The sequence below is a fragment of the Phaeobacter gallaeciensis DSM 26640 genome (assembly GCF_000511385.1).
Lineage (GTDB): Bacteria > Pseudomonadota > Alphaproteobacteria > Rhodobacterales > Rhodobacteraceae > Phaeobacter > Phaeobacter gallaeciensis.
This window is the reverse complement of sequence record NC_023148.1, coordinates 56,715-111,325: the sequence shown is the minus strand read 5'-3', so window position 1 is coordinate 111,325 and position 54,611 is coordinate 56,715. Positions and strand designations below refer to the sequence as shown.

Annotated in this window: 63 protein-coding genes and 1 pseudogene (2 of these 64 cut by a window edge); 44 read left to right on the top strand and 20 right to left on the bottom strand. The window is 58.7% G+C overall.

The features are described from left to right. Positions 1-56 carry the 5' end (the start) of an ion channel gene (locus tag GAL_RS19970; protein ID WP_040104431.1) on the bottom strand. The gene continues 382 nt to the left of window position 1, outside the view, so 56 of the gene's 438 nt are visible here — the first part of the coding sequence; the start codon lies at positions 54-56; the stop codon falls past the left edge of the window. Positions 57-146: 90 nt separating this feature from the next. Next, positions 147-620 (bottom strand): rhodanese-like domain-containing protein, encoded by a 474-nt coding sequence (locus GAL_RS19965; RefSeq protein WP_024099405.1) that lies wholly within the window; start codon positions 618-620, stop codon positions 147-149. Positions 621-808: 188 nt separating this feature from the next. Between GAL_RS19965 and GAL_RS19960 the strand changes: the two genes are divergently transcribed. From GAL_RS19960 to ccmI, 7 genes are all read left to right on the top strand, one after another. Then, positions 809-1,531, top strand: a complete 723-nt coding sequence (locus GAL_RS19960; protein WP_007803380.1) for a response regulator — start codon at positions 809-811, stop codon at positions 1,529-1,531. Continuing rightward, complete coding sequence (locus GAL_RS19955) at positions 1,531-2,997, top strand: ATP-binding protein (RefSeq protein ID WP_024099404.1); 1,467 nt, start codon at positions 1,531-1,533, stop codon at positions 2,995-2,997. The genes GAL_RS19960 and GAL_RS19955 overlap by 1 nt, the downstream gene beginning before the upstream one ends. Further along, positions 2,933-3,238, top strand: coding sequence for an SHOCT domain-containing protein (locus GAL_RS22845; RefSeq protein WP_233486461.1), 306 nt, complete (start codon positions 2,933-2,935; stop codon positions 3,236-3,238). The genes GAL_RS19955 and GAL_RS22845 overlap by 65 nt, the downstream gene beginning before the upstream one ends. A gap of 65 nt (positions 3,239-3,303) precedes the next feature. Next, positions 3,304-5,304 (top strand): heme lyase CcmF/NrfE family subunit, encoded by a 2,001-nt coding sequence (locus GAL_RS19945; RefSeq protein ID WP_024099402.1) that lies wholly within the window; start codon positions 3,304-3,306, stop codon positions 5,302-5,304. Between the two features lie 8 nt (positions 5,305-5,312). Further along, a complete protein-coding gene (locus GAL_RS19940) occupies positions 5,313-5,879 on the top strand; it encodes a DsbE family thiol:disulfide interchange protein (protein WP_024099401.1) in 567 nt (188 codons plus the stop codon). Continuing rightward, a complete protein-coding gene (locus GAL_RS19935) occupies positions 5,876-6,349 on the top strand; it encodes a cytochrome c-type biogenesis protein (protein ID WP_024099400.1) in 474 nt (157 codons plus the stop codon). The genes GAL_RS19940 and GAL_RS19935 overlap by 4 nt, the downstream gene beginning before the upstream one ends. Further along, complete coding sequence (gene ccmI, locus GAL_RS19930; protein ID WP_024099399.1) at positions 6,346-7,497, top strand: c-type cytochrome biogenesis protein CcmI; 1,152 nt, start codon at positions 6,346-6,348, stop codon at positions 7,495-7,497. The genes GAL_RS19935 and ccmI overlap by 4 nt, the downstream gene beginning before the upstream one ends. 28 nt (positions 7,498-7,525) lie before the next feature. Here ccmI and GAL_RS19925 read toward each other — a convergent pair whose 3' ends face one another. Together GAL_RS19925 and GAL_RS19920 are read right to left on the bottom strand one after the other, a co-directional pair. Then, a complete protein-coding gene (locus GAL_RS19925) occupies positions 7,526-9,655 on the bottom strand; it encodes a protein-disulfide reductase DsbD family protein (protein WP_040104441.1) in 2,130 nt (709 codons plus the stop codon). Positions 9,656-9,939: 284 nt separating this feature from the next. Then, on the bottom strand, positions 9,940-10,242 hold the full coding sequence (locus GAL_RS19920; protein ID WP_024099397.1) for a DUF2933 domain-containing protein: 303 nt from the start codon (positions 10,240-10,242) through the stop codon (positions 9,940-9,942). A 156-nt stretch (positions 10,243-10,398) separates the two neighbouring features. Between GAL_RS19920 and GAL_RS19915 the strand changes: the two genes are divergently transcribed. From GAL_RS19915 to GAL_RS19885, 7 genes are all read left to right on the top strand, one after another. Next, positions 10,399-10,959 (top strand): L,D-transpeptidase, encoded by a 561-nt coding sequence (locus GAL_RS19915; protein ID WP_024099396.1) that lies wholly within the window; start codon positions 10,399-10,401, stop codon positions 10,957-10,959. Positions 10,960-10,987: 28 nt separating this feature from the next. Next, positions 10,988-11,446 (top strand): c-type cytochrome, encoded by a 459-nt coding sequence (locus GAL_RS19910; protein WP_024099395.1) that lies wholly within the window; start codon positions 10,988-10,990, stop codon positions 11,444-11,446. 372 nt (positions 11,447-11,818) lie between these two features. Continuing rightward, the gene (locus GAL_RS19905; RefSeq protein ID WP_024099394.1) at positions 11,819-12,412 is read left to right on the top strand and encodes a c-type cytochrome; all 594 of its coding nucleotides are present in this window, start codon (positions 11,819-11,821) and stop codon (positions 12,410-12,412) included. Between the two features lie 2 nt (positions 12,413-12,414). Next, positions 12,415-13,332 (top strand): c-type cytochrome, encoded by a 918-nt coding sequence (locus GAL_RS19900; protein ID WP_024099393.1) that lies wholly within the window; start codon positions 12,415-12,417, stop codon positions 13,330-13,332. A 43-nt stretch (positions 13,333-13,375) separates the two neighbouring features. Further along, complete coding sequence (locus GAL_RS19895) at positions 13,376-14,770, top strand: multicopper oxidase family protein (protein WP_024099392.1); 1,395 nt, start codon at positions 13,376-13,378, stop codon at positions 14,768-14,770. Then, positions 14,767-15,249 (top strand): c-type cytochrome, encoded by a 483-nt coding sequence (locus GAL_RS19890; RefSeq protein WP_024099391.1) that lies wholly within the window; start codon positions 14,767-14,769, stop codon positions 15,247-15,249. The genes GAL_RS19895 and GAL_RS19890 overlap by 4 nt, the downstream gene beginning before the upstream one ends. 1 nt (position 15,250) lies before the next feature. Further along, on the top strand, positions 15,251-15,982 hold the full coding sequence (locus GAL_RS19885) for a DsbA family protein (protein ID WP_024099390.1): 732 nt from the start codon (positions 15,251-15,253) through the stop codon (positions 15,980-15,982). Between the two features lie 42 nt (positions 15,983-16,024). Here GAL_RS19885 and GAL_RS19880 read toward each other — a convergent pair whose 3' ends face one another. Continuing rightward, on the bottom strand, positions 16,025-16,225 hold the full coding sequence (locus GAL_RS19880; protein WP_024099389.1) for a heavy-metal-associated domain-containing protein: 201 nt from the start codon (positions 16,223-16,225) through the stop codon (positions 16,025-16,027). A 152-nt stretch (positions 16,226-16,377) separates the two neighbouring features. Here GAL_RS19880 and GAL_RS19875 point away from each other — a divergent pair, with 152 nt between their 5' ends. Beyond that, a complete protein-coding gene (locus tag GAL_RS19875; RefSeq protein WP_024099388.1) occupies positions 16,378-18,888 on the top strand; it encodes a heavy metal translocating P-type ATPase in 2,511 nt (836 codons plus the stop codon). A 12-nt stretch (positions 18,889-18,900) separates the two neighbouring features. Beyond that, on the top strand, positions 18,901-19,299 hold the full coding sequence (gene cueR, locus GAL_RS19870; protein ID WP_024099387.1) for a Cu(I)-responsive transcriptional regulator: 399 nt from the start codon (positions 18,901-18,903) through the stop codon (positions 19,297-19,299). A gap of 21 nt (positions 19,300-19,320) precedes the next feature. On the opposite strand, the gene GAL_RS19865 is transcribed toward cueR, so the two are convergent. After that, positions 19,321-20,085: a MauE/DoxX family redox-associated membrane protein gene (locus GAL_RS19865; RefSeq protein ID WP_024099386.1), complete on the bottom strand. Its 765-nt coding sequence runs from the start codon at positions 20,083-20,085 to the stop codon at positions 19,321-19,323. A 12-nt stretch (positions 20,086-20,097) separates the two neighbouring features. After that, entirely contained in the window at positions 20,098-20,934 is an 837-nt protein-coding gene (locus GAL_RS19860) for a DUF305 domain-containing protein (protein ID WP_024099385.1), read from the bottom strand. 179 nt (positions 20,935-21,113) lie between these two features. Here GAL_RS19860 and GAL_RS19855 point away from each other — a divergent pair, with 179 nt between their 5' ends. The 4 genes from GAL_RS19855 to GAL_RS19840 all read left to right on the top strand — a co-directional run bounded on the left by GAL_RS19855 (position 21,114) and on the right by GAL_RS19840 (position 24,417). Then, positions 21,114-21,695: a L,D-transpeptidase gene (locus GAL_RS19855; RefSeq protein WP_024099384.1), complete on the top strand. Its 582-nt coding sequence runs from the start codon at positions 21,114-21,116 to the stop codon at positions 21,693-21,695. Positions 21,696-21,820: 125 nt separating this feature from the next. Next, positions 21,821-23,083: a multicopper oxidase family protein gene (locus GAL_RS19850; RefSeq protein ID WP_040104429.1), complete on the top strand. Its 1,263-nt coding sequence runs from the start codon at positions 21,821-21,823 to the stop codon at positions 23,081-23,083. Between the two features lie 140 nt (positions 23,084-23,223). Next, complete coding sequence (locus tag GAL_RS19845; protein WP_040104428.1) at positions 23,224-23,709, top strand: disulfide bond formation protein B; 486 nt, start codon at positions 23,224-23,226, stop codon at positions 23,707-23,709. Positions 23,710-23,751: 42 nt separating this feature from the next. Further along, positions 23,752-24,417 (top strand): L,D-transpeptidase, encoded by a 666-nt coding sequence (locus tag GAL_RS19840; protein ID WP_024099381.1) that lies wholly within the window; start codon positions 23,752-23,754, stop codon positions 24,415-24,417. Between the two features lie 87 nt (positions 24,418-24,504). Here the strand turns inward: GAL_RS19840 and GAL_RS19835 are convergent, their stop codons facing one another. Next, positions 24,505-25,062 carry a hypothetical protein gene (locus GAL_RS19835; RefSeq protein WP_233486466.1) on the bottom strand — a complete coding sequence of 186 codons (558 nt, stop codon included), beginning with the start codon at positions 25,060-25,062 and terminating at the stop codon, positions 24,505-24,507. A gap of 397 nt (positions 25,063-25,459) precedes the next feature. Between GAL_RS19835 and GAL_RS19830 the strand changes: the two genes are divergently transcribed. The 8 genes from GAL_RS19830 to GAL_RS19800 all read left to right on the top strand — a co-directional run bounded on the left by GAL_RS19830 (position 25,460) and on the right by GAL_RS19800 (position 33,070). Next, the gene (locus GAL_RS19830) at positions 25,460-25,921 is read left to right on the top strand and encodes an EF-hand domain-containing protein (protein WP_024099379.1); all 462 of its coding nucleotides are present in this window, start codon (positions 25,460-25,462) and stop codon (positions 25,919-25,921) included. Between the two features lie 132 nt (positions 25,922-26,053). Next, a complete protein-coding gene (locus GAL_RS19825) occupies positions 26,054-26,440 on the top strand; it encodes a DUF302 domain-containing protein (protein WP_024099378.1) in 387 nt (128 codons plus the stop codon). A gap of 105 nt (positions 26,441-26,545) precedes the next feature. Then, positions 26,546-27,466 carry a prolipoprotein diacylglyceryl transferase gene (gene lgt, locus GAL_RS19820; protein ID WP_024099377.1) on the top strand — a complete coding sequence of 307 codons (921 nt, stop codon included), beginning with the start codon at positions 26,546-26,548 and terminating at the stop codon, positions 27,464-27,466. A 78-nt stretch (positions 27,467-27,544) separates the two neighbouring features. Beyond that, positions 27,545-29,890, top strand: coding sequence for a copper-transporting P-type ATPase (locus GAL_RS19815; protein WP_024099376.1), 2,346 nt, complete (start codon positions 27,545-27,547; stop codon positions 29,888-29,890). 15 nt (positions 29,891-29,905) lie between these two features. Beyond that, positions 29,906-30,175: a DUF2933 domain-containing protein gene (locus GAL_RS22330; RefSeq protein WP_024099375.1), complete on the top strand. Its 270-nt coding sequence runs from the start codon at positions 29,906-29,908 to the stop codon at positions 30,173-30,175. Further along, positions 30,175-30,828: a methyltransferase family protein gene (locus GAL_RS19810; protein ID WP_024099374.1), complete on the top strand. Its 654-nt coding sequence runs from the start codon at positions 30,175-30,177 to the stop codon at positions 30,826-30,828. Before GAL_RS22330 ends, GAL_RS19810 begins: the two co-directional genes overlap by 1 nt. Positions 30,829-30,862: 34 nt before the next feature. Next, positions 30,863-31,618: a ferric reductase-like transmembrane domain-containing protein gene (locus GAL_RS19805; protein WP_244462822.1), complete on the top strand. Its 756-nt coding sequence runs from the start codon at positions 30,863-30,865 to the stop codon at positions 31,616-31,618. Between the two features lie 108 nt (positions 31,619-31,726). Further along, positions 31,727-33,070: an APC family permease gene (locus tag GAL_RS19800; RefSeq protein ID WP_008282879.1), complete on the top strand. Its 1,344-nt coding sequence runs from the start codon at positions 31,727-31,729 to the stop codon at positions 33,068-33,070. Positions 33,071-33,081: 11 nt separating this feature from the next. Here GAL_RS19800 and GAL_RS19795 read toward each other — a convergent pair whose 3' ends face one another. Next, positions 33,082-33,786, bottom strand: coding sequence for a hypothetical protein (locus GAL_RS19795; protein ID WP_024099372.1), 705 nt, complete (start codon positions 33,784-33,786; stop codon positions 33,082-33,084). A 287-nt stretch (positions 33,787-34,073) separates the two neighbouring features. On the opposite strand from GAL_RS19795, the gene GAL_RS22700 reads away from it, so the two are divergent. From GAL_RS22700 to GAL_RS23015, 8 genes and pseudogenes are all read left to right on the top strand, one after another. Further along, positions 34,074-34,217, top strand: coding sequence for a hypothetical protein (locus GAL_RS22700; protein ID WP_169731163.1), 144 nt, complete (start codon positions 34,074-34,076; stop codon positions 34,215-34,217). Positions 34,218-34,260: 43 nt separating this feature from the next. Further along, complete coding sequence (locus GAL_RS19790; protein WP_244462821.1) at positions 34,261-34,818, top strand: hypothetical protein; 558 nt, start codon at positions 34,261-34,263, stop codon at positions 34,816-34,818. Positions 34,819-34,891: 73 nt separating this feature from the next. After that, positions 34,892-35,113, top strand: a complete 222-nt coding sequence (locus tag GAL_RS19785; protein ID WP_024099370.1) for a putative periplasmic lipoprotein — start codon at positions 34,892-34,894, stop codon at positions 35,111-35,113. Beyond that, the gene (locus tag GAL_RS19780; protein ID WP_024099369.1) at positions 35,113-36,573 is read left to right on the top strand and encodes a TolC family protein; all 1,461 of its coding nucleotides are present in this window, start codon (positions 35,113-35,115) and stop codon (positions 36,571-36,573) included. The genes GAL_RS19785 and GAL_RS19780 overlap by 1 nt, the downstream gene beginning before the upstream one ends. Positions 36,574-36,584: 11 nt before the next feature. Next, entirely contained in the window at positions 36,585-37,943 is a 1,359-nt protein-coding gene (locus GAL_RS19775) for a multicopper oxidase family protein (protein ID WP_007120886.1), read from the top strand. A 46-nt stretch (positions 37,944-37,989) separates the two neighbouring features. After that, positions 37,990-38,706, top strand: coding sequence for a copper-binding protein (locus GAL_RS19770; protein ID WP_024099368.1), 717 nt, complete (start codon positions 37,990-37,992; stop codon positions 38,704-38,706). A gap of 109 nt (positions 38,707-38,815) precedes the next feature. Further along, entirely contained in the window at positions 38,816-39,349 is a 534-nt protein-coding gene (locus tag GAL_RS19765; protein ID WP_024099367.1) for a cupredoxin domain-containing protein, read from the top strand. Next, a pseudogene (locus tag GAL_RS23015) lies at positions 39,265-40,155 on the top strand (hypothetical protein); the annotation flags it as partial. The gene GAL_RS19765 and the pseudogene GAL_RS23015, both read left to right, overlap by 85 nt. Before the next feature lie 210 nt (positions 40,156-40,365). On the opposite strand, the gene lnt reads toward GAL_RS23015, so the two are convergent. The 10 genes from lnt to GAL_RS19710 form a co-directional block, all read right to left on the bottom strand. Next, positions 40,366-42,075 carry an apolipoprotein N-acyltransferase gene (gene lnt / locus GAL_RS22325; RefSeq protein WP_407674856.1) on the bottom strand — a complete coding sequence of 570 codons (1,710 nt, stop codon included), beginning with the start codon at positions 42,073-42,075 and terminating at the stop codon, positions 40,366-40,368. A 120-nt stretch (positions 42,076-42,195) separates the two neighbouring features. Continuing rightward, complete coding sequence (gene lspA, locus GAL_RS19750; RefSeq protein ID WP_024099364.1) at positions 42,196-42,672, bottom strand: signal peptidase II; 477 nt, start codon at positions 42,670-42,672, stop codon at positions 42,196-42,198. A 3-nt stretch (positions 42,673-42,675) separates the two neighbouring features. Further along, entirely contained in the window at positions 42,676-43,401 is a 726-nt protein-coding gene (locus tag GAL_RS19745) for a ZIP family metal transporter (protein WP_043939879.1), read from the bottom strand. Between the two features lie 67 nt (positions 43,402-43,468). After that, positions 43,469-43,921 carry a DUF411 domain-containing protein gene (locus GAL_RS19740; protein ID WP_024099362.1) on the bottom strand — a complete coding sequence of 151 codons (453 nt, stop codon included), beginning with the start codon at positions 43,919-43,921 and terminating at the stop codon, positions 43,469-43,471. A gap of 20 nt (positions 43,922-43,941) precedes the next feature. Then, positions 43,942-45,291 (bottom strand): M23 family metallopeptidase, encoded by a 1,350-nt coding sequence (locus GAL_RS19735; protein WP_024099361.1) that lies wholly within the window; start codon positions 45,289-45,291, stop codon positions 43,942-43,944. Continuing rightward, on the bottom strand, positions 45,288-45,911 hold the full coding sequence (locus GAL_RS19730; protein ID WP_007120867.1) for an SCO family protein: 624 nt from the start codon (positions 45,909-45,911) through the stop codon (positions 45,288-45,290). The genes GAL_RS19735 and GAL_RS19730 overlap by 4 nt, the downstream gene beginning before the upstream one ends. Positions 45,912-45,919: 8 nt before the next feature. Next, positions 45,920-46,351, bottom strand: a complete 432-nt coding sequence (locus GAL_RS19725) for a copper chaperone PCu(A)C (protein ID WP_043939878.1) — start codon at positions 46,349-46,351, stop codon at positions 45,920-45,922. A gap of 70 nt (positions 46,352-46,421) precedes the next feature. Then, entirely contained in the window at positions 46,422-47,084 is a 663-nt protein-coding gene (locus GAL_RS19720) for a DsbA family protein (protein WP_024099359.1), read from the bottom strand. Next, the gene (locus tag GAL_RS19715; RefSeq protein WP_024099358.1) at positions 47,081-47,524 is read right to left on the bottom strand and encodes a disulfide bond formation protein B; all 444 of its coding nucleotides are present in this window, start codon (positions 47,522-47,524) and stop codon (positions 47,081-47,083) included. Before GAL_RS19715 ends, GAL_RS19720 begins: the two co-directional genes overlap by 4 nt. After that, on the bottom strand, positions 47,521-48,129 hold the full coding sequence (locus tag GAL_RS19710) for an SCO family protein (protein WP_024099357.1): 609 nt from the start codon (positions 48,127-48,129) through the stop codon (positions 47,521-47,523). The genes GAL_RS19715 and GAL_RS19710 overlap by 4 nt, the downstream gene beginning before the upstream one ends. 178 nt (positions 48,130-48,307) lie before the next feature. Here GAL_RS19710 and GAL_RS19705 point away from each other — a divergent pair, with 178 nt between their 5' ends. The 7 genes from GAL_RS19705 to GAL_RS19675 all read left to right on the top strand — a co-directional run bounded on the left by GAL_RS19705 (position 48,308) and on the right by GAL_RS19675 (position 52,794). Further along, positions 48,308-48,736 (top strand): MerR family transcriptional regulator, encoded by a 429-nt coding sequence (locus GAL_RS19705; protein WP_024099356.1) that lies wholly within the window; start codon positions 48,308-48,310, stop codon positions 48,734-48,736. Then, positions 48,733-49,059 (top strand): YnfA family protein, encoded by a 327-nt coding sequence (locus tag GAL_RS19700; protein WP_040104425.1) that lies wholly within the window; start codon positions 48,733-48,735, stop codon positions 49,057-49,059. The genes GAL_RS19705 and GAL_RS19700 overlap by 4 nt, the downstream gene beginning before the upstream one ends. Before the next feature lie 113 nt (positions 49,060-49,172). After that, positions 49,173-49,790, top strand: a complete 618-nt coding sequence (locus GAL_RS19695) for a cation transporter (protein WP_024099354.1) — start codon at positions 49,173-49,175, stop codon at positions 49,788-49,790. Positions 49,791-49,876: 86 nt separating this feature from the next. Next, a complete protein-coding gene (locus tag GAL_RS19690; RefSeq protein WP_024099353.1) occupies positions 49,877-50,647 on the top strand; it encodes a transglutaminase-like domain-containing protein in 771 nt (256 codons plus the stop codon). After that, positions 50,637-51,545, top strand: coding sequence for a cation diffusion facilitator family transporter (locus tag GAL_RS19685; protein WP_024099352.1), 909 nt, complete (start codon positions 50,637-50,639; stop codon positions 51,543-51,545). Before GAL_RS19690 ends, GAL_RS19685 begins: the two co-directional genes overlap by 11 nt. Continuing rightward, complete coding sequence (locus GAL_RS19680; protein ID WP_024099351.1) at positions 51,538-52,095, top strand: methyltransferase family protein; 558 nt, start codon at positions 51,538-51,540, stop codon at positions 52,093-52,095. The genes GAL_RS19685 and GAL_RS19680 overlap by 8 nt, the downstream gene beginning before the upstream one ends. 198 nt (positions 52,096-52,293) lie before the next feature. Further along, a complete protein-coding gene (locus GAL_RS19675) occupies positions 52,294-52,794 on the top strand; it encodes a L,D-transpeptidase (RefSeq protein WP_244462819.1) in 501 nt (166 codons plus the stop codon). A gap of 367 nt (positions 52,795-53,161) precedes the next feature. Here GAL_RS19675 and GAL_RS19670 read toward each other — a convergent pair whose 3' ends face one another. Next, on the bottom strand, positions 53,162-53,827 hold the full coding sequence (locus GAL_RS19670) for a L,D-transpeptidase (protein ID WP_024099348.1): 666 nt from the start codon (positions 53,825-53,827) through the stop codon (positions 53,162-53,164). Positions 53,828-54,107: 280 nt separating this feature from the next. On the opposite strand from GAL_RS19670, the gene GAL_RS22315 reads away from it, so the two are divergent. Then, positions 54,108-54,611: the 5' portion of a hypothetical protein gene (locus GAL_RS22315; protein WP_244462818.1), read on the top strand. Its footprint extends 252 nt past the window's final position; the window shows 504 of its 756 coding nt (coding positions 1-504); its start codon is at positions 54,108-54,110; its stop codon lies off the right edge, out of view.

Genomic DNA, 54,611 nt, shown 5'->3' with positions numbered 1-54,611 from the left:
ATTCCCATCAGGATCGCCGCGCATATTCCGACAAACATGGCCATCAACTCGGTCATACCCCCCAAACCCGTCTTCCTATTCAAACAGGTCAATCTGACCATACATCAGGCTTTTTAGCACAACTGGACCGATTGATTCTTCACAGGTCAGGCCAACGCGGGGGGCAACCCGTTCAGGGCGACATCCACCGGAACGGTCGGCAAGTTCGATGCAATCCAGCCAGGCCCTTCGCCTGATCCCAACATCCCTTCCGAGATATCGGCGTAGCCCGAATAACCAGCTTGTCTTAACGCTCGAAGCAGCGATGCGGAGCGTCCGCCAGTGGCGCAGATCAGTCCAACGGTGCGATCACCGCTCAGTTCCTTCGCCCTGAACAATCGGTCCGGAAAACCGGACGCGTGCATGCTTATCGGCCATACACCAGCACCTACGCCGGTTTCTTGCCACTCTTCGCGCGTTCTGACATCGATGATCCGCGCCGTATCCGATAGAAGCGCGTCAAAGGCATTCTCTGCCGACCAGACAGATCGGCTCTGCGCCAGCAGCGGTGACGCCGTGACGGTCAGCACCGTCATATGAGCACCCAGAATGAAACGGCGCCGGTTCAAATCAAGAGCCATATTCGAAAACCTCATCCTTTGATCGGTTGCGATCCCAAAGGTCACATAACATGCCAGCAACGCTACCCGGGAGCACGACACGGTGCAGGCACAGATTTGTATCCATCTGTAGCAAGGGACTGACCTGATACAAATGGCTACAATTCTGCCCATGAAACACGATGCAACGATGATTTAGGAAAGACACCATGGGACCGCCACCTCATATCCTTATCGTGGATGACCACGCACAGATACGTGAAAGCGTCGCGCGCTTTCTGGAGAAGAACGGAATGCGCACGACCGTCGCCAGGGATGCCGTGGAGATGGATGCCAAGCTGGCCACCGGTCACTTCGACCTGCTCGTGCTCGATGTCATGATGCCGGGCGAGGACGGTTTGTCGGTTTGCCGCAGACTTGCGCCAGAAGGTGATCTTCCGATCATCATGCTGACGGCGCTTGGTGAGGAAACGGATCGGATCGTGGGGCTGGAAATCGGTGCGGACGATTATCTCGCCAAGCCATTCAATCCACGAGAACTGCTCGCCCGCATCAAGTCGGTTCTTCGGAGAAGCAACCGCGACGAACCCGTGGCCGGAAGCCTCGCTGGGAGGAAAGTCTCTTTTGCGCACTGGATACTGGATACCGACCGGCAGGTGCTGATTGACGAGTCCACCACCGAGACGCCATTGACGACCTCCGAGTTCAAATTGCTGGCGGTCCTGCTGGAACGCGCCCGGATGGTGCTCAGCCGTGACCAGTTGCTTGACCTGACCGCTGGTCGGACGGCAGGCCCGATGGATCGCACCATCGACAATCAGATCAGCCGCCTCCGTCGCAAAATCGAGCCGGATGTATTGCGACCGAGTGTCATCAAGACTGTGCGGAACGGCGGATACTGCCTGGCTGCCGATGTCGAGGATGCGCCGTGATGCGCCGTGCGATGAGATCTCTGAGCGGCCAGTTGATCCTGCTTGTGGTCGCGGCACTTGTCGTGGCCCAGGCGATCAGCCTGTTCCTGTTCGCTGACGAGCGCAGCCTGGCCATCCGTGCTGCTTTGGGGTTCGAGGCTGCTGGACGCGCAGCGAATGTGGCGCGGTTGATCGAAGAGGCCCCGTTGGACCTGCAGAATTCCATCCTTCGCGCAGCAAATTCACCACTTATCCGGTTTGATCTGTCAGACGCTCCGAGTGTGGAACACACCAGTCATTCGCATGGCGACCTTGTTGAAGGGCGTATCCGTGCGCTAATGGACGATAGCTACAGCCGCGATATTCGCGTTGAACTGCACGAGATCGAGGGCGAATTGAGGCCCTTGCCCAATCTTTCTGACGAAATGACGGAAATGCATCTCGCGATGATGCGCGGAGAGTTGACAGCGGTTGAAATGAACCTGTCGATCGCCATTAAGGGAGCGCGTTGGCTGAATGTCGGAACGCGGTTCGAGCGTCCACCAATCCAATGGCCTTTCTATTCGATGCTGACCTTTGGAATTTCCGCCGGACTGCTTTTGGTGGCGATTTTCTGGTTTGTCATGACGCGCCTGACGCGTCCTTTGCGGCACCTGTCGAAGGCCTCGGACCATCTTGGCCGGGGCGAGGATGTGCCTGAATTGACCGTCGCAGGGCCGACCGAGGTCAGGGATCTGACCGTCGCCTTCAACCGCATGCAACGACGGCTGACCCGGTTTGTCAGTGATCGGACACGGATGCTCGCAGCGCTTGGTCACGATTTACGCTCGCCGTTGACTGCTATGCGTGTCCGCGCGGAGCTGGTTGACGAAGAAGAGACGCGGGACAGCCTCATCGCATCGGTCGAAGAGATGCAGAGTATGGTCGAAGCGACGCTCACCTTTGCACGGGGCCTTACCGGATCAGAAGGCTCCGAAGTGGTCGATCTGCGCAATTTTCTGGACAGCTTGTGCAGCGATATGGCGGCACACTGCACCTTTGCCCCGAGTGATGATGTTGCCGTGCGGCTTCGACCCAACGCGTTCCGAAGGGCACTGAGGAACTTGCTTGAGAACGCCGTTCGCTACGGTGGTGCCGCAAAAGTCAGCTGGGCGACCCACGGTTCGAACCTCGTACTCAACATCGATGACAATGGGCCCGGCATTCCCGTCGACCAGTTGGAAAAGGTCTTCGATCCCTTCTATCGCCTCGAGCAATCGAGGTCTCTGGAAACGGGCGGTTATGGGCTTGGGCTCTCAATCGCGAGGACAATCGTCCAATCCCATGGCGGCGATATCCAGCTGGTCAACCATAACAGCGCGGGTTTGCGCGCTGTTGTCACCATCCCACTGGATGAAAGCGAACTAATCGAAGGAGAAACAGATGAAACTGAAAACGCTCATTCCAACGTTGCTGGCCAGCTTGCCCGCCAGCATGGCGCGAGCTGATGGTCCAGGCTCCTGGACAGGTCACATATGGGGCGGAGGCTATGGCTTTATGGGCGGCTTCATGATGCTCGCCTTCTGGGGCGCCGTGATCGCATTGATCGTGTTTCTGGTACTCAGGCTGCGGGACAATGGCACCCGTCCCCCGGACTCGGACGCGCAGGAAGCGCTCCGGCGCCGCTTTGCGAATGGGGAAATCGACGAAGAAGAGTTCCGTCACCGCAAAGCAACGCTCGACGAATAGACCCCGCCGCGGACGCCAAAGCCGTCCGACGCGACGCCCACCAACACTGGATAGGAAAGAACGCCATGTTCCCGGAAATTGGTCACTTCGCACTGGCCCTCGCGCTGGCGCTTGCGCTCGTTCAAAGCGTTCTGCCGATTGCAGGTGCATCGCGTGGAAACGCCGTCTGGATGAAATCCGCCCAGGCGACGGCAATAGGACAAGTGCTGTTTGTGGCCATAGCCTTCGCAGCGCTGATGCAGGCCTTCATCGCCAGCGACTTCACCGTCAGGAACGTCGTCGAGAATTCCCATTCGCTCAAGCCGATGCTCTACAAGGTGGCCGGGACCTGGGGCAGCCATGAGGGTTCGCTGCTGCTCTGGATCCTGATACTCGCGGTGTTCGGCGCGGGCGTCGCCTGGTTCGGATCGAACATCCCCGCCGAGACCAAGGCGCGCACCTTGTCGGTGCAGGCGTGGATCAGCGTCGGCTTCCTGTCCTTCCTGCTGCTGACGTCGAACCCCTTCGAGCGGGTGTTTCCGCCGCCGCTCGACGGCAATGACCTCAACCCGTTGCTTCAGGACATGGGTCTCGCCATGCACCCGCCGCTTTTGTATTTCGGGTATGTCGGCTTCTCCATCGTATTTTCCTTTGCCGTTGCGGCTCTTCTGGAAGGGCGCGTCGATCCAGCCTGGGCCAGATGGGTCCGCCCGTGGACATTGGCCGCGTGGGTCAGCCTTACGGCAGGTATCGCTCTTGGATCTTGGTGGGCCTATTATGAACTGGGCTGGGGCGGCTGGTGGTTCTGGGACCCGGTCGAGAACGTGAGCTTCATGCCCTGGCTTCTGGGCACGGCGCTGCTGCATTCCGCCATCGTCACCGAAAAGCGCGACGCGTTCAAAAGCTGGACCATCCTGCTTGCCATCCTGACTTTCTCGCTTTCACTTCTCGGCACGTTCATCGTCCGATCCGGCCTGCTTACCTCCGTGCATGCCTTCGCCGTCGATCCAGAGCGCGGGCTTTACATTCTGGGTCTGCTGGCCGTGTCCATCGGTGGGTCGCTGGCGCTCTACGCCTGGCGGGCGCCCGAAATGGAGCCGGGTGGTCTGTTTCGCCCGATCAGCCGCGAAACCGGGCTGCTCGTGAACAACCTCATTCTGGCCGCCGCTACGGGAACGGTCCTGTTCGGGACGCTTTATCCGCTGATCCTCGAAGCTGTCACCGGGGACAAGATCTCGGTGGGTCCACCTTTCTTCAACGCGGCCTTCATTCCGATGATGCTGGCGCTGGTCGTGTTCATGGGTCTTGGTCCATTCCTGCCGTGGAAGCGGGCTGATATCGCCGGTTTGCTCGATCGCATTCGGTTCGTGGCCGTGCTGGCGGTCATTGCAGCCTCGGCCGCATGGTATCTTCTGAACGGTGGGCCGATCATGGCCTATCTTGCCATCCTTGGCGCAGCGTGGCTGCTTTTTGCGACCCTACGGGAATGGGCGCTACGCATCCGTCTGTTCGAGGTTTCCCTTGCGGAGAGCGCGAGACGCGCGCGCAACCTGCCACGCGCCTCTCACGGTATGACGCTTGCCCATGCCGGCGTCGCTGTGTTGATGATGGGGATGATCGGCTCGACCGGATGGAAAAGTGAGGAGATCGTCTTTGCCGGCCCCGGGACCGAAGTCACGATCGCCGGGTTCGACATCACCTTCGAAGGGGCCGCAAAGGTTCAAGGGCCGAACTACATCGCGGATCGCGGCACCCTTGTGGTGCGTCGGGATGGCGAACTGGTCACGACACTATTCCCGGAACGGCGGTATTACCCGGTCGCGGAAAGTCAGACGACGGAGTCGGCCATCCGGTCCACATTGGCGGGTGATCTCTATACGTCGATTGCAACGCCGGCCTCCGATCAAGTGAACAACGCCGGAGCCTGGACCCTTCGGATCCTCTATGAACCGCTCGTCAACCTGATCTGGATCGGCTCGATCTTGCTGGTGATCGGTGGCTGTTTGTCCTTGTCGGATCGCCGTTTGAGGGTCGGGGCGCCGCGCCGCGCCAAACAGCCAGCCAGCGATGCTGTTCCTGCGGAGTAGGAGAGAAGATGAAACGTCTCACTGCCGGGCTGCCGTTTATTGCGGCGGTCATATTCGGGGGGTTTTTTCTCTGGGGGCTCAATCCCGACCGGGATCCCAATGAGATCCCTTCCGTCCTGATCTCGCAACCGGCCCCGGCGTTCGATCTCGATCCCGTGCCGGGGTTGGAGACACCCGGCCTGGCCCGAAGCGATCTTGTCGGCAACGAACGACCGGTCGTGGTCAATGTCTTTGCGTCCTGGTGCGTGCCCTGCCGCGCGGAACATGCCGTGTTGACACGCTTTGTCGAACGCGGGGGCATGCGGTTGTTCGGCATCAACTACAAAGACAAACCAGAGGATGCCGTGAAGTGGCTCAATGACCTCGGCAATCCCTACGAGCGGATCGGGTCCGACCTGTCGGGCCGCACCGGGATCGAATGGGGCCTGTCAGGCGTGCCGGAAACCTTCATCGTCGATGGCGGTGGTACCGTTTTGTTTCGCTATGTCGGGCCGGTCGTCGGTCCGGACGCCGTCGAACGGTTCACGCAAGCCCTGAAGCAAGCAGGCGCACTGCCAAATGGAGCAGCATTATGAGACAGTTGATTTTCGCGTTTTGCATCGGGCTCTTTCCCTTTGCCGCCAATGCGGTCGAACCGGACGAAATGCTGAGCGACCCGGTATTGGAACAGCGTGCGCGGGAGATTTCCAAGGATCTACGATGCGTCGTCTGTCAAAACCAGGACATCGACAGCTCGAACGCGGGTGTGGCGCGGGACTTGCGTCTGCTCGTACGCGAGCGACTGGTCACCGGAGACGCTGACACCGAGGTGATCGAATACATTCGGGCGCGGTACGGGGATTACGTGCTGCTGAAGCCGCCTCTGGAGCCTGCGACCTACGCGCTTTGGTTTGCGCCGATCGCTTTCGTCCTCATCGGGGTTTTCGTTGGTGGTGGGGTACTGATGAGTCGGCGAAAGCAAGAGGCATTTGAAGATTTGGGCTCGGAGGATGAAAACACCGTGTCCGAAATTCTCAGACGAAACGAAGCGGGGGATGCGTCATGATCTGGGGTATTTTCGGTCTTCTGACGCTGCTCGCAGTCGGAATTGTCCTCTACCCGCTGCTGCTGTCCAAATCGAACACTCTCACCAGAGGAGATGCGGTACCGGCGATCCTTGCCGATCAGATGCGGGAAATTCAACGAGACATGGACCGCGGTTTGATTTCTGAACAGGAAGCTCAAGCAGCCAGACTCGAGATCAAAAAACGGATCCTCGCGACGACCCGCAATTCGGGAGAAAAAACCGGATCATCCCGCAATGGCGGCAGAGTCACTCTCGTTGTCGCGGCGGTCCTCGCGCCGGTTATTGCCGCGGGCTACTATCTGACAATGGGATCGCCTGAGGTGCCTTCAATGGCCTTCGCTGCCCGTGCAGAGGAGCGCGCACAGACTGATGAAGTGACGGCGCTTGCAATACAACTTCGCGAAAGGCTTGTATCCGATCCGACCGGCGGCCCCAGCGAAGGGTGGATGCTGTTGGGCCAGACCTATCAGCGCATGGGCAGAACAGTTGATGCTGTCGAAGCATTTGAAGTTGTCGCCAAACGGGAGGATGCCACCTCCGCGACATTCTCTATGCTGGCGGAGGCTGTCGCGGTTGCCAATGATGGCGTTGTTATTCCACGGGCGAAATTGGCCATTGATCGCGCTTTGGAACTTGACCCATCCAATCCTGCGGCAACCTATTTCGAGTCTCTCTACCATCTTCAAAAAGAAGAGACGCGTAAGGCCTACGATCTGCTCGTTTCCCGGCTGAACCAGGAAAAGACGTTCGTGCCCTGGATGGAAACATACGTTTTGCAGATCAACCGGATTGCAGCGGCCGCCGACCTCCCGGTCGTCGATCTACCCAGCGGGCCGACATCACAACCCGGCCCGAGTGCGGCAGATGTTGCGGCGGCGTCAGAGATGAATGACGCGGACCGCGCGGAGTTCATCCGCTCGATGGTCTCGCGGCTGGCTGGGCGTCTTGAGGATGAACCGGAAGATCTGGATGGTTGGATGCGGCTGGCAAACGCCTATACCGTCCTTCAGGAGCAGGATCGCGCCATTGAGGCCTACCGTAAGGCTGAAGCGCTGTTGGAGCAGCAGCCCGCCAATGATCCTCGGCGTGCGGCGGTCCGCGCTGCGCTCGAGCGGCTCGGCGGCTGACTGCTGGTCGGTGTCCCGCCCGGGCAGATCACTCCTGTCCGGCAACCTTTGCGGAAACATCTCGACCGCTGGCTTGCGCCAAGGCGTCCATCACGTCTTCGGTCGTAAGCAATTCGGACAGCACAATGCCGTTTGGTGCCGACGGTCCATAGACGGCATTGAAAGGGATGCCATATCTGCCGAAACTCTCAAGGTAACGGGAAATGCGCGCGTCCGGGCGTGTCCAATCTGCCTGCATCGGCGTGACGCCTGGCCCGTCCAGCGTACTGCGGACCGGCTCCCGGTCGATAACAAGTGTCTTGTTCGCTTTGCAAGTCAGGCACCAGTCAGCTGTTACATCGACAAAGACGACCTCTCCTGCGGACACGCGTTTCGCTATGTCCGAACGGTCAAATGCGACCCAAGCCAACGCCGATTGCGACCCTGCACGGGCAGGCGCTGATTGCTGCAGGAGAGGACCCGCGGCAAGAGCCAGAACAAGACTGGCCGTGGCAATAGACCATCTGAATTGGGACTGCACATTCGGGAGGGACAAGATCAGAACGGCGAGACCGGAAGACGCCGCGACCGCGATGACGGAGGCCAGCCCGGCGACACCGTCGAGCACCCAGAACAGCCAAACGGCGGTTGCAAGCAGCAAGATCCCCATCAAGCTCTTGACGATCAGCATCCACCGGCCAGGTTTGGGCATGAACGCGACCAGACGCGGGAACGCGGCGATGACGAGATAGGGCAGGGCGAGGCCGAGCCCGAGGCTCGTAAAGACGATGAGAATGTCCACGCCACGCCCGGCCAAAGCAAAGGCCACCGCGGTGCCGAGGAACGGTGCCGAACAAGGCGTCGCCATGACGGCACCGAACATGCCGGTGAAAAAGTCGGCGGAATATCCGCTCCGCCCTCCGGTATCTGCAAGCCTTGTCTGCATGCCTTGTGGAAGGGCGAACTCGAACGCTCCGAACAGATTTGCCGAAAAGACGAGCAGGGCTGCGATCATCACCGCAAGAAATAGCGGACTTTGAAATTGCAGCCCCCACCCGACGCTGAGCCCTGCCGTCTGGAGCGCCCAAAGGATGAGCGCCAGACCCCACATGAACGTCATGATGCCAGCGGCGGCTGCGACGAAACCGAACCGGACACGGGTTGTGTCGTGATCTGTGTGTTTGAGCACAGACGACACCTTGATGGACAGCACCGGCAGCACGCAGGGCATCACGTTCAGGATCAATCCACCCAGCAGCGCGATCACGGCAATCCAGAGCAGTTCCATCATGTCCGGTGTCGTGGCGGCCAGTTCGAAGGGCGGTGCCGTACGTCGCGCCACGCGATCCGCAATCACGGTGAAGGCCCGGTTCTCGCCATCGGTGACGGTAATCGACGGCGCCACCGTCACATCCGTATTCGACGAGAGGATCGGCAAGCGCGCCCAAAGCAAATGATCCTCTTCTCCCAAACGTATATCGGGTTTGCCAAGCGCAACACCGATACCCAGTTCGGGAAACACATCCGGCGACTGGAGTGGTTCATCGACGCGCAGATTGACGATCAACTCCGTGAGGTCTTCGTCGATGAAGGCATTTGCCTCGCTGACGCCACCCGCCTCGGCTCCTTCGGGGACGCGCTCGGAAAACGTGCCAATCAGCCCAGCCGCAGTGCTGTCGATGCCGTTGCCGCGTCCGAGGCGAAGTGACAGGTCGAACTCTTCCGGGACACAGACATTGGAGCACACCAGCAGTTTGACTTGCGCGGAAAGAGTCACAGGTGCGCCGGGATCTTTGAGCGTTATGCGCAGCGGAAAGACGACTTCACCCGCATAACCAAAATTTTCGATGCCGAAGGCGGTGAAGCGTGTCGGGGAAGGCCACATGAATTCGACATCTGCGACGTTTTCGGAACCGCTCCATTCGACCGAAGGCGGTATTCCCACCTCTCCTGGCGACCGCCAATAGGTCTTCCAGTTTTCGTTCAGTTGGAGATGAAGTCCGGCGGAAAGAGTCTGCGTGTTCTTGGAAACACCGTCCTGTGCCGTGATGAGATGCGCCTTCAGCGGAGAGCTTTGATACGCGGCTGATGTCTCCGCCGAGCCACTGCCAGAGGAAAGCGCCAGGATCAGTGCGGGCAAAATCAGAACCCGGCGCAGTGTCGACAGGGTTTTCGCCAAGGATCCGCTTCCTTCCCTTAAAGCCGGCTCGGGTTGAATCTGCACCCGGAACTTTGTCTCAAAGACCGCCGACGGCAAAGCCTTGTCGACCATCAGAACAAACAACACGCGCTACGTCGGCAGAGGACGAGGATATCAACCGACACCCGTCGGGGAGGATGATCGATGCCTGCTTGGTGGAAACGATGACCTCCCGCTCGGGACAGTCTTCAAGACTTGCGGCGCATCCGCCAAGCGTTGTAATCGTCAGCAACCATGCGCTTGCTCGCATTTTCCCGCGCAAATTATCGCCTGTTGCGTGCAACCACGGGAATCGCAGAAGGCACGGACACGGGTGTTTCTTCGATACTGCCTTTCTCTTCGTTCGAATGGCACGACTTTCCCATAAATTTGTGCATCACGAGATGCGCCCCAACGCAAAGCAGCAGTGGCGCGAAAGCGGCTGCATTGCTCCACATACCCGCGAGTGTGCCGCCAGCAAGAAAAAAACCGGCGACAGGTAAGAGCATCACAATGCAACACGCCATCATTCCGTAATGCATGAGCCTGTCTGCGGTTGGCTTGTTCTTATGGTTCTGGTGGTCCATGTCGCCCTCTTGGCTGCTTATCTGCCGCCATTTGCGACCCTCCAGGGGGGCAAGGTCAAGGATACAAATGGATACACTTCTCGCGGCCTTGTCAGGTTGCCAGATGCCGGGTCTCGCGTAAAAGACGTGTGACAAAACCGAGGCTAGGAGTGTGTCATGACGTCTTTGCGGAATAACAAGATTAACCGACGACGCCTATTGGGTTTGGCGGCGGTTGCTTTGGCCGCCCCAAGCGTGGTTCGGGCCGAAGTCATTCGCCGCAATATCTCTTCTTTCCGAGTTCACGAGTGGCAAGACCATTTCGATACGCTTGGAAAGGGTATCATTATCTCGGACACGGAAACACGGGCTCTGCAGCATTGGACAGCAGATGGGTCAATGCGGATCTATCCGACATCCGTTCCTCTGACCGCTGAACTCACAAAACGCGGTTATACCGAAGTCGTGGAAAAGCGCAAAAACCCCAGCTGGGCGCCGACGCCCTCCATGCGGGAACGCAATCCAGAATGGCCGGCACGTGTCGAGGGAGGCGATCCTGCCAACCCTCTGGGTACCCGCGCATTGTATCTGTCCTGGCAATACTACCGTATCCACGGAACACAGGACACGCGAAAGATCGGTCGTCGGTCGTCAAATGGCTGCATCGGTTTGTTCAACGAACAGGTTGAAGAGCTTTACGAGCGGGTGCCCGTCGGCACTCAAGTCAAACTCATCTGACCCAAGAGACAAGGCGGAAGATACAGGCATGGACAAATTGACTGCGCTGATTGGTGCCGTTTTTGTTATCGGCGGGAGCGTTGCCGCTTGGCAGTTCATTGGTACGCAGGACACAGCAGTAGGCCACTCGATGACCCCACCTGACACGAGTGAGATCGCGCAAGGCGACCCCATCGTCCAGGTCAAGCTGCCTTCCGAGCTCTCAACGCAAGCAGCGATCGGCAAAAACATATTCGAGACCAAGTGTTCTGAGTGTCACGGCGAAAACGCTGCTGGACGCAACGATATTGCGCCGCCTTTGGTGCACAAGATTTACGAACCCGGCCACCATTCCGATATGGCCTTTGTTCTGGCCGCTCAGAACGGCGTGCGTGCGCATCATTGGAAATTCGGTAATATGCCCAAGATCGAGTGGCTGACCCAAGGAGACGTCAAGATGGTGGCTGCCTATGTCAGAGAACTACAGCGGGCCAACGGGATCAACTGATGCGTTGGTCGAAGACGAACAGATGGATCCTGTCGATCGTTTTTGGCCTGTTCCTTGTGGTTCTCGGTGTCCCTGAGGCACCAGCGTTCCATGGTGAATCGTCTTTGGCGCAAGAATCACACAGTCATGAAAATGTGGGGCCATCTACGAGCGAGGCCTCTGGTCACTGTCATCCGGGACTCGACTGTTCTGTTCCGGCAGCGTTGTTGTTCCCAGCAACGGTGGTTTACGAGCCTCATTTTATGAACGCCGTCATGCAAGACGGCGCGACCCAACGAACCGAAGTGCGCCCCGACAGCGATCCTCCACCCCCACGGAAGTGGGTCTGATTTCACACCCCTCTTAGAGCAGACCCATTAAAGGATCGAAGACATGAAAAAGACGACTATCGCAGCGGCAGTGTTGATTGCAGGAACCGCGGTTGCGGCATTTGCGCATAGCGGTGCCACGGGCATCGTAAAGGAACGCATGGATGCCATGGCCGCCATGGGAAAGGCAGTCAAAACCGTAGCCCCGATGATGCGGGGTGAAACGGCCTATGACGCAGAAACAGTGGGCGATGCAGCGCGCCTGTTCCAGCAGCACGCCGGCGAGAGCATGACAAAGCTGTTCCCGGAGGGCACGGGGGGCATGCCCTCGGAAGCCAAAGACGAGGTGTGGACCGATTGGGACCGCTTCGCAGCATTGGCAAGTCAGCTGGAGGAATACTCTGAGGGCCTGGAACGCGCAGCCGACAATGGATTGGGCGGCATGGGTGGCAATACCTCCACGGATGGCGCCTCGATGATGGGCGGCGGATCCATGATGGGAAGCGATACAACCATGATGGGCGGGAGCGCGATGATGGGCAGAGGCGGCATGATGGATGCCGCCGCCATTTCCGAAATGCCCGCCGACGCGGCATTCGCGATGACGACCCAGGTCTGTTCCGCATGCCATGAACGCTTCCGGGCGGAAGAAGACTAACCATGCGCCGGTTTTTGACACTCGTCAGCGGGGTCGCCGTGCTTGGCACGGCCGGCCTCGGCGCTGTTATTGCATGGCCTGTCGGCAGTGCAGTGACTCCGATTGCAACAGAGGGCAATGTCGACCGGGGCGCATATTTGGCGCGCGCCAGTGGGTGCATTGCCTGTCATACCAATTTTGAAGCGGGCGGCGCACCACTTGCCGGAGGGGCGCCGCTCGAAACCCCGTTCGGAACGTTCTATCCGCCCAACCTGACGACAGACCCCGAACATGGCATGGGCGAATGGACGGCAGAACAGTTCGCAAAAGCCGTGCGGCAGGGTATCGGCCCCGATGGAACGCCCTACTATCCGTCTTTCCCGTATACCTTCTATGCGGATTTTTCCGACCAGGATATCGCTGACCTATGGGCAGCATTTCAAACCGTGCCACCCGTAGACGAGCCCGCGCCGGTGAACGATGTCGAATTCCCATTCGACCAACGGTGGGGGCTGAAGCTCTGGCGAGCGGCGTTCTTCTACGATCCGGATACCGAACCGGTTGAAGGGCGAAGCGGCCCATGGAATCGCGGACGGGAATTGGTGCGCGGTGCGGCACATTGCGGAGCCTGCCATACGCCGCGCAATCTTGCGGGAGGCCGCGATATCGGTGCTTCCTTTGCAGGCAACGCCCAGCTTCCCGGTGGCAGCAAGGCACCCGCGATACGGCCAAAAGACCTGGCCAAAAATGACTGGACGGTTTCAAACCTCGCTTATGCGCTCCAGACCGGCATCACCCCTTCGGGCGATGCTTTCGGCGGCAGCATGGCGGAAGTCGTTCGCGAGGGAACTCAGTTTCTGACACCTGCCGATCGCGAAGCGATGGCGCTTTTCCTGCTGAACAAGGACACGGTCGAGGCGGAGAACTCCGCTTCGAACTAACATCACGCGGGGGCGACACGCCCTCGCTTTCTCGAGGATCGAAATGAAACAAACACGTCGGGATTTCTTGCGCCATACAACACTGGCGGCCTGCGCCGTGGCCATCCCACGGTCGGCTTATCCCGCAACCCCGTTCGAGGACGTGGTTGCCAAGGTTGCACGTCGACAGCTTCTTCCGGACACCTACCCGCAAACAGAGATCTGGGGCTATGACGGCCTTGTTCCGGCCCCGGAAATCCGGGTTGCACAAGGTGATCGGGTGCGTCGCAGGTTCCGCAACGAGGTTCCGGACCCCAGTTCGGTTCACTGGCACGGAATCCGGATCGACAACGCGATGGATGGCGTTTCAGGGCTGACCCAGAAGGCCGTGGCGACGGGGGCAACCTTTGACTACGACTTCGTCGTACCGGACGCCGGCACTTATTGGTACCACGCGCATAATCGCTCATACGAGCAAGTCGCGCGTGGTCTGCGCGGTGCCTTGATCGTCGAAGAGGTCGATGGACCGGACATCGACCGCGAGGAAGTCATCGTTCTGGAGGACTGGTTGCTCGACCCTGAGAGCGGGCAGCTGTTCGACAATTTCGAACAGCCCATGATGATGAGCCACGGTGGACGCATCGGCAACTTTATCACGACCAATGGGCGCTATGACCTGACCTTGCCTGCGAAGCGCAACGAACGCATTCGCTTGCGGATCATCAACGCAGCAAGCGCGCGAATTTTCCCGCTGACGCTCTCGGGGTTGAGTGGCTGGACGGTGGCCGTCGATGGAATGCCGATCGGCCAACCCCAGCAGATTGACGGCGAGTTGATCCTCAGCCCGGCACAGCGCGTCGACTTAATTGTCGATGTGACCGAAGACGAAGGCGGCGTGGCCCAATTGCTTCGCATCGGCGATGATGATCAACTGACCCCGCTCGTGAGTTTTCCTGTCGACGGCACAGCCAGTTCAGTACCAAGAGGCAAGCCACTGCCGTTGCCGCCGAACCCTGGGGCACACGCCCCGGACCTTGCCGATGCGCGTGATTTGCGGCTGGTCATGTCCGGCGGTGCGATGGGGCGGATGCAGTCTGCGCTGCTCGGCAGGGAACGTCTTGGATTCCGTCAGCTTGCCCAAGCGGGCAAGTTCTGGGCCCTGAATGATGTCGCCGATATGACCGACACGCCACTGGCCGATCTATCCCTGAACGAGCCGGTGCGCTTGAAGATCGAGAACCAGACCGTGTTCCCACATGCGATGCACCTGCACGGGATGCATTTCCGCGAGCTGCGTCCCGACGGCGCGTTCGGGCCGATGCGGGACACAATCCTATTGGCTGGCAACGTGTCCCGGGAGATCGCCTTTACGGCAGACAATCCCGGAAAGTGGCTGTTCCATTGCCACATGCTCAGCCACGCCGCGTCCGGCATGACAACCTGGATACGGGTCACATGAGGTATCTTGTTTGGTCCGTTCCGATCACTGTCGTCGCAGCCGCCTTCACGTATTGGCTCTCGACCAGTGCATCCTCGGATGTCGGCAGCGCGTCCAAGGCGGAGAGCTACGACATCGAAGAAGGCGCGTTGCTCTACGCAGACAACTGCGCGTCTTGTCATGGCGCGGATCTGGAAGGCCAGCCGGAATGGCGAACTTCCGGCGCGGATGGGCGCCTGCCAGCGCCACCGCATGATGAGACGGGTCACACCTGGCATCATCCTGACAGCCTGCTCTTCGATTACACAAAACTGGGGGGTGCGGCGCTGCTGGCGCGTCAGGGCGTCGAATACGACAGCGGAATGCCGGGTTTCGCAGACATTCTGACCGACCAGGAAATCCACAACATCCTGGCCTACATCCGGTCCACCTGGCCAGACCGCGTTCGCGAAGTCCAGGCCGCGCGAACAGAAGCCGACGAACAACGGGGAGAGAACTAAAATGCGTTTCAGACAAGCCTTCACGACGGTCGCGATAGCTGCCTTGCTTCCGCTACCGGTACTCGCCGACGAACTGTCAGAGTCCCGGGTCAAGGAAATTGTGCTCGAAGCAATCCGCGAGAACCCGGAGATTGTCATGGAGGCCGTCGCCATCCTTGAACAAAGGCAGGCGCAAGCGCAGGAGCTCAGTCAGGCCGAAGTTCTGAATGACCAGCGCGATCTGATCGAGAACGATCCGAATGCACCGGTTCTTGGCAACGCCGAAGGGGACGTCACCATCGTGGAATTCTTTGACTACAATTGTCCCTATTGTCGGCGGGTCAAACCCGAGATTCTTGCCTTGATGGACGCCGATCCCGACATTCGGCTGGTTTATCGCGAATGGCCCATTCTCGGAGACGGATCGGTCTTTGCCGCAAAAGCGGCCTTGGCAGCGCGCAAACAGGACAAGTATGAAGAGTTCCACTGGGCCATGATGGGCCTGCAAGGCCGCGCCGAAGAGGACTCCGTGCTGCGCGTGGCCAGGGAGATCGGCCTGGATATCGCGCAGTTGCGCAAGGACATGGAGGCCCCCGAGGTCGAAGAGCACATTGCGACCTCCATGCAACTGACTCAAGCTCTGGGAGTCAACGGCACGCCGTCTTTCGTGATCGGGGATGCGCTGGTCCCGGGCTTCGTCGAAAAGGCGCAGCTTGCCGACCTGGTCGAGGAAGCCCGCAAAGACGAAGACTGAAAGTTCCTGCCCGGACCGCCCCTGGGTGGTCCGGGCACTGCATCAAGCGGCCGCAGGTTCCACGTCATAGCCCGCATCCCGAATGATCGCTTGGACCTGATCGGCTGGTAACACGCTGTCGACACGCACTTGTCGGGCAGAAAGGTCACATTCTACGCCTGCATTCGGATCTGCGGTTTTCACTGCGCTTTCGATTGCTGCGGTGCAATGCCCACAGCTCATGTCCGGAACGCTGAACTTCATCGGAACCACTCCTTGATCTGATTTCTGCCGGTGACATGGGGCTTCCCCGCGCTGGAAGGTCAAGAGAAGAAATTTATTTGGCGCCCTCCCATTGACCCTCCAGTTACTGGAAGCCCTACATTCCACCTCGAATGGAAAAACAGGTGAAACATATGCCCGAACCCAAACAGATCAGCCTGCCGATCGAAGGCATGTCATGCGCGTCCTGTGTCGGCAGGGTCGATCGCGCATTGAATGCAATCGACGGCGTAGAGGATGTGTCGGTGAATCTTGCATCCGAAACCGCGCGTATGAGCGTGGACGCGCTCAAGCGCGTTCCGGAAGTCATCGAAACTCTCCGCGAGCTGGGCTACCCTGCGCGGACGGTCAGGGCCGAACTCACGATTGCGGCCATGTCCTGTGCCTCTTGTGTCGGGCGGGTCGGCAAGGCGCTTGCCGCGGTGCCCGGGGTGGTCGAGGTGAACGTCAACCTCGCCTCCGAGACGGCGACGGTGGTTTACGTCGAAGGTCTTGTCACGACATCCGATCTGATCGATGCAAGCGGCGCGGCAGGGTATCCGGCCACCGTGGCAACGGCCCAAGCCGGTGACGACAGGGTTGCGCGCAAGGAGGAAGAGGCTCTGGCGCTTGCCAAACGGGTCACCTTTGCAGCCATCCTCGCCTTGCCGGTCTTTTTGATCGAGATGGGTGGCCACGTCATTCCGGCCGTTCATATGCTTATCGAGACCACGATTGGTCAGCAGACGAGTTGGCTTCTTCAATTCGTTCTCACGACAATCGTTCTCTTCGGCCCGGGCCGGACGTTTTACACCAAGGGTTTCCCGGCCCTATTCCGGGGCGCGCCCGACATGAACAGCCTCGTCGCGGTCGGCACCGGGGCGGCTTACTTCTATTCCGTAGTTGCGACATTCGTACCATCGGCCTTGCCTGACACGCTGCGCTCTGTCTACTTCGAGGCGGCAGCGGTCATCGTCGTCCTCATCTTGCTGGGGCGTTTTCTTGAAGCGCGCGCTAAGGGGAGAACGGGCGCGGCCATCCAGAAGCTGCTGGGGCTTCAGGCGCGGACCGCACGCGTGATGCGGGACGGTGAAAGCATAGAGATCGAGATCGATGCGCTAGTTCAGGGTGACATCGTCATCGTGCGCCCTGGTGAACGCATCGCGGTTGATGGCGAGGTCATCGAGGGGACCAGCCGCGTCGACGAAAGCATGCTGACAGGCGAGCCGATTCCCGCTGAAAAAAGTGCCGGAGATCCGGTGACCGGCGGGACGGTCAATGGTGCCGGAAGTCTGCAATTCCGCGCCACGCGGGTCGGCGCCGACACAACCCTGGCGCAAATTATTCGCATGGTCGAAGAGGCCCAGGGCGCCAAGCTGCCGATCCAGGGATTGGTCGACCGGATCACGCTTTGGTTCGTACCTGCCGTCATGGCGATCGCGGCGGCGACCGTGCTGGTCTGGCTGGTTTTCGGGCCTGATCCGGCCCTGACAATGGCGCTGATCGCCGGTGTGTCGGTGCTGATCATCGCGTGCCCCTGCGCGATGGGGCTTGCGACGCCGACCTCGATCATGGTCGGGACGGGACGTGCTGCGGAAATGGGTGTCCTGTTCCGCAAGGGCGACGCCTTGCAGCAACTTGATTCCGTTGATGTGGTCGCCCTCGACAAAACAGGCACGGTGACCGAGGGGCGACCCGCACTGACTGACCTGGTGCTGGCCGAAGGGTTCGATCGTTCAACAACGCTCTCGAAGATCACCGCCGTGGAGTCGCTCTCCGAGCATCCTGTCGCGGACGCCATCGTCCGTGCCGCGCGGGCCGAGGGCGCACCTCTTGCGGGGGCCGAAGGCTTTCAATCGGTCACAGGTTACGGCGTGCGCGCCGTGGTCGAAGACGTGGAGGTGTTGGTTGGGGCCGACCGCTACATGGCGCGCGAAGGCATTGACGTCTCGGCATTGACTCCAGAGGAAACGAAGATCGCAAGCAAGGGTCGCACGGCGCTTTACGCTGCCATAGATGGACGTGTCGCCGCCGTGATCGGCGTCGCCGATCCGGTCAAACCGGCAAGCCGCGCAGCCATCGCAGCGCTGCACGAGAAGGGTCTTGCGGTTGCGATGATCACAGGGGACAAACGCGAAACCGCCGAAGCCATCGCCCGCGAAACCGGCATCGACCATGTCGTTGCCGGCGTTCTGCCAGACGGCAAGGTCGCGGCGCTTGACGGTTTGCGCGAAGGGAACAAGCGCATCGCCTTTGTCGGCGACGGGATCAATGACGCCCCGGCGCTGGCGCATGCCGATGTGGGTATCGCCATTGGCACCGGCACTGATGTGGCCATCGAGTCCGCGGATGTCGTCCTGATGTCCGGCGATTTGCGCGGCGTGGTGAATGCCTTCGAAGTGTCGCGGCGAACCATGCGAAACATCCGGCAGAACCTGTTCTGGGCCTTTGCTTACAATGTCGCGCTGATTCCGGTCGCCGCCGGGGTGCTTTATCCGGCCTTTGGGCTGCTCCTGTCACCAATTCTCGCGGCGGGCGCGATGGCGTTGTCGTCGGTGTTCGTTCTAACCAATGCCCTGCGCCTGCGAGGTATCGCGCCGGCGATGGACGAGCAGCGCGCAATCCCGGCAGAGCTGGCAGCTGTCACTCCTGCTCCAGCAGAATAACGGAGGTTCGACATGAACATCGGAGACGTTTCCCGACAATCGGGTGTGCCCCCAAAAACAATCCGCTACTACGAGGAAATCGGGCTGATCCGCCCGAACCGAAGTGAGAACGGCTATCGCGCATTCACCGAGAACCACGTTCACAAGCTGGCGTTTCTCGGTCGAGCACGGGCCTTGGGGTTCACCATCGAAGATTGCAGGACGCTTCTGGCTCTCTACGAGGATGAAAACCGCGAAAGCATGCAGGTGAAGGCGGTGGCGGAAGAGCATCTTCGCCAGATTGAGGAGAAGATAGAGAAGCTGCAATCCATGAGAACGACGCTTACCGATCTTGTGGAGAAATGTGCCGGGGATCATCGTCCGGATTGCCCGATCCTCGCAGATCTCTCACCTGTACAATTGTCCGAATAAACGGGGCCGGTTCGGCGCGTTTCAGAACCAGATTGCGCGGACCGGCATCCAGATACCCATGAAGATCATCATCAGGTTTTCGGTCAGCGAGATGAATCCCAGCGGCACGGAACTGTCCCCGCCGACGCAGGCGCATTTCAACTCTCGTTTTTCAATGTAGACAGCCTTGAACACGCTGACAGCGCCGACCGTGCCGATGAACAAGGCGACAGGCGCCGAGAGCCACAGCAGCGCACCGGCAGTCATCAGGATACCTGCCCACGCTTCGCCGAACGGGTAGACCTTGCCGTAACGCACCCATTTGCGCGCCAGCAGATCGTAGTTGAGGAACATCGTCGAAAACCCTTCGACATCCTGCAATTTCTGGATCGCGAGAATGGTCATGGACAGCGAAATGAACCATTCGAACCCGCGCAAGGTAAAGACCGACCCGTACTGGTGCCAAGACAGGCCCAGTGCCAATAGCGCGGCGACGGAAAAGATCGCGATGACCGGCTGGTAGGTCGTGTCGCTTTGCTCTTCCTTGGGCGGGTCAATGTCGAAAAACACCCTGAGATCATCGTAGCCGCCGATCCGTTCGCCGCCGATGAAGGTCTGCGGCGTCGTCTCGACGCCATGCTTCTTCATGAAGGCATCGTTGTCTTCGCGGCTCTCAAGCGGATGGTCTTCCACCTCGAAGCCCTGCCGTTCCAGCAGGTCTTTCGATTTCAGACCGTAGGGGCAGACATGGCCCGGCATGACCATGCGATAAAGCTGCGCGGATTTACTGTCTGTGTCCCGGGGCATATGCTTTCCTCCTTATCCGGCGCAGGTGAATTGACCACGGAACCCGGCTTCGTAGTCGGGTTCCGCGCTGACGATCAGATCGGTCAGGTCACCGTCTGTCTCTACGATCTCGGCCGATAGCGGGCCTTGAGAAAACGCATTTTCGCCCTGCGCATCCAGGCGCACCAGGTCACCGCTGATCTTCATCGCGGCCCCAGTCCCTTCGCCGGTCTCACCGGTCACCAGCACGGCTGGACTGTCCGAGGTGTAGGCAAATCGGCAGTCTCCACCATTCGGGAACACCGCTGCGATTTCGTCTTCCGTCAGAAACTCGGGATCGATTTTTGACACGACCTCCGTTTGAAGCGCCTGTTGCGCATCCACGACCTGTACCGGCGTTCCGGTCGGCGTGGCCGATGCCTCACCGTTTGCGCCAATGTCAGCAATGAGGTAGCGCATTTCGGCGATTTCTTTATCTTGGGCATAGATGATGTCGTCTGCCAGCCCCCGGACGCGCGGGTCGGTGATCTCGGCACGAGTCGACGTCATGATGGCGATCGAGTGGTGCGGGATCATGGCGCGCATGTAGGACCTGTCCTGCACCGTAAATTGCCCGCGTACCAGCCAGAGGCTTGCCGCAAAGACAAGTATGGCGCCCCCGAAGATCGCGATGTTGACCTTGGTGTTCTGATACATGGACAACATGTAAGCCAACATGATCACGGCCATGGTCGCCCCCATCAGGATGGCCATGTAAAGGCGTGTCTCCGAAAAGAAGATATGGCCCCAAAGATAGGTGTTCAGGTACATCAGAACGAACATGACCACGGTCGATGTTCCGATCATCATAAAGAATCGTGAGTAGTGCATTTCCAGTCACCTTCTTGCAGTTCTCTGTAAAACAACAACATTCCAGCGCTGGAGAGTTCCAAAAGCGCGAATTTTCGTAGTTTCAAGGCAACAAAGGCGCGTCGTTTGCCCCGGTTCACGGCTTCTTTTCTTTGCCCCTGACGCGCACTGAATTTTCATGGGTCCGAGGAGATCGCGCCATGCAGAATTTCACGAGACGAGAATTGATTTGTGCCGGAGCGTTGGGTTGCTTGCTGCCGACAACTGGCTGGGCCCACAAAGTCAAATTGCCCGAACGGTTCGAACCGCAATTGATAAACACCCGTCGTGATGACTGGATGAACGGGGACATCCACGTCGTTCCCGACGATTTTTTCCTCTATTTCATGCTCGAGGACGGGATGGCGATCCGCTACGGGGTCGGGGTAGGGCGCAAAGGTTTGTACGAACCCGGAGAGTTCACGGTAGCGCGCAAGGCCAAATGGCCATGGTGGCGGCCAACGAACGCCATGATCCGGCGCGAGCCACATAAGTACGCGAAGTACAAGGATGGGCTGAAAGGCGGGCCAAACAACCCGCTTGGGGCCCGCGCGCTCTATCTCCATGATGATGAGGGACGCGATACCTATCTTCGCATTCACGGAACGAACGTCCCCGAGACAATTGGGTCGGCCGTGTCGAATGGATGCGCGCGATTGACGAATGAGCATGTGAAGGATCTGTACGATCGCGTTGAAATCGGCGCTCGCGTCTTTCTCTATCCCAAAGTGACAACGGCGTGAGGAGCGCTCTGTCGCCTTGAAGCTCCTCCACCGGAAATGGCACAAGCACAGCAGTTGGCGGAAGCCAGTCCATCATTCATGAGGTGACGGAATTGTCTTTGAGCCGGAGGTCTTTCCTTGGCGGTATGACCGCTGCGCTGGCTGGTACCCGCTTGCCGGCGGCGACATCCGAGTTGATCCTCGCACCCCAATCGATCAAGGTGCGCCTTGCTGGGTACAACGTGTCGATGTTGGGCTTCAACGGTGGTCTTCCGGGTCCTGAAATCAGAGTGCGACAGGGACAAACCGCCCGCATTACCCTCGACAACCGATTGGAGGAGGGCGCTCTTGTTCACTGGCATGGGTTGCGGGTTCCAAATCGGATGGATGGTGTCAACGTTCTCACTCAGGATGTGGTCATTCCGGGCGACTCGTTTCGTTATCAATTCGGCGTCCCGGATGCCGGCACGTTTTGGTATCACTCGCATTACCTGTCTTACGATCAGGTCAGCCGCGGCCTTTTCGGCGCCTTCATCGTCGAGGAGCAAAATGCGCCGGCTGTCGACCATGACATTGTTGTTCAGTTCTTCGATGTCTTGTTGGATCAGTCCGGACAGTACGACGAAGGGTTCAACCCGGCTCATTTCGCGACCGAGGGCCGTATCGGCAATACGGTCACGGCGCTTGTTTCCAATGGAACCAGCAAGAATGTGAGACAAGGCGACCGCCTGCGTTTGCGCCTGATAAATCCCTCTATCGACAGGGTTTACCGTGTCGGGCTGGACGGTCTGGCAGGCAAGATCGTTGCACTGGATGGTATGCCCCTGGCGCAGCCACAGACACTCGAACCCATCCTCCTAGCTCCGGGGCAAAGATGCGATGTGATTGGTGATGCGACCGGGCCTATTAGATTCGACGACAGCTTTGGAGAGCGGACGTTGAGCCTTGGCGAAATCGCTGTTTCCGGCTCTCGTGACCCTGCGAAAGTGCCCATCACCGCGTTGCCCGCCAACCGAATGCCCGCCCCGCAAGACCCCGGCCAAACCGCGGAGCTGGTGCTCCAGGGAGGTGCGGGAAGCGCGTCCCATAACGGCACTGGAACATGGGCGCTCAATGACGTATCTGGACTGCCTCGAACCCCTTTCCTATCCGTCGCGCAGGGGACGACCGTGCGCATTTCAATCCGCAACGAAACCGGGTTTCCACACGTCATGCATCTGCATGGCCACCATTTCTGGGAACTCGATGCGGCGGGGGAAGCCGGTCCATACCGGGACTCGACCTTACTGGATATCGGCGAGACGCGGGATATTCTCGTCGTCCTGGACAATCCGGGATCCTGGATGCTGCATTGCCACATGTTGAGCCACCAAGCCGACGGTATGGCAACGTGGATCAGAGTCGGCTGAGGGTCGAGACGGATACATACCGTTACAAATCTCTGAATGATAACAGGCCTTTTGCCGTCTACGTAACCTGACAAGCGAGAAACAGGTCCATCGATTGCCAACGGGAGCGTTCATTGACCCTGACACCAAAATCTCTCGGCATGACTGCGGCGGCAGGATCAGCCGCCTTGCTGTTAGGGGCCTTCGTTTTCCAGGCTCTTGGGTACGCGCCGTGCGCAATGTGCATCTGGCAACGCTACCCACACGCAATCGCCATTGGAATGGGCGCTCTGTTGCTCTTTGCTCTGCCGATTTTGCCAATCCTGATAATCGGTGCCCTGTCGGCACTCAGCACATCCGCGTTGGGAATGTTTCATACCGGTGTCGAGCGCGGCTGGTGGGAGGGACCGACTTCTTGCACGGGATCCGGCCTCGATGTTTCCCAAATGTCGGTATCGGAATTGCTGCCCTCTGCGAGTTCAAATGCGTCCACTCTTGTTCTGTGCAATGAGGTTGTCTGGGAATTTCTGACGTTGTCCATGGCCAGTTGGAACGCGATCCTAAGCGGTGTCCTTGCTTGCCTCTGGTTGGTCGCGATCGCAAGACATCAAAAGGGTCGATGGCATGGGGTCGCGGACGTTTCTTGAATCGTCTCGCATTCATCGAAAACAAACAAAGGGCTTCGCTTCATGGTTACAAGACGACACTTCCTTGCACTTTCCGGCTCGCTGTTTTCAGCTTCTCTGAGTTCGCCAGCATTCGCTAAGACCTGGCCGACAACAGCCGAAAAAGCAGCTTGGGATGCGCAGGTCACGCCCGCCAACTATGACCCGGCAACAACCAACCCATGGGGGCTGCATCCCAGGCTGCTGCCGCAACGCGTTTTGGCGAATGACGGTTTGCGCCCGGGTGACATTCACGTCGATGCGATCGCGCGCTATCTGTACCATATCGAGGAAGATGGCACCGCGATGCGCTACGGGGTCGCGATTGCCAAGGGCGATCTCTATGAACCCGGCACCTATACGATCCGCCGAAAGGTCGAATGGCCGCACTGGACGCCAACACAGTCAATGATCGAACGCGATCCGGAGGCTTACGAGCGGTTTGCCGACGGTATGGAGCCCGGCCCCAACAATGCCTTGGGCAGCAGGGCTTTGTATCTATTCGTCGGAGATCGGGATACGTACCTTCGAATTCACGGAACGCCGAGCCCTCGCAGCATTGGCGGCCGGGCCAGTTCGGGATGCGTGCGCATGGTGATGGCCCATATCAATGATCTCTATCCGAATGTCGCTGTCGGATCGACGGCGTTCCTTTACTCGGCCGAAGACAGCGTTACCGCTCGAAGCTGACCTATTCGTAGGACAGAGAATCTTTGGCTCACACGCCGAGTACCGCGTCGTGCAGGGACAACTTGCAACGAATTGTTGGACGAACACTCAAGGCCGCGTCGCAAGTGAATTTTCGAACTGTGCGATCGCTACGGATTTGTCGTCCTCATCGTTCTCGAACAGCTTTGTGGTTCGCACGCCCGGCAACTTGCCAAAATCCGCCATCAGGCGCTTTGGAAAAAATGTGCGTCCAATGGATTCAAATCCTGGTAATTGCCTTAGGATCGCAGAAGTACTGACGCTACAAAAGCCTGAAGCAGCCGGACCGTTTGCCAATGCAAGTTGCAAGGCGCGCTCCGCGACTTCGGGGGACACATCGATCTCTTGTATGACGACATGGTAGGTCTCCCGTGCATGAGCCCGTGCGTAAAAATCGGCCACTTGTGGAGTAATGCCATAAAGCACATCTCCCCGTTCCGGTACCGCGCTCAGCCGGACCGTTCCTGCCGGATCGAAGATAACGCGCTGCGACCCATTGATCATGACGCTGGTATGCGCACCCGCTCCGGACCTGTTATTGATCATAGTGTACAGCGTCAACGCGGCCGGTCCGTCGTGACTGTAGGATGCACTACTGATGACTTCGGCTGAAGCATCAGGGCGCATGTCGTTTCCTGCACCGCACCCCGCCAAAATCACCAAGGCAAGCACCAAGAAAATGCGGTTCAAAAAGAGCAACTTGCAGCCTCCTGCCATGGGTTGAATGACTGAATTTTCGGGAACATCAGGGCCTCTGCCACTCTCGACACCAACTCTTCCGAATTTCACTTCCACCGAAACATGGTTTCGGTGTCAGTTGGTACACGACTCCTCGACAGGTTTTTCTCTGGATATCGCATGTCTTAGATGAAGAGGAGCGTTCGCCCCGAATTGATTTGTCGCAGTTTGTAACAGACCCCGCCTTTGTGACCTCGCGATACAAAACACCGGCTCGCGTGGTATTCCGCATCTGCAGGTGCATCCCATATAGTGGGTATCGCAACACTGACACGAGGTGATCGAAATGAAACGCAACACTTTACTCGCTGCAATGACCCTGGCTGCAACCGCCTTTGGTGGCGCGGCCTTCGCGGATGCCAACCATGGGCACGGTGGGCAGCTTGGTGCCCAAGGTGGGGCAGGCATGATGCAAATGTTCGACACTGATGGAGACGGCACAACCACGCCGGAAGAAATGCGCACGCGGCTTCAGGCCAAGCTTTCCGAGTTTGACAGCGATGGGGATGGAAACCTCTCGATTACCGAGTTTGAAGCTCTCCACAGCGCAATGATCCGCGAAATGATGGTGGATCGTTTTCAGCACCTCGATGCCGATGGCGACGGCGCGGTGACGCCGGAAGAGATGGCCGCTCCGGCCGATAGGATGGAACGGATGCAGATGATGCGCTCGAACATGGCAGATGCGCCTGCGAGGCCCGGCAACGGTCAGGGCATGGGCAACGGCTCCATGATGGAGGACAACTGAGCCAATGAGTGCCGGATTTTCCGGCACCCGACGCCAAAACCGTTCTCGGCCGGGACATTGAACCGGACCGCGACCTGAACCGTTTAGCCTCGATATGCCAAAAAAAATAGAGACACGGAAAGGAAAATCCCCATGGCCTATACCTATGATCGCGTCCTGAAAGACACCAATATCGATGACGCAGAATTGCGTGTTCGGGATGCCCTGGCAGACAAGGGCTTCGGCGTTCTGACTGAGATTGACGTCAAAGCGACGATGAAAAAGAAACTTGATGCGGACATGCCGCCTTACCGCATCCTGGGGGCCTGTAATCCGGGCATGGCGCACAAAGCCATCGAGATTGAGCCTCGCATCGGTGCGATGCTTCCCTGCAATGTCATCTTGCGGCAAGTGGACGGCGACACCGAGGTCAGCGCGGTCGATCCTGTCGCTTCGATGCAGGCGGTGCAGAACCAAGACCTGGATGCGGTCGCCGGCGAAGTCCGCGATCTCCTGCGGGACGCCCTCGACACCGCGTGATTGCGGGATGGGCGTTGGATGCCCTGTCGCAGATCGAGCGCGTTTAGCGGTGCTCGATCAATGCCATCTAATCCCCACGTAAATTGCTTATGAGGAACTCACCCAGTGCTGCCAGCGGGATTGCCATTTCCGGATATTGGAACCGACCTCTTCTCCTTCGACATCGGGGGGGTCACATTCGCACTCCGCTGGTACGCGCTAGCCTATATCTTCGGTATCCTGATTGGCTGGCGCATTTGTTTGAGTGCCATAAGCCGTCCCGCGCTCTGGACGTCAGCTGGACCGCCGCTTGACCGAACGCAGATCGAAGATCTTCTGACGTGGATCATCATCGGTGTGATTGCTGGTGGTCGCCTGGGCTTTGTACTGTTCTACCAGCCCGCATATTATCTCGCCAATCCCTTGGAAATTCTGATGGTCTGGCAAGGCGGCATGTCTTTCCACGGGGGGTTCGCGGGCGTTGTAATCGCGGCCTTGCTGTTCTGCCTTAGACAGAACGCGTCATTGCTCAGCACTGGCGACTTGCTGGCTTTGGCAACACCACCAGGCTTGTTTCTTGGGAGGCTGGCGAACTTCACCAACAATGAGTTGTGGGGGCGTCCAACGGACGTTCCCTGGGCGGTGATCTTTCCCGGCGAAGTCGCGCAGGCCTGCCCAGGGGTTAGCGGCCTCTGCGCCCGACACCCGTCCCAGCTGTACGAGGCGGTATTGGAGGGGCTCATTCTTGGAATGCTGCTCATTTATCTCGCTTGGGGCCGGGGCTGGCTGAAAATGCCCGGTGCCTTGGCTGGCGTGTTTCTGACCGGCTATGGTCTTGCCCGGAATTTCGTCGAGATGTTCCGGCAACCGGACCAACAGTTTGTGACGGCGGACAACCCGATTGGCCATGCGCTCCATTTTGGTGAGTGGGGTTTGACGATGGGCCAGTTGCTCTCCATGCCGATGGTGTTGGTCGGGCTGGCGTTGATCGTGCTCGCCCGACGGGAACGGGGCCGGACAGCGCCACCCCGCAGATCCGCAATGTAATCACCATACTGATCTCTCTTGACCCTCCTGTGGATGGAAGCCTTAGGCAAGAGAAGCATTCTCGGAAAGGACCGCAAAATGAGCACCCCCGACAGTTCTGAAACCACAGCAGCTTCTTCGGTATTCGTTTGCCCAATGCACCCTGAGGTGCGGCAGGTTGAGCCCGGCAATTGTCCGAAATGCGGGATGCATCTCGTGCCGGAATCGGAGCTCGAGGTCCATTCAGCACATGATCATCACGACCACCAAGCAGGTGCCGCGCCGGCGGATGGACGATATGATCTGGTTCCCCAAGGGCATGATGGTCCCATTTACACTTGCCCGATGCACCCTCAGGTGCGGCAGCCTGATCCGGGCGCGTGCCCGATCTGTGGCATGGGGTTGGAACTGGAATCCGGTGTGCCGGGCGATGAAGGTCCAAATCCCGAACTGGTGGATTTCACACGGCGGTTCTGGGTCGGCACAGTCCTGACGATCCCGCTCCTTGTCCTCACGATGGGGCCATTCGTCGGTTTCCCCGCAGTCCGGACTTTTTTTGGCGAAGGCACCACACAATGGATCGAATTGATCCTGGCAACGCCAGTGGTCTTGTGGTGCGGCTGGCCGTTTCTGGAACGCGGATGGATTTCGTTCCGCACATTGAACCTCAACATGTTCTCCCTGATCGGCATGGGCGTTCTTGCCGCCTGGCTCTTCAGCGTCGTTGCCGTTCTCGCACCGGACATATTCCCTGATGGGTTCCGAGACTCCGAAGGCCATGTCGGCGTCTACTTCGAGGCGGCGGCGGTGATCGTGACGCTCGTGCTGCTCGGTCAGGTGATGGAATTGCGCGCACGTGAAGGAACCGGCAAGGCGATCCGTGCGCTACTCGATATGGCCGCCAAGACCGCGCGGGTCATGCGGGACGATGGCTCCGAAGAGGAGATCCCGCTGGAGGACGTACAGGTCGGCGACCGGCTGCGCGTACGGCCCGGTGACAAGGTGCCTGTCGATGGCGTGGTTCTGGACGGCCGGTCCTCGATCGACGAAAGCATGATCTCCGGTGAACCTGTGCCGGTCGAGAAGACCGAAGGCGACCCGGTAACTGGTGCGACGATCAACGGCACTGGCAGTCTGGTGATGGAGGCGACGCGTGTCGGGTCCGACACGATGCTCGCGCAGATCGTCGAGATGGTGTCGAACGCGCAACGCTCGCGCGCACCGATCCAGAAGTATGCCGACAAGGTGGCGGGATATTTCGTTCCGGCCGTGATCGGTATCGCGGTCCTGTCCTTCATCGCGTGGGCGGTCTGGGGGCCATCCCCGGCGCTGTCCTACGCATTGATCTCGGCTGTCGCCGTGTTGATCATCGCCTGTCCCTGTGCGCTCGGCCTCGCCACGCCGATGTCGATCATGACGGCAACGGGGCGGGGGGCCCAGGCCGGGGTGCTGATCAAGAACGCCGAGGCGCTGGAGCGGTTCGAGAAGGTCGATACCCTGATCGTCGACAAGACCGGCACGTTGACGATGGGCAAGCCGCAGCTTGTCGCCGTCCTGCCGCAACCCGGTCACGACGAGGCCGAGGTCCTGCGTCTCGCCGCATCGCTGGAGCGCGGATCGGAACACCCCCTCGCTGAGGCCATCGTGCGCGGCGCGGAAGAGCGCGATGTGAAGATGGCGGACGCGGACGACTTCGAGGCGGTCACAGGAAAGGGCGTGAAGGGCGTCGTGGGCGGCAAGGCGGTCGCATTGGGCAACCTGGCGATGATCCGGGACCTTGGCCTTGAGGCCGGCGACCTGACCGCCAAGGCAAATGCCCGTCGCGACGAGGGCGAGACGGTGATGTTCGTGGTGCTGGATGGCGAGATCGCGGGTCTCGTCGCTGTCGCCGATCCGGTGAAGGAGACCACGCCCGCCGCCATCAAGGACCTGCATGCACTGGGATTCCGCGTCATCATGGCCACCGGTGACAACGAGCGCACGGCCAAGGCGATCGGCGCACGTCTCGGCATTGACGAGATCCGGGCCGACGTGCTGCCCGAGGACAAGGCGCGGATCATCAAGGAGTTGCAGCAGGAGGGCCGCAAGGTGGCGATGGCCGGCGATGGCGTCAACGACGCGCCGGCCCTGGCCCAGGCCGATGTCGGCATCGCCATGGGCACCGGGGCCGATGTGGCCATCGAAAGCGCGGGCATCACGCTGGTCAAGGGCAACCTCGACGGTATCGTGCGCGCACGGCGGCTCGCACGGGCCACCATGCGTAATATCCGGCAGAACCTGTTCTTCGCACTGATCTACAACGCCTCTGGCGTGCCTGTCGCGGCGGGGGTGCTGTTTCCGTTCTTCGGCATCCTCATCAGCCCGATGTTTGCCGCCTTCGCCATGAGCGCCTCGTCGATATCGGTGGTGCTCAATTCGCTGCGCCTTCGCGGCGCAAAGATCTAGAAAGGAAGCCACAACGTGACCCATCAACCTGATCCATCACATGTTAATCAAAGTCAATCGGAGCATGCCCCCCGCCCGCCCTCATTCTGGCGATCACGCGCCGGCATCTATCTGATCGTTGCGCTGGCAGTTGGCGTCCTTCTCCTGGGTTACGAGCACCGGGTGCACATCCTGAGCAGCGGATTGCTGATCTGGCTGCCATTGCTGCTTTGCGTCGGAATGCACTTCTTCATGCACGGCGGTCATGGAGGCCACGGCGGGCACGGAAAGGGAGACGACCAGTAATGACCGATGCAGGTGCTTCCTATGGACTCTGGCTGCTAGTATTTATCAATTCGGCGGTGTTCATCATTTTCGCCTTCAGTTTCTTCAAGCCGCAGACAAAACGCGACTGGCGCAGTTTTGGAGCGTTCAGCGCCTTTGTCGTAGCTCTCTTCACCGAGATGTACGGGTTCCCGTTGACCATCTTCTTTCTTTCCGGCTGGCTGCAATCGACCTGGCCGGAGGTAGACTGGTTTGCCCACGACAGCGGACATCTCCCCGAAATGATGTTCGGCTGGCAATCGAACCCGCATTTCGGGCCGTTCCACCTCCTGAGCTTCGTCTTTATCGGCGGCGGCTTCTGGCTCATATCCGTGGCATGGCACCATCTGTGGAATGCGCAGCGTCAGGGGTTGCTTGCGACGACAGGCCCCTATGCCCGCATTCGTCATCCCCAGTATGTGGGGTTCGTGCTGATCATGCTGGGCTTTCTCGTGCAATGGCCGACCCTCCTGACGCTCGCGATGTTCCCGGTGCTGGTCTGGATGTACGCACGGCTGGCCCGCGGCGAGGAGGGGGACAGTCGCGCCCGTTTTGGCGAAAGCTGGGACAGGTATTCTAGCCGGGTTCCGGCTTTCATACCAAACGTTAACACTTTGCAGAATGTTGAACGCTGATTGGAAGCGAAAGCCGATCTGATGTGTTACTTGCGTGCCTAAAACATCTTTGGAAGACTGCAAACATACGGTATCTGAAACCATGATGAAAAAACCCGCCCTTCTGCGGCACGTACTAATCATAGGAACGTCCGTGCTGACGGGATACCTGCTGCTTGCTTCGCGTGCCGAGTGGTCGGAGATGCACCGCTACAACCGAGCGCTGGGGGATCTTTCACTGCTGCTCATCGTTGCCGCAATGGCGATTGGGCCGCTCGCACGCTTGTCGTCTGCGCCCTTTTTACGGAAGCTCATGCCGTACCGACGCGAGCTCGGTATTTATGCGGTTCTGGCGGCGACGGTGCATACCATCATCATACTGATCGGCTGGGTCGAGCTTGATTTTGCACGGCTGTTCGGTTTTGAGTTTCACCCCCAGCTGCAACGCTACGTGATGCTTCAGCACGGGTTTGCGCTGGCCAATGTGGTTGGGATCGCGGCACTGCTCTACGGCTTTGTGCTTGCCGGTACGTCGAATAATTTCAGCCAAAGGGTACTTGGCACGTCCGTGTGGAAATACATCCAGCAGGGCGCTTATGTTCTGTGGTGGCTGGCAGTGCTGCACACAGCCTATTTCTTGTTCTTTCATTTTCTTGATTTTCACCGCCAAATGCCTGAGCCGAACTGGGCGCGATGGCCGTTCGTTGCACTTGTGGCGTCAGTTATCGCTCTGCAAGGGGCCGCCGTTGTAGTCACATGGCGTTCGCAAACTTCCCGGCGGATCTACGGCGCACCCTCGCAACGGGAGTAGTCGCGATTTCATCAGACGCCCAGGGTCGGGACTTCTGGCGGCCTGAAACCTATCGGGTGGGCATGCGCAGAGGCGTAACGACCTAAAAAGCAACCAAGGCAGATCGAAATGCAGAAACACAATAAAAACCACGATGGGAACGACGGCTACCGTGAAGGCTCGATCAGCCTTGGCGGAGCTGTTGCCATGGGCACGGGCGTGATGATCGGTGCGGGCATCTTTGCCCTGACCGGACAAATCGCCCAGCTGGCTGGACCACTATTTCCACTCGCGTTCATCGCTGGTGCCATCGTGACCAGCTTCAGCGCTTACAGCTACATCAAGATGTCGAACGCCTGGCCCTCGGCAGGGGGCATCGCGATGATCCTTCAGAAATGCTATGGATCGGGGGCGGTCGCGGCGGGAGCGGCGCTTTTGATGGCGCTCAGCATGGTGATCGCGGAAAGCCTCGTCGCACGGACATTCGCCACTTATGTCTTGCGGCCTTTCGATATCACAGGCGGGCCACTTGTGCCCGTTCTGGCGGTTGCCGTGATCGTGTTCGCATTCTTGGTCAACATCGCAGGAAACCGCTCCGTCGGGCTATTCTCTCTAATCATGGCGGCGATCAAGATCGGGGGCATCGCGCTGTTCGGTATCGCAGCACTCTGGTCAAGCGGGTTTCAGTTCGCAGCCGCGTCAGAAACGGCCGAGACCTTTGGAGTGACAGGCTTCATCGCGTCCGTTGCGCTGGCGATCCTTGCCTTCAAGGGCTTTACCACGATCACCAACAGCGGCGGCGAAATCACCGATCCCCACCGCAATGTGGGCCGCACTATCATGCTGTCCATCGCGATCTGCGTGGTGGTCTACCTGCTTGTGGCCTTTGGCGTGGGCGCGAGCCTGACAATCGACGAAATCATCGCCGCGCGCGACTATTCGCTGGCCCAGGCGGCTGAGCCCGCACTCGGGCAGGTCGGCTTTTACTTGACGGTCGTGTTGGCGGCCGTGGCCACGGCATCCGGCGTGCTGGCCAGCGTTTTCGCAGTGTCCCGGATGCTGACCATGCTGACGGAGATGAAAATGATCCCGCACAGCCATTTTGGCATGTCCGGGGCTGTCCAGCGGCATATGCTGGTCTATACAGTCGTTATCGCCTCGACGCTGGCCGTGCTCTTTGATTTGGGACGGATCGCATCCCTTGGTGCCTTCTTTTACCTCGTCATGGACATGATCATACATTGGGGCGTGTTCCGCTATCGTCGAACCGAAGTTGGCGCCTCCAGTATCGTGCTTTTGTCTGCGCTCTCTCTCGATGCAATTGTATTGGCAGCTTTCACCGTAATGAAGCTTCAAAGTGATCCAATGATCGTTCTGTATGCGGCTGTCGGAATGATCGCTGTCTTCGCTTTCGAGCGCGTTTACTTGTCGCGATGGTTGGCACCTCAGGCCGCGCATTCCCACGGTGAATAGCCAGCCATCATCTAGCCCTGAAGGAATGCGATGCCTTGTGCACCGATTGCGATCAATCCGACCGACAGGGCAAACGCAAACAAGGCGAGCAGCATCAAGCCCGCTTTTATTGGCAAGCGACGAACGGTCGGTCCAAGAAATTCCGACTGCCCGAAAGCTGAAACATATAGCGGCAGCGCGCTGATCATTGTCGCATAAAGATAAACTCCGGAGATGTTCTCAAAAAACGCCGAACGCGCAAGGGTTGGGGCAACGACCGACAACGCGGTTGCACGACTGCCCCCGAATGACTCGAACCAGTCGGCAGACAAAACGTAGATCAGTGCGTGGAGGCTTGGAAAGAGAATGGCTCTGAGCAAGATATCCACCAGCACGAAAAACGCCGTATCTCGGCGGGCGACCTTTGGTTTCTGTATCACCGCGAAAAGAAAAAAACTGACATAGTTTATGGCAAAAACTACGGGCAGACCGTTGGTCGTAACTTGCCTCAGAAAGCGGGCCAGCGATGGCCCGCCGGCGGCAAGAGCCGCTGCAAAGCCGGGCGAAAGCAAGATATAAAGGCAGAGGACCGGCAGTAACGCTGCGAGGCTGAATGCCAAGACAATGCTCACAAACTGAACACCGGGCATGTCGACGGAGAAAAACCTCTGCATGTTAGAACGTTGGCACATATACGGCTTGAGATCGAGGATGTTGAACCTGCGTTTGGGAACCAAGCATTCGCTCCAGGTCTTTGGGACGAATGAAATTTAAGTTTCGAAATCTCCTGAACCGCGTTCCATGTCTCGACTGCAGGCCGAGCGACATAACAAATGGTAGGTTACTGCCGGACCTAGTTGCGGAAATGTTGATAGCATTGGAAAGTAGCTTTTCTGCATGTCTTACGCTGGCGGTAATTTTCAGAACGGAATATTCCTATCCGAGTGGGCGGACTCCTTTCAGGGTCTATTGCAATCTGCGCGGAGATCGCGGCCATCGTGCCGCTTCCATGCAAAAGCCCATCATGGCTGCCGACCCAGATGCAAAAGTTTCGTGCGATCTGACTGCACCTATCGTCGGCGTCGACAGCACTCTGGATGAAACTGCATTGGCCGCAACGATCAGCGATGCGGGCTACGGGTCAGAGAAGCTGGCTGAAGTTCGGTAGCACAAGACGCGTCAGCAACGCTCCGCTGAGCGGGAGCGAGGCTTTGGCCCTTTACATGTTTCCGATATGCAACATTTTTAACAGCAGCGACCGTATTTCGCCTGTTTCACAAAAAAGCGGCAAACCTTCCTGCGCTGGACGGATTGACGACATGGTTCCGGTATCCGATATCTTGCTCATGAACTTGCGAGTTGTCATATCAAGCTGGTCACGGGCGTTTACGTGCATTGCGTTTGCGCTGGCATTTGTATTGTCACCACCTTCTGCCGCTCACGCGGCGTCCGGCATGCATGACGAACATCAAGCCAAGCCTGTTAGTATCGTTGGTGCTGCCGAGACCCATGACACTGGAAGCGATGCGCATCACGCGCATGAGAAGCTTAAGGTCGCAAGCGACATCGACATCGCAGCGTCAGACAAGGATGGCAAAGAGCAACAATCCCAAGAGTGTTGCAACGGCATCTGTATTTCTGTCGTCTTCATCGAAGACACCAAGATCAGAGCAGAGCCGGTTGGTACAAGTGAATATGTCATTCTGGACGGTCAAACGTATTCGGTAGAAACAGCAGGGTTTCTTCGGCCCCCTCGATTCCTGATCTGAACCGGCGCCCAAATCGGGTGTGAGCCTTGCGCAGATTCTGCGTGAGATAACGTTCACCAATCAGGTTACTTTCATGAAAATTCATCTACTTATGGGGGCTTCGGCCCTCGGGCTTGGCGCATGCGCCTATGAGCCCACCCCGTTGCCGTCCGTCGCGACCCAACAGGCCGTCGTCAACGCGGCAGTTTCGTCACCGATCAGCTATCAGGACCCCTTGGCAGGCTACACCTATCGCGGCCCTACAGGTCCCCGCGACTGGCGTTCCGTCAATCAAGAACAGACGGAGGGCAACTGATGCGGGTATCGAAATTTCCGCTGGTTTTCGGCTTTCCGCTAATCTTGGGTGCCTGTGCTACAGCAGTGCCGGGCATCTACACGGAACCAAAAGCTGGCTTCGCCAATATTTCCAGCCAGGTCACACCAGCCATCGGCAAACGGACAGCCTTCGCCGAAACCCAGGCCGAAAACGAGGCATTGAAGAAGCAGGTGCACGCAATGGTGCACCGCAAGACCATTTCGGCGGACACCGCCGTTCAGGTTGCGCTTCTGAACAACAAGGGGTTGCAGGCGTCTTATGCGAATGTCGGCCTATCCGCCGCTGAGGCCTGGCAGCAATCGACCCCGGAAAACCCGATCGTTTCGATTGGTGTATTGGGCATCGGTGCGCCCGAACTGGGTGCCTACAGAGCGATCGAAGGACTGATACGGTCGAACGTACTCGATGCCACCACCCGTAAACAACGTGTGGCCATTGCTGACGCAAGCTTCCGGCAGGCACAGCTCAACGCGGTGAACGACACACTCGCGCTGGCCAATCAGACGCGGAAGGCATGGGTCGATGCCGTAGCCGCCTTCGAGGCCGTGAGCTATCTGCGCCGTGCGAAAGCGACCTCTGACGCCGGATCGGAATTGGCGATGAGGCTGGGTGAGACCGGCGCGCTCAACACAGCCGGGCAGGCCCGTGAACAGGCATTCAATGCCGAACTCGCCGGACAACTTGCCCAGGCACGCTTGAATGCTACCCGGTCCAAAGAGCAGCTGACCAGGCTCATGGGGCTGTGGGGCACCGAAGTCGACTATTATGTGCCCGATGCCCTTCCTGCGCTGCCGCGTTCCGTCGGCCGTGTGACTGACATCGAAGCGAAAGCATTGCGAAATCGGGTTGATCTGCGCGTTGCCAAACTTGGCCTGGAAGCACAGGCCAAGGCGTTTGGTCTGACTGATCAGACTCGCATTATCAGCGATCTCGAATTCATTGCCGGGTTCGAAGCGGAGCGGGAAATTGAGGGCGGAGAAACGGAGACCGTGACCACCCCTCAGGTGGAGGTGGAGTTCGCAATCCCTATCTACGACACCGGGAAGGCACGGATGCGCAAGGCGGAATTGTCGTACCTGCAAGCAGCCAACGTGCTGGCAGAAAGAGCCGTCAACGTCCGGTCCGAAGCGCGTGGTGCTGAAGCCTCTTATCATGCGTCATATAAGATCGCCCGCCACTACCGCGACGTTCTGGTGCCGCTACGCACGACCGTCGAAGAAGAGGGTCTGCTGTCCTATAACGGCATGATCACCAACACTTTCGAGCTGCTGACAGACGTGCGCGAGAAACTTGGCGCATCACTGGAAGCGGCAAACGCAAAACGCGAATTCTACATGGCTCAGGCTGACCTGACCGCTGCGATCTATGGCGGCGGAGATGGCGGCGGTGCTGGTGGAGAAGGCGCAACACTTGCCGCCGGTGGCGGCGCAGGACACTGAAAGGAACTGACATGCTAAATAGACGTCAATTACTCGGAGCCGGCGCGGCAGGTGCAACGCTGGTCTCTTCGAAAGCCTGGGGTCAAACCCTGAACATGGGCCTGCCCGAAGCTGCCCAAATGGATAGCGCAGCAACGGCGATCACGGCGCGTCCCAATTCCGGGCCGGACTACACACCTGTGGTCACATTGAACGGGTGGACCCTGCCGCACCGGATGAACAACGGGGTGAAAGAATTTCACCTCGTGGCCGAACCGGTAGAACGCGAGCTTGCCGACGGCATGATCGCGCATTTGTGGGGCTACAACGGCCAATCCACCGGCCCGACGATCGAAGCTGTCGAAGGTGACCGGGTGCGCATCTACGTCACCAATAAGCTGCCGGAAGGCACAACGGTGCACTGGCACGGGCTCATTCTTCCCTCAGGCATGGATGGGGTCTCCGGGTTGAGCCATCCAAGCATCCCGCCGGGCAAAACCTTCGTCTACGAATTCGACTTGGTGAAGTCCGGAACGTTCATGTACCACCCCCACGGCGATGAAATGACCCAGATGGCGATGGGGATGATGGGCATGTTCGTGGTCCACCCCAAGGATCCCACATTCATGCCGGTGGATCGTGATTTCCTGATCATGCTGAATGCTTTCGACATCGATCCGGGGACCTATGTGCCCCGCATCATGACGATGACGGATTTCAACCTTTGGACCTGGAACAGCCGGATCTTCCCCGACATCGATCCGCTGGTCGTGAACAAGGGCGACCGGGTGCGAGTACGGGTTGGGAACCTTACGATGACGAACCACCCGATCCATATGCACGGCTATGACTTCAAGGTCACCTGCACGGATGGCGGCTGGGTGCCGCCTGAAGCACAGTGGCCGGAGGTCAGCATCGACATTCCCGTAGGTGCGATGCGCGCCTACGAATTCGTCGCCGATCATCTGGGAGATTGGGCGATCCATTGCCACAAATCGCACCATACGATGAACGCCATGGGCCATGACGTGCCGACGTTCATCGGGGTGAACAAGAAGCCGCTGACCCAGAAGATCCGTCAATTCCAGCCGGAATACATGCCGATGGGCATGTCCGGCATGGGGGACATGGCAAAAATGGAAATGCCGCTACCCGACAATACCATCCCGATGATGACGGGTTGGGGCCCGTATGGACCCATCGAGATGGGCGGCATGTTTTCGGTCGTGAAGGTGCGGGACGGCATCGACGCGGACGATTACTCCGATCCCGGCTGGTACGAGAACCCTCCGGGCGAGATGGCCTACGAATGGACCGGCGAATTACCCGAATTTGCCTCCAACAACAGCCCCAAGACCATTCTCACACCGAAACCAACCTCGAAGGGCTGAGCGGCCCTTCGTCATCTCCAACCGAACCAACCTACAGGACAATAAAATGAGAAATCTTCTTTTGACGACAAGCTTCGCGATCGCGCTATCAGCACCGGCCTTTGCTGCAGGTACACACGACGGCGGACATGGGGAGACCAAGCCAGCCGCAATGATGGTCGGCATGCCGGGTGACGCCGCCAAGGTTGACCGCACAATCGACGTCACTTTGCTCGAAAACGATGAGGGCCAGATGCTGATCGAGAGTGAGCCGATGAATATCAAGGAGGGCGAAACCATCCGCTTCAAAATCACCAACAAGGGTGAGCTGGAGCATGAATTCGTCCTCGACACGGTAGAGCGGAATGCCGAGCACAAGATCGAAATGGCCAAGATGGATATGGAACACGACGATCCGAACCGTATCCGTCTCGATGCGGGCGCGTCGGGTGAGGTTGTCTGGACTTTCGCAAATTCTGGTACGTTCGAAGCGGCGTGCCTGATCCCTGGCCACTACGAATCCGGCATGCACCGTGAGGTCGCAGTCGGTGACCAGATGGCCCAAGCTGACGTGGAATACACGAGCGGGACCATCAAGAAAATCGACGCCAAGGCCGGCAAGGTCACAATCATCCACGGCCCTCTGGTCAACCTCGATATGCCCGCGATGACCATGGTGTTTCGCGCCGACGAAGCAATGATGGCCAAGATGGCGGAAGGTCAGGGCATCGAATTCGTCGCTGACCGGGTCAAGGGTAAACTGACCGTCACTCAGATGAAGTAACTACAAACAATGGGGTCGGTGGTAAACACTCCGGCCTCATCGCCTTGATCGCTTGGCCCAAGAAAACAAGAAGATCCCATAAAATCAAGCGCTACGGAGGTAGCCGAGCATGAAGAATTTCCTGAGAACCTGCACCATCGCCCTTGCGCTCGTCCTTCCGGCTTTTTCAGTGGGCGCTTCCAGTGGGAAGGGCCAGCAGCCTCACGCCCGAGCCTTTGAAATGCCTGGCCATGATCCGATCGGGAAACCCGGTCATGGCTCCTCGATCGACAGGACGATTAAAATATCCATACGGGAGACGGAAAGCGGCTACATGCTTTTCGAGCCAGACGCGATCCAGATTGAAAGGGGGTCGGTCATCCGGTTTTCGATCGGCAATGCCGGCAGACTGGATCACGAGTTCTTTCTTGGCTCCTTTGACGAGGTTGCAGAACACCAGCAGTGGATGCGCGAACATCCCGATATGCAACATGACAACGCCAATTCAGTTTCTATCCCTAGTGGACAAAATGCCGAGTTGATCTGGGAGTTCTCCGATATGACCAACCTGGAGTTCGTATGCTTGATCCCCGGCCACCGGGAAGCGGGCATGTGGGGCGTCATCATCGTGCACGATCACCTTGCGCCGAAATCCAAGGGCTAGACTTTTCCATGTCACTCTTGGATAGATATCACGTGTTTGTACATAACGTATCTGCCGCGTTCGGATACGACTACAACGATGCCACGCCAGACTGGGTTCACCCGTTCATTCATCTCATACTGGTCTTGGCGCCTGCGCTGCTGATCAGTGTTGGCTTATATCTTGCAATTCGCGGCGTTCTGAAGCTTTGGAAGGACCGCAGCACGCCTGCGTTCCACGCAGAGCCCATACGAGGGCTCGAAGGAAGTCTTTTCAGCACCGTCTTGCGCTATTCGAGAAGGCAGCAGGCGTTGATGATCGTGGTTAGCCTCATCGCGATGCCTATTCTCTATCTGACCCTGGAACTGCCAAAACAGATCGTGAACAACGCTCTGGATTCCGACCGTTTCACGATCGTCGTTCTGGGACGAGACCTCGATCAGGTCGTTTTCCTCATACTTCTTTGCGGTCTCTATCTTCTGGCGATCATCCTGAATGGGTTAAACAAATATGGCCTAAACGTCTTCAAAGGGTATGTCGCGGAGCGTTTTCTGCGGCGCTTCCGCCTGCTGGTCTATCGGCAATGGCGCAGCGATCCAGACTCCGGAAACCAAAGCGAGATCGTCCCTATTCTCGCACAGGAAGTCGAGCCCATCGGTGGCTTCGCGGCGGACGTCCTTACGCTGCCAATCCTGCAAGGCGGTACGCTTTTGACGATCCTGTTTTTCATGTTCGTTCAGGACCCTGTCTTGGGTGCCGCAGCACTGACCGTACTGCCAATTCAGCTTGTGCTGCTGCCCAAGCTGCAACGCCGGGTCAACGCGCTTTCGCGCACCAGGATCAAGGAAGTCCGACAGCTTGGCAGGCAGCTCAGCGATCAATTGCGCCAACGGCAGGTCAATTCGGCCGGGCTGCTGCCAGTGAGTGCAAGTTTTAGAGAGCTTGAGCACGTGCGCAGGAAGATTTTCCGTCTGAAGTTCTTCATCAAGGCCCTCAATAATTTTCTGACCGCGCTAACACCGTTCTTGTTCTATTCTCTAGGCGGATACTTCGTCATCGAAGGTCGCATTACACTCGGCGCGCTGGTGGCCGTCCTGGCAGCACACAAGGACTTCTCGGCACCGCTGAAAGAGCTCTTCAGTTACTATCAGACGCTGGAAGACACGCGGATCCGGTACCAGGAAATCACCACCTTTTTCACTGGATCGATTCAGCGATCGGAGAAAGCTCAGGCAGACAACCCCACGCTGGAAGAGGTCAGCCAATTCGAGGAAGCCACACTGAGATACCCGGCTTTGTCTTTGAAGAGACCGGGGGGTGATCGCAACATCATGAAGGACTCTGTTAGAATGAGATGGGCAGCGATATTTTTTGCTCTGGTCGCCGTTGCTGCGACGGGATGGTATTTCAAGCAGCAGACCGACTCCCAAACGGGTACCCGGATTGAGGAGGGCATCCAGCACGCCGGTCTCATCGAGCCCGAGGCGGGCGACGATCCGGCCGTACCCATCGATAACTGCTGAAATGCCCGTGTTGGCCGCGCGAACCAAAGGCAGCCCCTCTTCGACCGCGCGCATCCTGGCAGAGGCCAGATGTTGCCGGGGACCGAGAGACGCACCGAACCAAGCGTCATTGGTGGCGTTGAATATCCAGTCCGGACGCGAAGCGGCGTCTACGACACGTCCCGGAAAAATGGCCTCGTAGCAGATCGAAAGGCCGACCGGAGATAAACCGGGTAGCTCAACGGTCTGGGGGCCGGTACCGGGCGTGAAGTCCCCAAGCCCTGCGGTCAATCGCTGGATCGGAAGAAAACTCCGCAGGGGAACGTATTCCCCGAACGGCACGAGGTGATGCTTGGCGTATCGCGTGACGATCTGTCCGGTCTGATCGACCGCGAGGATCGAATTTCTGTAGCGTGTGCCAGTGCCGTCCGACTCGCGCGTCTGTGCACCGGTCAGAAGAACGCGGCCCTCAGGCAGACGTTCGGCAATTCGACCCAACATTTCAGGATTCTCATCAAGATAACCGGGAAATGCACTTTCAGGCCAGAGAAGGACGTCGAAGCTGCCAGACTGCGCAGACAGGTCCAGATAGCGGGATATGTTCCGTTCGCGGAAGGCGGGGTCCCATTTCTCCGTCTGAGGAATGTTTACCTGAACGATCCTGACGGTTGTGTCTGTTGGCGGTGTGGTGGCCATAAGGCGAACCGTGCCGATGGATCCGGCACTCGCCACGACCGACATGAAAACAAATGCGGCGAACGTATTGTGCCGACGGTTCCGCATGAGGAGCGTTACGGGCAGGACCGACAGCAGAACTGTGAGGAGGCCAAGTCCGTAGCTGCCAACCCATGCCGCCGTCTGGCGCGGAACATCGTAGTCGGCCCATGCATAGGCGATCAGGTTCCAGGGAAAGCCTGTCAGCACGGTGCCGCGCAGCCATTCCGAAACCGACCAGCAGACCGCGAAGATCAATGCGCCGGAGACACCTTTCGTCCTGCTCCATGCGAACGCTGCCATTGCCGCCGCCGGGAACAGCGCAAGGCCGGCGGCCAGTCCAGCCACCGCAGGAACGGCCATCCAGGCGAACCGCTCCGCGTCGACGAAAAAGCTCTCCGCGATCCAGGACAATCCGAACAGGAAGTAGCCAACGCCGAACGCCCATCCGGCAAGTCCGGCCCGCATGCGGCTCTCTCCGAACGTGAGGAGATACAGCGCGCCAAACGCGACGGGCAAAAGCACCGGCATCGAGAATGGTGGCAGAGCGAGAACCGCCAAAGCGCCGAGGCCGAATGCACAGAATGTGAGGATGATACCTGACATTCCGGAAATGCGGAGAACAGTGATGCCGATTGAAATCACCGAGATCTATCTTGAGGTTGCGGACGCAGCGACCTTTTCGCGCCCCGAGAAGATCAGCAAAATCCCGACGCCGCAGACCACGAAGACATCCGCGAGGTTGAACGCTGGCCAATGCGCCGTTCCGAGATAGAAATCCAGGAAGTCGGTCACACCGCCAAAGCGAAAACGATCCACGACATTCCCAAGAGCGCCGCCGATCACCATGCCGTAGGCAACCGCCTCGGCTGCCCGCGTTGCCCGGATTAGCGATACGGCAAGAAACAGGACGATGGTGGTGGCGACCAATGCAAGGAGCCACCACGGCACATTCTGAAAGAACCCGAAGGTCACGCCGTAGTTGCGGTGGAAGATCAGGTTGAAGCCGGGGAACACAGCGACGCCGGGGGCGAGCGTTTCCGCATTCGCGAGCACGAACGCCTTCGATGCCTGATCGGCGGCGAGCGCCGCGACAGCTGTGCAAATGCCAAGGGAGCGAATTGCCATGAATCACCCCAACCAGACATCTAGGAACAGCATGACGACGAGGCCGATCGCGAGCCCGGTCGTCGCCTGCTTCTGGTGGCCGCTGCGATGGGTTTCCGGGATGATCTCGTGGCTGATGACATAGAGCATCGCGCCCGCCGCAAAAGCCAGACCCCAGGGCAAGAGAGGCTGCGCCACGACGATCACCGCGGCACCAAGAAAGCCCGTGACGGGTTCGACCAAACCAGTCAGTGCTGCGATGCCGAACGCACGGCCCGCCGAGTATCGCTCGCCCAGTAGGGCGACTGCAACAGCCAGCCCTTCAGGCGCGTTCTGCAATCCGATCCCGAGAGCGACGGGAAATCCGCCTGTAAAACCGTCGGCACCGAACGCGACGCCGACGGCCAGACCCTCTGGCGCATTGTGGATAGTGATGGCAATGATGAAGAGCCACACACGTCGTAGCGAGACGGCCTCCGGGCCCTCACGACCGCTGCTGAAATGCTCGTGCGGTATCATTTCGTTCATCAGGGCGACCGCACCCATGCCCATCAGGATCGCGATGCAGACGATCAGTGCAGGTATCGCACCGTCTCCGTATCGCCCCTCTGCCGCGTCGAGGGCGGGGATGATGAGCGAGAAGAACGATGCGGCAAGCATGACCCCGGCAGCAAAACCGAGCGAGATATCGCGCCATTTGCGCGAGGGGGTCTTGCCCAAAAGGACGGGCGTCGCTCCGACGGCGGTCATCAGACCGGCGGCGAGACTGCCCAGAAAGCCGAGTGCGACAGGCGAAAGTGTTGCGACCTGCTCCACTTCAGCTCGCCGGATAGGACGAGAAGACTTCGGTAGTGCCGTCCGGTTTCACCAGAAAGACGTCGTAGGCTTCGGCATCGTCGCCGAAATCCATGCCGGGCGAGCCGATGGGCATGCCGGGCACGGCAAGACCGATGGCGTCGGGACGTTCCTCAAGCAGCCGGGCGATGTCGGCTGGCGGAACGTGGCCTTCGATGGTGTAGCCTTCGACAGTCGCCGTGTGGCACGAGAACATGTCGACAGGGATACTCCTATCCATCTTCAGACGGATCAGCGCGCCGCCCAAATTCTCACCTTCAGGAGCGAACCCGGCCTCGGACAGCTTTTCCATCCAGGAAAGGCAACAACCGCAGCCGCGCGTCTTTCCGACGTCGATAGCGGTCTGCGCGGTCACGGCCGTCGCGGTTACGATCATAAGGGTTGTGGCGGCCAAGGTTTGAAACCTGTTTTTCATCGGAATTCCTTTCAAATCAGTCATGTGTCTTCGCGAAGAAAGGTCGCGAACCGTGTGCGCGTCTCTTCAAGGATTTCAGTGGCATCCGCAGTGTCGAAATTTTCCGCAGAGGCGAGCAATTCCTCCCCGAGCGGATCGATAGGTCGGCCGTCCACGCGCACTTCGTAGTGAAGGTTCGGAGCTGTCGCCGTGCCTGTCTCACCGACCTGGCCAATCGTTTCGCCCGCGACCGCGCGGTTTCCGACGGCCAGACCCTCCGGCACAGCGCTGAGGTGCGCATAGCGGGTCATTGTGTCTGACCCGTGCGCGATCTCGACCACCCGGCCATATCCGCTCCGCCATCCGATGAAGGAGACCCGTCCGGGTGCGGTCGCTGCAATCGGTGTCCCCGCAGCGGCGGCATAATCGACACCTGTGTGCATCCGCATACTGCCATAGATCGGATGCTTGCGCTGCCCGAAGACCGACGACAGTCGTGCGCCTTCCACCGGCGGCGCGACCGTCCGCAGGATTTCACCATTCAAATAGACCGTTGCCCGCCCGCTGTCTTCGGCTGACCAGAGGATTTCGAAGCGGTCGTCGGCCAGATCGAGGGCCGCATAGGAGATTGACGGTTGACCGACCTCTGAACCATCGCGAAGGACGGTCTGACCCCAAAGGATATTCAGGGTCTCTCCGCCTTGAAGATCCCTGCGAAAGTCGACCGTTTCCCCGAGGATTTGTGCGAGATCGACGGCAAAACGGGCCGGGACGCCTGCTCGATCCAGCGAAGCGTAGATCGACCCGTTCACCAGCAACTGGCTCGCACGCTCGACTGTCAACGCGCTCGGCGTTACCGTCCGACTCGCAATGGTGTCGTCCAGGGTGACTTCGATCCGCACGCCGTCATCGACAGCCAACGTCACAACGGATGGCGTGCCGTCCGGGCGAAAGTCGACGCTGAGACGATGGCCCGGTCGAAGGCGGCGCAGGTCGTATTCAACCGTCAGTGCCAGTGCGACTTCGGTCCGTGTTTGCGCATCCATGTCCGCGAGAGAGAGAAGCACGTCCAATGTGTCACCCGCCTCGACCGTCGCCTCCCAAGGCGGCGTGGCGAGGGCCTGAACAAGCGCCATCAGATTATCTGGCTCGGCCCGTTCGAGTGCGGGAAACTCAGGCGGCTGAAAAGCGGCCGGAAGCATATTCGGCATCGTCTCGCCAGATGCGTTGACGCCTGGTCCATCGAGAGGTTCGGGTGGACTGTCCAAGGCTTCCGGAGCCTCGGAAAAGATGTACTCGGGCGGCGCCTCCAGGATCAAAGCCCGGCTCGCTATCGTGCTGACCGCTGCCGCGGCCATTGTCGTTCCCAGAACGATATGTCTCAGTTTCAAGATTCTGCCCTCTCGGTTCTGTTCTGCATCGCGCGCCTTATCTTCGGCACGGCGAATTCGCGTGGTTCGTGATAGTCGATGGTGGTGACGAAGCGACCTGTCGCATCGAACAGGAAAACACCCGCCGTGTGGTTCATCGTATATTCGCCGTTTTCCCCCTCAACCTTCTCATAGGTGGCACGGAAACCATCGGCGATGGCCGCGATCTGGTCTGGCAAGCCCGTCCATCCTTGTATCTGCGGATGGAAATACGAGACATACTCGGCCATGGTCTCGACCGTGTCGCGGTCCGGATCTACGGTGATGAAAACGGTATTCAGGTCTTCGGCGTCCGGCCCAATCTCGTCGAGCCATCCGGAAATGTCCGAGAGGGTCGTCGGGCAAACGTCGGGGCAGTAGGTGAATCCGAAGAAGACCAGACTCGGCTCGCCGATGAGGGTTTCCGGGCCGACATCCCGACCATCCTGATCCGTCAGGCTGAATTCCATAGCAGTCAGCGGTAGAGACCGCTTGCCCGGCGCGGAGTCAGCGCCAGGCCCATCTACCTGCCACCAGCCGACAAACAGGGCGGCAAAGACCGCCGCCGCTCCGATCGCTGCGATTTTGGCCACCCTCATCATCAGCCGGATCAGCCTTCGGGGCCGCGTGCGCCGATGCCAAGGACCGGGACGGTGATTTCAAGCTCTGTTCCATCGGAAAAGAGCAGGGTCAGCGGAAAGGTCTCCCCCTCGACGAGCGGAGATTGCAGTTGCATCAGCATGGCGTGATATCCGCCGGGTTCAAGGGCGAACATACCCCCGGGCGGGATCACGATATCGTCCGCCGGAGCCATGCTGCTGACGCCGTCAGAATTGGTTCTGGTTTCGTGGATCGAAGCCATGCCGGAGATCTCCGCGCGAAGACCGATAAGGGAGATCTGATCGCTGCCCTCGTTCCGAACGGTCAGATAGGCCCCGCCGGGCCGCGACATTCCAAGGCTCGCGCGCGCCCAGGGGCTCTCGACCACAATCGATGCGTTCTCTGACAACTGCTGCGCTGAGGATGCCATTGGCAAGCCCATCAGAAGAGCGACAGACAGGCTCTGGATTGCCTTTGCGAAGGTTTTGAACACGTTGGGTCTCCTGTTCGTTCTAGTTTGTTGCCGCAGCCTCGACTTCGGCTTGGACGAGCGACAAGAGCTGCTCCGCACCGAACTCTGGCAAAGGCTTACCGTTGACGAAGAACGTCGGTGTGCCTTGGATTCCGACAGCTTCGACGTCTGCCCGGTCTTGATTGAGGACGCCGACGATGCTGGGTGACATGATCTGATTTGCGGCGGCGTCTGTGTCCAAGCCCGCCGCTCCGGCGATCTCCATGATGCGCTCAGCTGCCGGAGCGCCGTGAGAGGCCCAGGCGGGCTGATTTTCAAGCAGCGCTTCCAGCACGGGAACAAAAACGTCCTGCAACCGGGCCGCTTCCAGCACCTTGATTGCCAGCTCGGACCCCTCGCCGTGGAACGGAGTGTAGCGCATGACGACGCGCACATCGTCGGGGTATTGCGTCAGTATCTGCTTCACGATGGGATGGAAGGCGCGGCAGGCCTCGCAGGCCGGGTCGAAGAACTCCACGATGGTCACTGGCGCATCCTCACGCCCGAGTATGGGAGAATAGGACCGAACAAGACGATCCTGTTGTTCCAGCGGAGCGGCTGTCGCCACCGGGGTCGGATCGGGGCGCGATACGAACCAGGCACCAGCCACGAAAACGGCCAGTACCAGAGTGAGTATCGCGAGCAGAAGTGTCTTTCGGTTCATATTGATATCCGTCGAAGTTGAATGAGAAGGACAAGGATTGCCCCGAACGTCAGCAGGGAGAGCAGAGGGATTGGCAGGCCAAGGATCAGCATCGCGTCATCGGTGCAGGATGGCCCGGACGCCGTGCAGGGGACGATCGGCGCCGGCACGATCCCTGCGTAAAGCAGGGAATGGTAAAGGGCGACGGCACCACCCAGAACCGCGAGCGGCGCGGCATAGCGCCAGATCGAGAGGTCGGCGCGCCACGCCGCCACCCCGAGGATGATCGCGAGCGGAAACATGAAGGCACGCTGGAACCAGCACAGATTGCAGGGGGTCTGCCCCAGAACCTCTCCGATGAAGAGCACGGCAAGCGACGCGGACAAGGCGACGAACCATGCCGCGAAGAGGAAAGCTACCGGTCTCGCGGCGCGTGGCGTTGCGTCTGGGCCAGCTGTCACGCGCCGATCCTTTCGCGAAGATCAGTAACGATCAGTCTGGGTTCCTCGTCGTATTCGTAGATGCGGACAAATTCGCCTTCCGGATCGAAGAGAAGGAAGGACGACGTATGCCCCATCGTATAGCCGTCGGGCGCCGAGGCTTCCTCGATCTTCTGGTAGTAGATCTTGAAGGTCTCGGCAGTGCGTTCGATTTGGTCCGGCGGTCCGCTCAACCCAAGGATTCCCTGACCAAACTGGGGAACGTAGTTGGCCAGAGCGCTTGGCGTATCCCTTTCAGGGTCGACCGTGATGAACAGGGGCTGGACGGCGGAACCTTGGGTGCCGAGCTCGTCCATGACCTCCGCGATGGTTGCGAGCCCCATGGGACACACGTCGGGGCAGTTCGCAAATCCGAAAAAGACGAGCATCCAGCGCCCTCGGAAATCCTCGTCGGTCTGCACCATACCGGTATGGTCCGTCAGCTCAAAATCCGCAGTGAAACTCTCGGCCTCAGGATCAACACGCGCGGCGACCGGTCCCTGATTGCGTTCAGTCATCCAAAGCGTGGCTGACACCGCCGCAGCGACAACCACTGCCGACCAGAGAACTATCCGGACCTTCTTCATTGCTTGCGCTACCCACCTGTTCAGTTTGTTTGTGCGCAGGATACAAGCTACAGCAGATAGAGGTTCAAGCGAAAAGTTACTTTTTGTTGTCCGAAGTCACGCCAAAGTGAAACCTTTGTCTTTTCAATGGAGTTGTCTCTTCAGTAAGCTACAGTCTTTGTAGATTGAAGGATCGCACATGCTGGCAATCGGAACACTCTCGCGGAGAACCGGAACCAAGGTTCAGACGATCCGCTACTACGAAGAAATCGGTTTGATGAACGAGGCCGGAAGGACCGCAGGCGGCCAGCGCCGTTACTTTGAAAAGGACCTCGACCGGCTGGCTTTCATCCGGCACTCACGCCAGCTCGGATTTTCGCTCGACTCCATCCGGGAGCTGCTGGACCTCTCGGACAACCCGTCCCAATCCTGCGCGGAGGCGGATTCGATCGCGCGTCGGCAACTCCACCAAGTCGAACAGCGGATCAAGCGTCTGCAAGCGCTTAAGAAGGAATTGAAACGCATGGTCGCCGAGTGCGACGGTGACAGCGTTGCGGAGTGCAAGGTTCTGGAGGTCCTTCGAGACCATGCGGAATGTCTCACCGAGCACGACGAGATTGGGGCTTGAACGCCGCAATTGCCTATCTGCTGGCTGCTGTCGCGGAGATCAGCGGGTGTTTCGCCATCTGGGCGTGGTGGCGTCTTGGGGCATCACCGCTCTGGCTCGCACCCGGCATAATCGCGCTCGCGCTTTTCGGCTGGTTGCTGGCGCAGGTCGAAACCAGCGCAGCGGGCCGCGCTTTCGCAGCCTATGGCGGCATCTACATCGGGGCCTCCATGCTCTGGATGTGGTTCGTCGAGGGCGAGCGACCTGACAGATGGGACTTCATAGGGACGTCCATCTGTTTGATCGGTGCCGCGATTATTCTTTCGGTGCCCAGAGGGACGTAAATAAGCTATTTTGGATCTACAGTCGCTAGAGGTTCTATATATCTTATTGACAGCTGCATCCGAAGAGGGCGTTTCTGCCCCCTTTCTTAGAAATCGAAAGGTTTGCCAGTTCGATGGTCGAAAGCGAATTCAGCGGGAAGAATGAAAAAGAGCGCCAGACGCTCTGGATTGTTCTCGGTCTCAATCTCGCAATCGCTGCGGGGTTCTTCGCCACGGGAGCTATCGGCGATTCCAGCGCCCTGATCGCCAATGGTCTCGACAACACATCCGACAGCCTCGTCTATGGCATCAGCCTTCTGGCCTTGTCCCGGTCGTCGAAGTGGAAGCGGGGTGCCGCGAACGTATCCGGCGGATTGCTTCTGATCTTTGCGGTTGGCATTCTGATTGACGCTTGGCGGCGCTATGTCGGCGGTTCCGAACCGCTCGGAACTCTGATGATCGCAATGTCGCTGATCGCTGCGGTCGTCAACCTCGCCTGCATCTGGCTGCTCGGGCGACTGAAGGAACCGGACGTGAACATCCGGGCCGCCAACACCTTCAGCCTCAACGATTTCGCATCGAACGGCGGCATCCTGATCGCGGGCGGTCTCGTTTGGTGGTTGGGCAGCAACTGGCCCGACCTCGTTGTCGGGGTCGCGGTGGCTGGCATCGCGGCGTGGGGCGGCATAGGCATCCTGCGGGACGCGCATGACGAGCATCACAAGGCAGTTCACAATCACCAACCAGAATAGTCTCTCGCGTCGCGACAAGATAAAGGTTGAAGCTACAGTTACTGTAGAAACCATCATCTCTGTATAGTTGATTCTAGGAAACGCTCATGACCCCTGTTGACCCGCTGCTTTCGTCGACGCCACTCTTGGATGTCAGGCATCCTTCACTTGCCGCTCTGATCGCCGACCGGGGGTGGGGAACCTTGCCGTTGCATGATCGAATTGGTGCAATCTACGACTTCGTGCGAAACGAGATCGACTTTGGCTATAACCGCGCCGACGACATTCCTGCCTCTGAAGTACTCGACGACAGGTATGGACAATGCAACACGAAGGGAACGCTGCTGATGGCGCTTCTACGCGCTGTCGGCGTAAGATGCCGCTTGCACGGCTTCACAATCCACAAAGCGTTGCAACGGGGCGTCGTGCCTGAACTGATCTATCCGATCGCACCCGCAGAAATCCTCCACTCATGGATCGAGGTCGAGACCGAGGCAGGATGGGTCGATCTTGAGGGCTTCATCCTCGACACACCCTTCCTGTTGGCCCTGCAGCGGTCGTTTCCCGAGACACGGTCCCTATGCGGCTACGGTGCCGGGACCGACTGCTTGAGCGCACCGCCAGTCGGATGGACGGGGGAGAGTACATATATCCAGAAGACCGGCATCGCCCGCGATTTTGGAACATTCGATAATCCTGACATGTTTTATGAGCACCATCGTCAGGCGTTTGGCCCCCTGCGCGACTGGATCTATCGGCACCTCATTCGCCATTGGATGAATGCCCGCGTCAGGGCGATCCGCGCTGGTCGTTTGCCAAGCGTTCCAGGGCTCAGCCGGCCAAACCACGGCCATGAGGAGGCTTCTCGTGCCGCATGATCATGCCCATATGGAGCCTAAAGAAGGCGACCGGCGGGTTGCCATTGCCATCTGGGCAAACGGCCTCCTGACGGTCGCGCAGATTGTCGGCGGGATACTATCCGGCAGCCTCGCGCTGATCGCGGATGCCATCCACAACTTCTCCGACATGGCGTCGCTCGTCATCGCATTCGGCGCGCGCAAGATCGCGCGCCGCACGGCCGATGCGAAAATGACCTTCGGATATGGCAGGGTCGAGATCGTCGCCGCGCTTATCAATTATATCTCGCTGATCATCATCGGCCTTTATCTGGTCTATGAGGGCGCGATGCGGTTTGTTGATCCGCCCGAAGTCGCGGGTTGGACCGTGGTCATCCTGGGCAGTGTGGCGCTGTTCATCGATACCCTCACCGCGTGGCTGACCTATTCGATGCAGAAAGGCAGCGTGAACATCCGGGCGCTGTTCCTCCACAACCTCAGCGATGCGCTGGCGTCTGTGGCCGTGATCGTCGGTGGCGTTCTCATCCTTCTCTACGATGTCCGCTGGGTTGATCCGGCGATCACCATCGGGATTGCCGCCTATATCCTCTGGCTCGCCTTCAGCGAGATCGGTGGCCCGATCCGCACCCTGATGTTGGGAAGCCCGCCCGATATCGACACGGACAAGGTTATCGCGGCCGTGGAGGACGTGGACGGAGTCGAGGAAGTTCATCACGCACATTTCTGGCAGATGCAGGAGCATCGTGCGGCGCTCGATACCCACGTCGTAATCGCCGAGGACCGCTGGGATGACCTCGAAAACATCAAGACGGCAATCAAGACCCGCCTCGACGAGGAATTCGGGATCGACCACTCAACGCTGGAGTTTGAACGCTCAGCGACCAAACATCGGGACGCAGACAGGTATGGTCATGGGTGACCTCAAAACCGTGGTTCTCGTGCTGGGTTGTGCGGCCAATCTGTTGCTGGTCGCGGGTATACTCTGGTCCATGTTCCAACCGGAGCGACGAGTCTGGCCGCCGATTCACTCTACAGGAGCCCACAAGATTGTCGTCTGGGGACTTACGTGCGTCGGCTTCGGATCTGCCATCGTTTTGGCTCTGCTAGAATGGGGTGAGCTCGACTTCCCATGGATCATACGTTGGGGTTTAGGGCTTTGTCTGATCGTTCTGGGCAATGCCGTTGTCTGGTCCGGTGTGATGCAACTTGGGATGGCGGCGACGAGTGGTGATGAAGGCGTTCTGCGGACCCGTGGCCTTTACCGGTTCTCCCGCAATCCTCAGTATGTGGCTGACATGGCGATCCTCATCGGGATCGGACTGCTCTCCGCCTCGATCCTCGCGTGGCCAGTGATTATCACCGGCGTTACTGCATTGGCACTCGCGCCCTTCGCTGAAGAGCGCTGGTTGATTGATCGCTACGGGGACGCTTACCGAGCCTACCTCCAAAAAACCCGCAGATTTCTTTGATGCCATGACCGAGTTCAATCTCACGGGTTTGTGAGCAGAAGCATATTGAAGCTCTAGCGGGTGTAGGTCTTAGAACCGGGAAAAATAACGAGACCAGAGGTTTTCTTGATGAGACGAGCTAACGACAGACCGTTCACACGCCGGACCGCACTCTTTGGTGCAGCAGCAAGTGGGTTGGTTCTCGCGACCAGTAGGGCCATGGCACAGACAAGCGATGGTCTGGCGGCACCGGCGGTGCGGAGCAATATTTCCGGGTTCAGGGTTGCATCTTGGCAAGACCATTTCGACGATCTGAGAAACGGCGCAATCCTCTGCGACATCGACTCCCGCGCGGTCCAATTCTGGTCGGAAGACGAAAGCATCTACAAGCTCTATCCGTCCAGCGTACCGCTCACAGAGGAATTGACTCGGCGCGGATATAACACGGTGGTTCGCAAGGTAGATGGCCCGAGCTGGCGACCCACACCTTCGATGAAGGAGCGCAATCCCGAATGGCCGGATTTCGTTGGCCCTGGCCCCGACAACCCCCTTGGAACAAACGCCCTTTATCTGTCATGGCAGTACTACCGCGTTCACGGCACCGGTGACACGCGCAAGATCGGTCGGCAATCGTCGAACGGCTGCATCGGTCTCTACAACGAACATATCGAAGAATTGTTTGGATTGGCAGAGGTCGGTACTCAGGTTAAGTTGTTCTAAAGGCGGAAATTTTTAATATGCGTATTCATCTTGGCTTACTCGTCCCAGCAGCGTTTTTGCTGGGAGCGTGTTCGGCTTCATTCACTGAAACACCCGAAACCGCACGGAGCGGACAATTGCCAGAGGCGGTCGTCGCCATGGCGGCGACGGGGCAGGATCTTCAGTCGGCAAGACTTTTGCCGGAAGACGGCTGCTATTGGTATCTGCACAACGGCCCCGTGGAAGCGACGTTGCTGCCGCTGCGAACTCCCCGTGGAAACCCGATTTGCACGGCGCCTGCCGCATAATCGGGTTCAGGTAATCGAAGTCACCCCGAATCATTAAACTTTGCACAAGCTTTGCACCGATGGCGCGTCGGTAGACGACCTCAGCTTTCTGCCGTGACGCTTTCCTCGGCCGAGTAGAGGAAAGCCGTCGAACCAATGTCAACGTTGGGATAAAGATCGTTTATGTGCGCCATGACCATTCTGACGCAGCCGGAACTCGCACGACCGCCGATGCTTCTCGGCTGTGGCGTACCGTGAATGCGGAGATAAGTATCCCGGTCGCCGAGAAAGAGATAGAGAGCTCGCGACCCAAGCGCATTCTTAGGTCCGGGCTCCATACCGTCGGCGATATCAGCGTAGAGTTCTGGGTCGCGGTCGATCATGTTCTGCGTCGGCTGCCAATGGGGCCATCTGACTTTGCGCTTGATCGTGTATGTACCTGGTTCGTACAGATCACCACGAGCAATGGCGACGCCATAGCGCATGGCAGTCCCGCCCTCCTCGATGTGATAAAGGTAGCGCGCAACCGCATCGACATGAATGTCGCCCGGTGTCAGCCCGTCTTTCGCGGCCACCCGGGTCGGGAGAAACCGCGGATGTAAGCCCCAGGGGTTCGAGGTTGCCGGGTCAAAGCCGGGCGGCGTCACCTGTGCGTCCCAGGCAACCTTCTGCGCTTCGGTCGGCCAGGTATTTGCCAGCACCGGGCTGGCAACCGGGGCAGAAAAGAGGGCGGCGGTGGTCATCACGAAATGTCGTCTAGTCAGCATACTATACTCTTCCAGCTTTGTCTGGCGAATGCCGTGACACGAGAAACGGCGTTTGATGTACGATAAAACCTCTACCAACTAGAGCTTCAAGGAGTTTCTTTTGACACAGATTGATTGCTCGGCTTCTACATCTTGTCGCGTGGTCGATGGCGATTATTCGAACACTTAATGTAAATTTACAGTCGTATTTTACATAACCTTGATTATGCGCGTAATACACTTTGCGTTGCAATAGTATATTATTGGAGGTAAGGTGGCTCCCGACAAAGGGTCCCCTACCATGCGCTTTCAACTTAGACGACTGTCTCTATGCCTAACCGCTGTAACCGCTTTGGTAACCGGTGTGCTGCCGAGCACCACAAAAGCACAAACCTATCCAATCGACTGCGCAATCCTTCTCTGCCTGTCCGGCGGTTGGCCCGCTTCCGTGCCCTGCAGCCGTGCCCGTGCCGAGTTTATCCGTCGCATCACGCCTTGGCCTGTGGAGCCACCACTGCAGATTTGGCGCTGTCCCATGGGCGCATCTTATGAGACCGAACGGCATCCGAGCAATGTAAACCGAATCTTCGAAGCCTTTCTTCAAGGCGAGGACTATTCGCCCCGCCAATCGTTTCCAGGCGATGATGTTGCCGTCCAAGCAAGATCAAAAAATGCCGTTTGGCCCTCTTCAGAAACCGGAACGGATGCCATTCCGGCAGACTTCGTGCTTCGCCTCGTCGAGGATCGGGCGGACATCGATATCAGCGGTCCGGAGTTCAATTTTGTCCGATCCATTCGCGTCTTT

Excerpts from the sequence above, each read along its gene's own strand:
- GAL_RS19945 (WP_024099402.1), top strand. The coding sequence starts at position 3,304 with ATGTTCCCGGAAATTGGTCACTTCGCACTGGCCCTCGCGCTGGCGCTT.
- GAL_RS19720 (WP_024099359.1), bottom strand. The coding sequence starts at position 47,084 with ATGAACCGAAAGACACTTCTGCTCGCGATACTCACTCTGGTACTGGCC.
- GAL_RS22845 (WP_233486461.1), top strand. The coding sequence starts at position 2,933 with ATGAAACTGAAAACGCTCATTCCAACGTTGCTGGCCAGCTTGCCCGCC.
- GAL_RS19710 (WP_024099357.1), bottom strand. The coding sequence starts at position 48,129 with ATGAAGAAGGTCCGGATAGTTCTCTGGTCGGCAGTGGTTGTCGCTGCG.
- GAL_RS19810 (WP_024099374.1), top strand. The coding sequence starts at position 30,175 with ATGACCGATGCAGGTGCTTCCTATGGACTCTGGCTGCTAGTATTTATC.
- GAL_RS19955 (WP_024099404.1), top strand. The coding sequence starts at position 1,531 with ATGCGCCGTGCGATGAGATCTCTGAGCGGCCAGTTGATCCTGCTTGTG.
- GAL_RS19825 (WP_024099378.1), top strand. The coding sequence starts at position 26,054 with ATGGCCTATACCTATGATCGCGTCCTGAAAGACACCAATATCGATGAC.
- GAL_RS19880 (WP_024099389.1), bottom strand. The coding sequence starts at position 16,225 with ATGAAGTTCAGCGTTCCGGACATGAGCTGTGGGCATTGCACCGCAGCA.
- GAL_RS19770 (WP_024099368.1), top strand. The coding sequence starts at position 37,990 with ATGAGAAATCTTCTTTTGACGACAAGCTTCGCGATCGCGCTATCAGCA.
- GAL_RS19840 (WP_024099381.1), top strand. The coding sequence starts at position 23,752 with ATGGTTACAAGACGACACTTCCTTGCACTTTCCGGCTCGCTGTTTTCA.
- lspA (WP_024099364.1), bottom strand. The coding sequence starts at position 42,672 with ATGGCAATTCGCTCCCTTGGCATTTGCACAGCTGTCGCGGCGCTCGCC.
- GAL_RS19940 (WP_024099401.1), top strand. The coding sequence starts at position 5,313 with ATGAAACGTCTCACTGCCGGGCTGCCGTTTATTGCGGCGGTCATATTC.
- GAL_RS19935 (WP_024099400.1), top strand. The coding sequence starts at position 5,876 with ATGAGACAGTTGATTTTCGCGTTTTGCATCGGGCTCTTTCCCTTTGCC.
- GAL_RS19695 (WP_024099354.1), top strand. The coding sequence starts at position 49,173 with ATGGTCGAAAGCGAATTCAGCGGGAAGAATGAAAAAGAGCGCCAGACG.
- GAL_RS19900 (WP_024099393.1), top strand. The coding sequence starts at position 12,415 with ATGCGCCGGTTTTTGACACTCGTCAGCGGGGTCGCCGTGCTTGGCACG.
- GAL_RS19815 (WP_024099376.1), top strand. The coding sequence starts at position 27,545 with ATGAGCACCCCCGACAGTTCTGAAACCACAGCAGCTTCTTCGGTATTC.
- GAL_RS19705 (WP_024099356.1), top strand. The coding sequence starts at position 48,308 with ATGCTGGCAATCGGAACACTCTCGCGGAGAACCGGAACCAAGGTTCAG.
- GAL_RS19690 (WP_024099353.1), top strand. The coding sequence starts at position 49,877 with ATGACCCCTGTTGACCCGCTGCTTTCGTCGACGCCACTCTTGGATGTC.
- GAL_RS19885 (WP_024099390.1), top strand. The coding sequence starts at position 15,251 with ATGCGTTTCAGACAAGCCTTCACGACGGTCGCGATAGCTGCCTTGCTT.
- GAL_RS19855 (WP_024099384.1), top strand. The coding sequence starts at position 21,114 with ATGCAGAATTTCACGAGACGAGAATTGATTTGTGCCGGAGCGTTGGGT.
- GAL_RS19730 (WP_007120867.1), bottom strand. The coding sequence starts at position 45,911 with ATGATGAGGGTGGCCAAAATCGCAGCGATCGGAGCGGCGGCGGTCTTT.
- GAL_RS19850 (WP_040104429.1), top strand. The coding sequence starts at position 21,821 with ATGACCGCTGCGCTGGCTGGTACCCGCTTGCCGGCGGCGACATCCGAG.
- GAL_RS19835 (WP_233486466.1), bottom strand. The coding sequence starts at position 25,062 with ATGCGCCCTGATGCTTCAGCCGAAGTCATCAGTAGTGCATCCTACAGT.
- GAL_RS19780 (WP_024099369.1), top strand. The coding sequence starts at position 35,113 with ATGCGGGTATCGAAATTTCCGCTGGTTTTCGGCTTTCCGCTAATCTTG.
- GAL_RS19765 (WP_024099367.1), top strand. The coding sequence starts at position 38,816 with ATGAAGAATTTCCTGAGAACCTGCACCATCGCCCTTGCGCTCGTCCTT.
- GAL_RS19775 (WP_007120886.1), top strand. The coding sequence starts at position 36,585 with ATGCTAAATAGACGTCAATTACTCGGAGCCGGCGCGGCAGGTGCAACG.
- GAL_RS19680 (WP_024099351.1), top strand. The coding sequence starts at position 51,538 with ATGGGTGACCTCAAAACCGTGGTTCTCGTGCTGGGTTGTGCGGCCAAT.
- GAL_RS19965 (WP_024099405.1), bottom strand. The coding sequence starts at position 620 with ATGGCTCTTGATTTGAACCGGCGCCGTTTCATTCTGGGTGCTCATATG.
- GAL_RS19845 (WP_040104428.1), top strand. The coding sequence starts at position 23,224 with ATGACTGCGGCGGCAGGATCAGCCGCCTTGCTGTTAGGGGCCTTCGTT.
- GAL_RS19800 (WP_008282879.1), top strand. The coding sequence starts at position 31,727 with ATGCAGAAACACAATAAAAACCACGATGGGAACGACGGCTACCGTGAA.
- GAL_RS19670 (WP_024099348.1), bottom strand. The coding sequence starts at position 53,827 with ATGCTGACTAGACGACATTTCGTGATGACCACCGCCGCCCTCTTTTCT.
- GAL_RS19740 (WP_024099362.1), bottom strand. The coding sequence starts at position 43,921 with ATGAAAAACAGGTTTCAAACCTTGGCCGCCACAACCCTTATGATCGTA.
- GAL_RS19860 (WP_024099385.1), bottom strand. The coding sequence starts at position 20,934 with ATGCACTACTCACGATTCTTTATGATGATCGGAACATCGACCGTGGTC.
- lnt (WP_407674856.1), bottom strand. The coding sequence starts at position 42,075 with ATGCCGGTGCTTTTGCCCGTCGCGTTTGGCGCGCTGTATCTCCTCACG.
- GAL_RS19960 (WP_007803380.1), top strand. The coding sequence starts at position 809 with ATGGGACCGCCACCTCATATCCTTATCGTGGATGACCACGCACAGATA.
- GAL_RS19830 (WP_024099379.1), top strand. The coding sequence starts at position 25,460 with ATGAAACGCAACACTTTACTCGCTGCAATGACCCTGGCTGCAACCGCC.
- GAL_RS19875 (WP_024099388.1), top strand. The coding sequence starts at position 16,378 with ATGCCCGAACCCAAACAGATCAGCCTGCCGATCGAAGGCATGTCATGC.
- ccmI (WP_024099399.1), top strand. The coding sequence starts at position 6,346 with ATGATCTGGGGTATTTTCGGTCTTCTGACGCTGCTCGCAGTCGGAATT.
- cueR (WP_024099387.1), top strand. The coding sequence starts at position 18,901 with ATGAACATCGGAGACGTTTCCCGACAATCGGGTGTGCCCCCAAAAACA.
- GAL_RS19905 (WP_024099394.1), top strand. The coding sequence starts at position 11,819 with ATGAAAAAGACGACTATCGCAGCGGCAGTGTTGATTGCAGGAACCGCG.
- GAL_RS19915 (WP_024099396.1), top strand. The coding sequence starts at position 10,399 with ATGACGTCTTTGCGGAATAACAAGATTAACCGACGACGCCTATTGGGT.
- GAL_RS19920 (WP_024099397.1), bottom strand. The coding sequence starts at position 10,242 with ATGGACCACCAGAACCATAAGAACAAGCCAACCGCAGACAGGCTCATG.
- GAL_RS19675 (WP_244462819.1), top strand. The coding sequence starts at position 52,294 with ATGGCACAGACAAGCGATGGTCTGGCGGCACCGGCGGTGCGGAGCAAT.
- GAL_RS19785 (WP_024099370.1), top strand. The coding sequence starts at position 34,892 with ATGAAAATTCATCTACTTATGGGGGCTTCGGCCCTCGGGCTTGGCGCA.
- GAL_RS19725 (WP_043939878.1), bottom strand. The coding sequence starts at position 46,351 with ATGGGCTTGCCAATGGCATCCTCAGCGCAGCAGTTGTCAGAGAACGCA.
- GAL_RS19745 (WP_043939879.1), bottom strand. The coding sequence starts at position 43,401 with ATGACCGCCGTCGGAGCGACGCCCGTCCTTTTGGGCAAGACCCCCTCG.
- GAL_RS19895 (WP_024099392.1), top strand. The coding sequence starts at position 13,376 with ATGAAACAAACACGTCGGGATTTCTTGCGCCATACAACACTGGCGGCC.
- GAL_RS22700 (WP_169731163.1), top strand. The coding sequence starts at position 34,074 with ATGGCTGCCGACCCAGATGCAAAAGTTTCGTGCGATCTGACTGCACCT.
- GAL_RS19910 (WP_024099395.1), top strand. The coding sequence starts at position 10,988 with ATGGACAAATTGACTGCGCTGATTGGTGCCGTTTTTGTTATCGGCGGG.
- GAL_RS19865 (WP_024099386.1), bottom strand. The coding sequence starts at position 20,085 with ATGCCCCGGGACACAGACAGTAAATCCGCGCAGCTTTATCGCATGGTC.
- GAL_RS19890 (WP_024099391.1), top strand. The coding sequence starts at position 14,767 with ATGAGGTATCTTGTTTGGTCCGTTCCGATCACTGTCGTCGCAGCCGCC.